Origin of the sequence: Sinomicrobium pectinilyticum (assembly GCF_003725735.1) — a bacterium.
In the GTDB taxonomy this organism is placed as follows: domain Bacteria; phylum Bacteroidota; class Bacteroidia; order Flavobacteriales; family Flavobacteriaceae; genus Sinomicrobium; species Sinomicrobium pectinilyticum.
Window position 1 is genome coordinate 1 of the sequence record NZ_RJTM01000071.1, and the last position, 57,671, is coordinate 57,671.

The 57,671-nt window shown below is 44.4% G+C and carries 50 protein-coding genes and 2 tRNA genes (1 of these 52 running past the window's edge); 17 read left to right on the plus strand and 35 right to left on the minus strand.

What is annotated here, in order from left to right; all coding sequences use genetic code 11:
* Positions 1-11: 11 nt before the first annotated feature.
* The 5 genes from ED312_RS09905 to ED312_RS09925 form a co-directional block, all read right to left on the minus strand.
* Positions 12-959 (minus strand): phosphatase PAP2 family protein, encoded by a 948-nt coding sequence (locus ED312_RS09905; protein WP_123215854.1) that lies wholly within the window; start codon positions 957-959, stop codon positions 12-14.
* Positions 960-1,090: 131 nt separating this feature from the next.
* The gene (locus tag ED312_RS09910; protein WP_123215855.1) at positions 1,091-1,912 is read right to left on the minus strand and encodes a DUF4249 domain-containing protein; all 822 of its coding nucleotides are present in this window, start codon (positions 1,910-1,912) and stop codon (positions 1,091-1,093) included.
* A 5-nt stretch (positions 1,913-1,917) separates the two neighbouring features.
* Positions 1,918-4,293 carry a TonB-dependent receptor gene (locus tag ED312_RS09915; protein ID WP_123215856.1) on the minus strand — a complete coding sequence of 792 codons (2,376 nt, stop codon included), beginning with the start codon at positions 4,291-4,293 and terminating at the stop codon, positions 1,918-1,920.
* A gap of 268 nt (positions 4,294-4,561) precedes the next feature.
* On the minus strand, positions 4,562-6,130 hold the full coding sequence (locus tag ED312_RS09920; protein ID WP_123215857.1) for an FMN-binding glutamate synthase family protein: 1,569 nt from the start codon (positions 6,128-6,130) through the stop codon (positions 4,562-4,564).
* A 54-nt stretch (positions 6,131-6,184) separates the two neighbouring features.
* Positions 6,185-7,453, minus strand: a complete 1,269-nt coding sequence (locus ED312_RS09925; RefSeq protein WP_123215858.1) for an amidohydrolase — start codon at positions 7,451-7,453, stop codon at positions 6,185-6,187.
* A 151-nt stretch (positions 7,454-7,604) separates the two neighbouring features.
* Between ED312_RS09925 and ED312_RS09930 the strand changes: the two genes are divergently transcribed.
* The 4 genes from ED312_RS09930 to ED312_RS09945 all read left to right on the plus strand — a co-directional run bounded on the left by ED312_RS09930 (position 7,605) and on the right by ED312_RS09945 (position 11,466).
* Positions 7,605-9,629 carry an HD family phosphohydrolase gene (locus ED312_RS09930; RefSeq protein ID WP_123215859.1) on the plus strand — a complete coding sequence of 675 codons (2,025 nt, stop codon included), beginning with the start codon at positions 7,605-7,607 and terminating at the stop codon, positions 9,627-9,629.
* A gap of 138 nt (positions 9,630-9,767) precedes the next feature.
* A tRNA-Ser gene (locus ED312_RS09935) sits at positions 9,768-9,851 on the plus strand.
* Between the two features lie 17 nt (positions 9,852-9,868).
* Positions 9,869-9,943 (plus strand) — tRNA-Pro (locus tag ED312_RS09940).
* A 248-nt stretch (positions 9,944-10,191) separates the two neighbouring features.
* On the plus strand, positions 10,192-11,466 hold the full coding sequence (locus ED312_RS09945) for a site-specific integrase (protein WP_123215860.1): 1,275 nt from the start codon (positions 10,192-10,194) through the stop codon (positions 11,464-11,466).
* A gap of 262 nt (positions 11,467-11,728) precedes the next feature.
* Here the strand turns inward: ED312_RS09945 and ED312_RS09950 are convergent, their stop codons facing one another.
* The 8 genes from ED312_RS09950 to ED312_RS09985 are packed head-to-tail and all read right to left on the minus strand — an operon-like array spanning position 11,729 to position 18,567.
* Complete coding sequence (locus ED312_RS09950) at positions 11,729-12,529, minus strand: DUF4138 domain-containing protein (RefSeq protein WP_123215861.1); 801 nt, start codon at positions 12,527-12,529, stop codon at positions 11,729-11,731.
* Entirely contained in the window at positions 12,526-13,464 is a 939-nt protein-coding gene (traM, locus tag ED312_RS09955; protein WP_123215862.1) for a conjugative transposon protein TraM, read from the minus strand. Before traM ends, ED312_RS09950 begins: the two co-directional genes overlap by 4 nt.
* 11 nt (positions 13,465-13,475) lie before the next feature.
* Positions 13,476-14,105: a conjugal transfer protein TraK gene (locus ED312_RS09960; RefSeq protein WP_123215902.1), complete on the minus strand. Its 630-nt coding sequence runs from the start codon at positions 14,103-14,105 to the stop codon at positions 13,476-13,478.
* 25 nt (positions 14,106-14,130) lie between these two features.
* A complete protein-coding gene (locus ED312_RS09965; protein ID WP_123215863.1) occupies positions 14,131-14,958 on the minus strand; it encodes a hypothetical protein in 828 nt (275 codons plus the stop codon).
* Entirely contained in the window at positions 14,958-15,563 is a 606-nt protein-coding gene (locus ED312_RS09970) for a conjugal transfer protein (protein WP_170164491.1), read from the minus strand. Before ED312_RS09970 ends, ED312_RS09965 begins: the two co-directional genes overlap by 1 nt.
* On the minus strand, positions 15,560-17,974 hold the full coding sequence (locus ED312_RS09975) for a TraG family conjugative transposon ATPase (RefSeq protein ID WP_123215864.1): 2,415 nt from the start codon (positions 17,972-17,974) through the stop codon (positions 15,560-15,562). Before ED312_RS09975 ends, ED312_RS09970 begins: the two co-directional genes overlap by 4 nt.
* 21 nt (positions 17,975-17,995) lie before the next feature.
* Positions 17,996-18,280: a hypothetical protein gene (locus tag ED312_RS09980; RefSeq protein WP_170164492.1), complete on the minus strand. Its 285-nt coding sequence runs from the start codon at positions 18,278-18,280 to the stop codon at positions 17,996-17,998.
* Positions 18,280-18,567, minus strand: a complete 288-nt coding sequence (locus ED312_RS09985; RefSeq protein WP_123215865.1) for a hypothetical protein — start codon at positions 18,565-18,567, stop codon at positions 18,280-18,282. Before ED312_RS09985 ends, ED312_RS09980 begins: the two co-directional genes overlap by 1 nt.
* A 193-nt stretch (positions 18,568-18,760) precedes the next feature.
* On the opposite strand from ED312_RS09985, the gene ED312_RS09990 reads away from it, so the two are divergent.
* A complete protein-coding gene (locus ED312_RS09990; RefSeq protein WP_123215866.1) occupies positions 18,761-19,408 on the plus strand; it encodes an N-acetylmuramoyl-L-alanine amidase family protein in 648 nt (215 codons plus the stop codon).
* 222 nt (positions 19,409-19,630) lie between these two features.
* The gene (locus ED312_RS09995) at positions 19,631-19,897 is read left to right on the plus strand and encodes a hypothetical protein (protein WP_123215867.1); all 267 of its coding nucleotides are present in this window, start codon (positions 19,631-19,633) and stop codon (positions 19,895-19,897) included.
* Between the two features lie 93 nt (positions 19,898-19,990).
* Here the strand turns inward: ED312_RS09995 and ED312_RS10000 are convergent, their stop codons facing one another.
* From ED312_RS10000 to ED312_RS10050, 11 genes are all read right to left on the minus strand, one after another.
* Positions 19,991-20,914 (minus strand): HipA domain-containing protein, encoded by a 924-nt coding sequence (locus tag ED312_RS10000; RefSeq protein WP_123215868.1) that lies wholly within the window; start codon positions 20,912-20,914, stop codon positions 19,991-19,993.
* The gene (locus ED312_RS10005) at positions 20,907-21,221 is read right to left on the minus strand and encodes a HipA N-terminal domain-containing protein (RefSeq protein WP_123215869.1); all 315 of its coding nucleotides are present in this window, start codon (positions 21,219-21,221) and stop codon (positions 20,907-20,909) included. The genes ED312_RS10000 and ED312_RS10005 overlap by 8 nt, the downstream gene beginning before the upstream one ends.
* A 1-nt stretch (position 21,222) precedes the next feature.
* On the minus strand, positions 21,223-21,432 hold the full coding sequence (locus ED312_RS10010; RefSeq protein ID WP_123215870.1) for a helix-turn-helix domain-containing protein: 210 nt from the start codon (positions 21,430-21,432) through the stop codon (positions 21,223-21,225).
* 232 nt (positions 21,433-21,664) lie between these two features.
* Positions 21,665-21,979: a hypothetical protein gene (locus tag ED312_RS10015; RefSeq protein WP_123215871.1), complete on the minus strand. Its 315-nt coding sequence runs from the start codon at positions 21,977-21,979 to the stop codon at positions 21,665-21,667.
* 2 nt (positions 21,980-21,981) lie between these two features.
* A complete protein-coding gene (locus tag ED312_RS10020) occupies positions 21,982-22,644 on the minus strand; it encodes an ATPase (protein WP_123215872.1) in 663 nt (220 codons plus the stop codon).
* On the minus strand, positions 22,641-23,180 hold the full coding sequence (locus tag ED312_RS10025) for a hypothetical protein (RefSeq protein WP_123215873.1): 540 nt from the start codon (positions 23,178-23,180) through the stop codon (positions 22,641-22,643). Before ED312_RS10025 ends, ED312_RS10020 begins: the two co-directional genes overlap by 4 nt.
* A complete protein-coding gene (locus ED312_RS10030) occupies positions 23,180-23,458 on the minus strand; it encodes a helix-turn-helix domain-containing protein (protein WP_123215874.1) in 279 nt (92 codons plus the stop codon). The genes ED312_RS10025 and ED312_RS10030 overlap by 1 nt, the downstream gene beginning before the upstream one ends.
* 282 nt (positions 23,459-23,740) lie before the next feature.
* Complete coding sequence (locus tag ED312_RS10035) at positions 23,741-24,586, minus strand: RteC domain-containing protein (RefSeq protein ID WP_123215875.1); 846 nt, start codon at positions 24,584-24,586, stop codon at positions 23,741-23,743.
* A 28-nt stretch (positions 24,587-24,614) separates the two neighbouring features.
* The gene (locus ED312_RS10040) at positions 24,615-25,451 is read right to left on the minus strand and encodes a helix-turn-helix domain-containing protein (protein ID WP_123215876.1); all 837 of its coding nucleotides are present in this window, start codon (positions 25,449-25,451) and stop codon (positions 24,615-24,617) included.
* A 44-nt stretch (positions 25,452-25,495) separates the two neighbouring features.
* A complete protein-coding gene (locus ED312_RS10045; RefSeq protein ID WP_123215877.1) occupies positions 25,496-25,765 on the minus strand; it encodes a hypothetical protein in 270 nt (89 codons plus the stop codon).
* The gene (locus ED312_RS10050; RefSeq protein ID WP_148044270.1) at positions 25,752-26,441 is read right to left on the minus strand and encodes a hypothetical protein; all 690 of its coding nucleotides are present in this window, start codon (positions 26,439-26,441) and stop codon (positions 25,752-25,754) included. Before ED312_RS10050 ends, ED312_RS10045 begins: the two co-directional genes overlap by 14 nt.
* A 342-nt stretch (positions 26,442-26,783) precedes the next feature.
* Between ED312_RS10050 and ED312_RS10055 the strand changes: the two genes are divergently transcribed.
* From ED312_RS10055 to ED312_RS10085, 7 genes are all read left to right on the plus strand, one after another.
* Positions 26,784-28,481, plus strand: a complete 1,698-nt coding sequence (locus ED312_RS10055) for a helix-turn-helix domain-containing protein (RefSeq protein ID WP_123215879.1) — start codon at positions 26,784-26,786, stop codon at positions 28,479-28,481.
* Between the two features lie 713 nt (positions 28,482-29,194).
* Positions 29,195-29,803 (plus strand): RNA polymerase sigma factor, encoded by a 609-nt coding sequence (locus tag ED312_RS10060; RefSeq protein WP_123215880.1) that lies wholly within the window; start codon positions 29,195-29,197, stop codon positions 29,801-29,803.
* Positions 29,804-29,995: 192 nt separating this feature from the next.
* Positions 29,996-31,204 (plus strand): FecR family protein, encoded by a 1,209-nt coding sequence (locus ED312_RS10065; protein ID WP_170164493.1) that lies wholly within the window; start codon positions 29,996-29,998, stop codon positions 31,202-31,204.
* Between the two features lie 150 nt (positions 31,205-31,354).
* Complete coding sequence (locus ED312_RS10070; RefSeq protein WP_123215882.1) at positions 31,355-31,834, plus strand: protein-disulfide reductase DsbD domain-containing protein; 480 nt, start codon at positions 31,355-31,357, stop codon at positions 31,832-31,834.
* Between the two features lie 169 nt (positions 31,835-32,003).
* Positions 32,004-35,357 (plus strand): TonB-dependent receptor, encoded by a 3,354-nt coding sequence (locus ED312_RS10075; protein WP_123215883.1) that lies wholly within the window; start codon positions 32,004-32,006, stop codon positions 35,355-35,357.
* A gap of 20 nt (positions 35,358-35,377) precedes the next feature.
* On the plus strand, positions 35,378-36,769 hold the full coding sequence (locus ED312_RS10080) for a RagB/SusD family nutrient uptake outer membrane protein (RefSeq protein ID WP_123215884.1): 1,392 nt from the start codon (positions 35,378-35,380) through the stop codon (positions 36,767-36,769).
* A 15-nt stretch (positions 36,770-36,784) separates the two neighbouring features.
* Entirely contained in the window at positions 36,785-38,134 is a 1,350-nt protein-coding gene (locus ED312_RS10085; protein WP_123215885.1) for a TlpA family protein disulfide reductase, read from the plus strand.
* An 87-nt stretch (positions 38,135-38,221) separates the two neighbouring features.
* Here the strand turns inward: ED312_RS10085 and ED312_RS10090 are convergent, their stop codons facing one another.
* The 3 genes from ED312_RS10090 to ED312_RS10100 all read right to left on the minus strand — a co-directional run bounded on the left by ED312_RS10090 (position 38,222) and on the right by ED312_RS10100 (position 40,415).
* Positions 38,222-38,527: a DUF6520 family protein gene (locus ED312_RS10090; RefSeq protein ID WP_123215886.1), complete on the minus strand. Its 306-nt coding sequence runs from the start codon at positions 38,525-38,527 to the stop codon at positions 38,222-38,224.
* A 66-nt stretch (positions 38,528-38,593) separates the two neighbouring features.
* Positions 38,594-39,466, minus strand: a complete 873-nt coding sequence (locus ED312_RS10095; protein WP_148044271.1) for a hypothetical protein — start codon at positions 39,464-39,466, stop codon at positions 38,594-38,596.
* Between the two features lie 451 nt (positions 39,467-39,917).
* Positions 39,918-40,415: a MauE/DoxX family redox-associated membrane protein gene (locus ED312_RS10100; protein WP_123215888.1), complete on the minus strand. Its 498-nt coding sequence runs from the start codon at positions 40,413-40,415 to the stop codon at positions 39,918-39,920.
* 601 nt (positions 40,416-41,016) lie between these two features.
* On the opposite strand from ED312_RS10100, the gene ED312_RS10105 reads away from it, so the two are divergent.
* The 3 genes from ED312_RS10105 (at position 41,017) to ED312_RS10115 (ending at position 43,070) form a co-directional block, all read left to right on the plus strand.
* A complete protein-coding gene (locus ED312_RS10105; RefSeq protein WP_123215889.1) occupies positions 41,017-41,493 on the plus strand; it encodes a MauE/DoxX family redox-associated membrane protein in 477 nt (158 codons plus the stop codon).
* Positions 41,494-41,523: 30 nt separating this feature from the next.
* Positions 41,524-42,642, plus strand: a complete 1,119-nt coding sequence (locus ED312_RS10110) for a hypothetical protein (RefSeq protein ID WP_123215890.1) — start codon at positions 41,524-41,526, stop codon at positions 42,640-42,642.
* A 95-nt stretch (positions 42,643-42,737) separates the two neighbouring features.
* Positions 42,738-43,070 (plus strand): DUF6520 family protein, encoded by a 333-nt coding sequence (locus tag ED312_RS10115; protein WP_123215891.1) that lies wholly within the window; start codon positions 42,738-42,740, stop codon positions 43,068-43,070.
* Positions 43,071-43,171: 101 nt separating this feature from the next.
* On the opposite strand, the gene ED312_RS10120 is transcribed toward ED312_RS10115, so the two are convergent.
* The 5 genes from ED312_RS10120 to ED312_RS10140 form a co-directional block, all read right to left on the minus strand.
* Positions 43,172-46,063 (minus strand): M16 family metallopeptidase, encoded by a 2,892-nt coding sequence (locus ED312_RS10120; RefSeq protein ID WP_123215892.1) that lies wholly within the window; start codon positions 46,061-46,063, stop codon positions 43,172-43,174.
* Positions 46,064-46,198: 135 nt separating this feature from the next.
* Entirely contained in the window at positions 46,199-47,623 is a 1,425-nt protein-coding gene (locus ED312_RS10125) for a RagB/SusD family nutrient uptake outer membrane protein (RefSeq protein ID WP_170164494.1), read from the minus strand.
* Positions 47,624-47,634: 11 nt separating this feature from the next.
* Entirely contained in the window at positions 47,635-51,006 is a 3,372-nt protein-coding gene (locus ED312_RS10130) for a SusC/RagA family TonB-linked outer membrane protein (RefSeq protein ID WP_123215894.1), read from the minus strand.
* A 97-nt stretch (positions 51,007-51,103) separates the two neighbouring features.
* The gene (locus tag ED312_RS10135) at positions 51,104-52,330 is read right to left on the minus strand and encodes a FecR family protein (protein WP_123215895.1); all 1,227 of its coding nucleotides are present in this window, start codon (positions 52,328-52,330) and stop codon (positions 51,104-51,106) included.
* Positions 52,331-52,540: 210 nt separating this feature from the next.
* Positions 52,541-53,167, minus strand: coding sequence for an RNA polymerase sigma factor (locus ED312_RS10140; RefSeq protein WP_170164496.1), 627 nt, complete (start codon positions 53,165-53,167; stop codon positions 52,541-52,543).
* 726 nt (positions 53,168-53,893) lie between these two features.
* On the opposite strand from ED312_RS10140, the gene ED312_RS10145 reads away from it, so the two are divergent.
* Positions 53,894-54,841, plus strand: a complete 948-nt coding sequence (locus tag ED312_RS10145; RefSeq protein WP_123215897.1) for a helix-turn-helix transcriptional regulator — start codon at positions 53,894-53,896, stop codon at positions 54,839-54,841.
* Between the two features lie 5 nt (positions 54,842-54,846).
* Here the strand turns inward: ED312_RS10145 and ED312_RS10150 are convergent, their stop codons facing one another.
* The 3 genes in view from ED312_RS10150 to ED312_RS10160 are tightly spaced (each overlapping or abutting the next) and all read right to left on the minus strand, a layout consistent with a single transcriptional unit that may run on beyond the window.
* A complete protein-coding gene (locus tag ED312_RS10150; RefSeq protein WP_123215898.1) occupies positions 54,847-56,286 on the minus strand; it encodes a type IV secretory system conjugative DNA transfer family protein in 1,440 nt (479 codons plus the stop codon).
* On the minus strand, positions 56,283-57,317 hold the full coding sequence (mobB, locus tag ED312_RS10155; protein ID WP_123215899.1) for a MobB family relaxase: 1,035 nt from the start codon (positions 57,315-57,317) through the stop codon (positions 56,283-56,285). Before mobB ends, ED312_RS10150 begins: the two co-directional genes overlap by 4 nt.
* Positions 57,286-57,671, minus strand: the 3' portion of a protein-coding gene (locus ED312_RS10160) for a BfmA/BtgA family mobilization protein (RefSeq protein WP_123215900.1). It continues 184 nt past the right edge of the window; only the last 386 of its 570 coding nucleotides appear in the window; its start codon lies beyond the right edge, outside the window; its stop codon occupies positions 57,286-57,288. Before ED312_RS10160 ends, mobB begins: the two co-directional genes overlap by 32 nt.

Genomic DNA, 57,671 nt, shown 5'->3' on the forward strand with positions numbered 1-57,671 from the left:
ATTTAAGGTCTTCAAAAGGTTACTACACAATGTAGCCCCACCATTCTGCCGGATATTTGCGGGATAAGCCGGAGCGTAGGTTTTTCCTGTAAAAATGCCTGTCCGGTTTCGGATTCCTTTTTCTGCTTCGCTTTTAATTTCCGCGAACTGTTTACTATGGCCTTTCCTATGAGTGTCCCTATAAGGCCCCCGGCTACCATATCGGCTACCCAGTGCCTGTGGCTTTTAATGTCGGCAAAAAATACGACGCTTACCAGGGTATACGGTATCCAGTAGTTGTTAAACTCCATGGCCAGAACCTTGGCCACGGCAAAATATGCGGTTGCATGGAGGGAAGGAAAAGCTGTCCCGTCCGCATCGGCATCAAAAGAAATCCCGTGGAAATTTCCGAAGTCCAGCGGATTGGAGGTAAACGGGCTCTCGGGAGGAACGCCATCGCTAAGGGACGGGTCCGGGCGCTGCCTTCCGAAAACAGTTTTCAACAGGAGATGAGAAATTACATAGGAGTATGCCAATGCCTTGAAAGAGTTTACCGCTGCGGTTTGCCCTTTTTCACTATTGGCAATTACAGAACCGCCATATATCCCGAGCAGAGAATAAGCAATATAAGGATCATTACCCCGGAATAAAGGAAAGTTGCTGTTCCTGGATGAGATACGTGGCAAAGAATAGTTGATATTGTCCTCGACATGGTCCTGGTAGAATTGTGTAGTGTATTTGTCTACCATGATTAAACCGGCTATACCACCGACATAAGTGGCTGTCTTTTTCCAGTTTTCCGAGGTAAGGTGCCCGATCTCCCTGAAATCACCGGGGATACTAAGGACACTGTTCTTAAGTACGTTCACCGATGTCTGGAAACGTCCTTCCTCTGTGCGGGCCGAATCTTTAACCTGTGAAAAAGCAGGTAATGATGCAACCAATAACAAGATCACGCAACAACTTTTGGGAGTTAACATAAGTAGTAGGTTTTGGGGTTGAGATTTAATTTTGTGAGATTTACATAAATTTATTAGTGATTATAATATGATTAAATAAATACCAATGTCCATACCTGTGAATAAAAATTACCTGCTTTGCCCGGCAATCTTTATTGTAATGTGTAAACTACTTCATGAACTTCTGACAAACGAAAATAACCGAAAGGAAAATTGTCTTTGTCCGTAAGGTTTACACAATTTCCCCGCACCGTTGCAGGCTGGGTCTGGAATGGGTTTCCCTGGCTGGAGCTTTGTTCGAGCAGGATGTTCATAAAATTGTAAAATCGTTCCGTAGTCCCGTATACTCTTATTGTAATTTCGTCTCCCTGTTTCAGGTCTTCATCCGTATAATATGCAAAGATCCGGTTTCCCTGGACAAACTCGTCTTCGTAAACCTGTAAGTTAGGAATGAGATTGATATTTGGCACAAATTCGAATAAGTAATAATTCTCTTCATCACCCGGGTCGGTAAAATAAGCCTTAACATCATAATCATCCCCGCTGAATCCTCCGCCTTTGGTTTGAACAATATCTTCAATTTCCACTACGGATTTCATAGTTTCTGTCGCCCTGTAATGCTCGTTGTTATAGATAATATCAAGAGTATAGGACTGGTCGGGTTCCGGTACGAGTTCTGCATTTTTATATATTCCGGAATCGCCGTCTTCGATAAATGTATATACGGTCCCTTCACTGTCTGTGATCTCTACGGATGCCCCCGTTGCTGCGGGTACTTCATTATTATAATAAGGGGCAGAAGTGGTAAGTATTATTTCCTGTCCTTCCGGCAGTCCTTCTTTGGGTAGATTTATAGAGGCTTCTACTACAAGGCGCGGAGTGGCCTCCGGGACATCTACATGAACCGTATCTTCACAACCTGTCAGCGCTACCGCCAGTGTAAAAAGTAGTGTTCGTTGTATGGCTGCTCTCATCTTGATTAAAATTTGAAGTTATAGGAAATAGAAGGAACAATACCGAAGATGGACAGCCTTACTGCTTCATTCCGGGCTGTTTCCCTGTCCTGTCTGAACGTAATGGAGGCCGCATTCCTTCGGTTATACAGGTTGTAAATACCAAAGACCCACTCGCTTTGCCAGCCTTTTTCTTTTTCCGGTTTAGGGGTATAGGTAAGGGACAGGTCCAGGCGGTGATATGACGGAAGGGTCTCGTCATTTCTTCCGCTGTAGCTGGGAAAATGCACTCCCTGGTATTCGTAATAGCCGTCGGGGTAGGTGACAGGCTGACCTGACTGTGCTATAAAATTAAGCCCCAGCGTAAGTTTGGGGTTGAAGGTGTAGGAACCGGTAAGCGATACATCGTGTGTTTTGTTGTAGGGGGTGTTATACCATTCTCCCCGGTTTATCCCGGTTTCCTGTGGTGTACGGGCAGGGGTCCTTTGTTCGGAACGGGAGAGGGTATAGGACAACCAGCCCTGTAGCCTTCCTTTCTTTTTCCTGAGCAGGAATTCCAGTCCGTATGCACGGGCTTCCCCGTTCAGGATAACCTGTTCTATAGCGTTGTTGGCAATAAGATCGGCCCCGTCGATATAATCGATGCGGTTTTGAATGGTCTTGTAGAAACCTTCTGTTTCCAGGGAGTAATTACCGTCTTTGAAATCGTGAAAATAGCCCAGTGCATACTGGTCCAGTAACTGGGGCTCTATGTACTTCCCGCTCGGGGCCCATACGTCCAGGGGAGTGGGGGAGCTGGTATTGGAAATAAGGTGCAGGTATTGGGCCATCCGGTTGTAACTGGCTTTCAGGGAGGTGTTGTTGTTTAGTTTATACGACAATGAAGCCCGGGGTTCGGGGTAGGTGAAAGTTTTTATGAGTTCCTTTCTCGATTTGGTTTCCGTGCCTATCGGTTTTGCCTTTTCATAAATTCCGTAGTTTTCGTTATAAATAACCGGATTACCATTCTCGTAGAGGTTCATATTGGTTTGTCCCAGCCGGTAAAAACTACTCAACCGGAGACCGTATTGGAGGTTGAACCTTTCTGAAACAGAATGTTCCACATCCAGGTATATTGCAGTTTCCAGTGCATACTTGTCATCCAGCTTCCTGTAATTGGCCCCGGAATTCTCGGCAGTGGGAGTGACTTCTCCGGGGTTAAACTTATAGTAGGCCCCGTTAACGCCGTAATAAAGTTTAAGGTCCTGATTAAGGTAGTGCTTAAAATCGTATTTAATATTGTAGTTCTGTATCCCCGAGTCCCAGTTAAACTGCACGAAATCCAGCCTGAGGCCATAGTAATAGTCACTGTAGATCAGGGAGAGGTTGGAGAATATTTTATCTGAAAAAATATGGTTCCACCGGAAATTAATGATGGAATTACCATAGGTGTTTTTAAAACTGTTTCGAATACTTATAACATCCCTTCCGAAATATCCGGAAATAAAAATACTGTTATTGTCGTTGAAACGATAGCTGATCTTGGTGTTCAGATCGTAAAAATATGCTGCATTATCATTGTCCGTAAACTTTAAGAAGAGATGGGCATATGAACTACGTCCGGCCACCAGAAAAGATCCCTTGTCCTTAACTATCGGGCCTTCGGCGAGTAACCTGCTGGAAAGCACCCCGATACCCCCGTTCATATGAAAACTCCTGCTGTTTCCGTCTTTCTGGAAAATATCCAGTACCGAAGAAACCCTTCCCCCGTAGCGGGAGGGAATACCACCCTTATACAATTTGATGTCTTTGATGGCGTCCGGATTAAATACGGAAAAAAAACCGTAAAGGTGAGAAGAATTAAAAATGGTCGCTTCATCGAGGAGAATAAGGTTCTGATCTGCTGCTCCTCCTCTTACATTAAAACCTGAAGCAGCTTCACCGGCATTGGTCACACCGGGAAGCAACAGGATGGATTTCAGAATGTCAGTCTCTCCGAGGACAACGGGCATTTTCTTAATGGTATTGATAGATAATTCATTTACGCTCATTTGCGGTGAACTGATGTTCTCCAGTCCGGAATTTTCGGTAACCACGACTTCGTCCAGTTGCTGAGAGCTTTCGCTTAACTGAAAATTGAGCCGTATATCCGAGTGCAGGTCTATTTCCCGGGAGATCGTGTAAAAACCGAGGTAGCTTATTTGTACGGTATGCTTCCCTTCGGGAAGGGTAAGGGAATAAAATCCGTATTCATTGGTAGACACTCCTATGCCGGATTGTGCTACAACAATATTCACGCCGATCAGACTTTCGTTGCTTCTTTTGTCGGTAACTGTACCACTGAGGGTATATTTTTGCTGGGCAAAGGAAATATAGCATAATAGGGATAAAGCAAAAAATATACTTTTCTTTATTAGCGTCATTGGGGGCTTTTTTGATAAATATAAAACTATCTTACCTTAAAAATATTGTATAAAAGAATTTTAACAAGTATAAAAAAACAGCATTGAAGGATTTTCAGTCTTATTTCATTTTTGTAATCATTTATTTACTATTAATACGGATATTTCTTTATTTTAAAAATAGTACAAATTGAAAGACTGGAGAAATCCGGTAAAAAAATATGGGTTGGAAATAAGATACGGGAGATTCCCCGGCCTTAAGGAAAAGCCGGGGTTTTATAGAAAGATATCAGGCATTGTCCCTGCTTTTACCCCCGAGATGGGGACATTCTTTTAGTTTTTCCATGCTTTCAAAAGGAACTTTAACTTTATTGTATTTATAAGTAGCGGCAAGGGTTTGGGTAAGATTGCGGTCTCCCACACTTATATCCACATCATACATGGTAAACTGACAGGGGTGCTCGTAACCACAGGCATGGGTTACCTCAAGGAATTCTTTGCGGAAGGTATTGAAATACTGTTGTAACCTGTCCGATTTGAGAGGGATATTTATACCACTTTGCAGCCACTTGTTCTGCGTGGCTATTCCACTGGGGCAACGGTTGGTATGACAGGCCTGGGACTGTATGCAGCCAATACTCATCATGGCTTCGCGGGCAACATTAATACAATCTGCTCCCATGGCAAATGCCATGGCGGCTTTGGCCGGGAATCCGAGTTTCCCGCTGGCTACAAAAACAAGGCGATCTGCAATATCCAGTTCCTTGAAGATACGATAAACATCGCTGAAACCGTAAACCCAGGGCAGGGAAACATGATCGGCAAAACTTGGCGGAGCTGCGCCTGTGCCTCCTTCGCCACCGTCTATGGTAATAAAATCCGGTCCTTTTCCGCTTTCTTTCATAAGCGAGGCGAGCTCATGCCATTGGTCGAGTTTACCTACGGCAGCTTTGATCCCTACGGGAAGTCCGGTTTCTTCCGCAATTTCCTCAACAAGGTCTATCAGTTCCTTTACAGAAGAAAAAGCGGTATGGTTTGCGGGGGAAAGCACGTCTTTCCCCATATCTACATGGCGTATACCGGCTATTTCACGGGTAATCTTTTTTGCCGGGAGTACTCCGCCCTTTCCGGGTTTGGCTCCCTGGGAGAGCTTAATTTCTATAGCACGGACGAACGGATTTTCCTCTACGAGTTTTTTCAGTTTCTTCATGGAAAAGTTCCCTTCCTTATCGCGGACGCCGAAATATCCCGTACCTACCTGGAACACTACATCGGCACCCATGGAATGATAGGGAGAAAGCCCGCCTTCACCGGTGTTGTGATAGGCCCCTGCCTTTTTTGCGCCAAGGTTCATTGATTCTACTGCCTTTGCAGACAATGAACCGAAACTCATGGCTGATATGTTGATAACGGAACCTGGGCGGAAAGGTCTTCTCCTCTTTCGGTAAGCCCCCATGACCTTGGCACAGGGAAGAAAATGCTTGTCCGTAGTGTTCGGATGCCCCTGCGGCAACTTGAAAGGGAGCATGGCATTGTTGATAAAAATATACTGATGCGAGTAAATGTCCTGGTCTGTTCCGAAACCTTCATAATTGTTCTCCTTTTTTGCCGAAGCGTATATCCAGCCCCTTTCCGTCCGGTTAAAAGGAAGTTCTTCACGGTTATTGGCTACGAGGTACTGGCGGAGTTCCGGTCCTATACTTTCCAGAAAGTAACGCAAATGACCTATAACAGGAAAGTTATGACTGATGGTATGCGATCTTTGAACAAAAATATCGCGTAAGGCTACCAGAGCCAGAAAAATGAGAGCCCATCCCCACCAGGGAATATTCCCGATAAACAGTAATAATGTGTACATAACAGAAAAGTTCAATGGCCGGTTTGTCTTATCAGGCAAACCGGACTATTATATTTATTGTCCTAAATAATCAAAAACAATTTGTGTAAAGGCCTTAACCCCCAGTATCATTCCGCTTTCATCTATATAAAAATCGGGGGTATGATGCTGTGTCGGGGCCTTGTCTTTGGGTTTTCCCCCGAGAAAGAAATAAAATCCCGGGATTTTTTCCTGGAAAAATGAAAAATCTTCCGCACCTGTTACGGCTTTGGTAAGTATAACATTTTCTTTACCTGCCGCTTTTTGAAGTGAAGGGAGGGTTTTTGCCGTAAGGTCCGGATCATTATAGGTAATGGGGAGCCCCTTGGCGATTTTGATCGTAGCTTCCGCTTTATATGCTTTGGCAATGGTAGTTACCATTTCTTCCATTCTGCGGTTCAGCAGTTTTTGCATATCGTAGTCCAGGGTACGGATCGTACCGAGCATTTCCGCCGTTTCGGGGATGATATTATGCCGCACGCCGCTCGTTATTTTTCCTACGGTGATTACGGCAGCTTCGTTAGTCAATTCCATTTCACGGCTTATAATGGACTGCAGTCCGTCTATAATCTTGGCGGACACGAATACCGGATCTACCCCTGTCCATGGCGCGGAGCCGTGGGATTGTTCCCCCTTTACATGGATTTCAAATTCCTGTGCGGCAGCCATAGTACCACCGGGTTTATATGTAATTTGCCCCACGTCGGTCATAGAGCTTATATGAAGACCGAAAATGGCTTCCACATCCGGGTTTTTCAGGACTCCTTCGCGTATCATAAGATCAGCACCTCCTTCTTCGCCCGGTGGCGGACCTTCTTCCGCAGGCTGAAAAATGAATTTTACGGTTCCTGCAAAATTATTATTCTTCGACAAGACTTCGGCAACACCCATCATTATGGCGATATGGGTATCGTGTCCGCAGGCATGCATTACGCCTGTTTCCTTGCCCAGATATTCAGTCTGTACGGTGGATTTAAAAGGGACATCCACCCGTTCGGTGACAGGCAGGGCGTCGATATCGGCACGCAAGGCGATGACCTTACCGGGTTTTTTCCCTTTGAGGATACCGACAACTCCGGTTTTGGCAATCCCGGTCTGTACTTCTATGCCTAGTCCTTTCAGGTGTTCCGCAATTTTTTCGGAGGTATTGAATTCCCTGTTGGAAAGTTCCGGATTTTGATGGAAATGCCTTCGCCATTCAATGACTTTCGGTTCCACACCGGCAATGTCCTTTTCCAGATCTTGCTGTGCAAAGCCTGTGAAGCAGCTACAGCACAACAATAGGGCGATGTAATTTTTTTTCATAATTATCAGAGTTAGTTGTATTGTATAAGAAGTTTAAAGATATGAATTTTACTATGAATAAAATACCTGTTCCCGGAGATTTGGGTGAAGCGGCCCTGTAAAATTTGCAGTGACACTTTTTTGTGTAAATTTGAAATAAATATCCCTGTTGATGAAAGATGCCCTTCATAATATATACCGCAACCAATCGCTGATTTACAAAACTTTTCTTTTTATCTGCGCTACGGCATTGGTTGTTTACCTGTTTCCCAAAGCCGGGAAGTTCAAATATGAATTTCAGAAGGGGAAACCGTGGCAATACGAAAACCTGTATGCCCCGTTTGATTTTCCGATATTGAAAACCGAAAAGGAAATCGAGGAGGAAAAAGCAGCGGTAAAGGCCGGTTTTGTTCCGTACTACTCGTATAATGCCAATATGATTTCGACGGTAATCAGCAATTATAAAACGGAATATCCAAAAGTTTTTCAGAACAAAAACCTCGAAAGGGCCGGACAGGAATTCCTGACCAGAATCTATACGGATGGTGTGATCGCAGATGACGAACCCCTGCCGGACAGCAGGTTTATAAACCTGGTAAAAGGGAACGAGGTAAGTACACTGGCCAAGGACAAACTCATCCGGATGAAAGACCTGGAAAAAGCACTCTTTCATTACCTGGAGCAGCGAAAACTTTCTGCATTTCAGAAAGACTTTTACCTTTTGTTCGAGAGTATTGTACAACCTAATGTAAGCCAGAACAAAGAACTGTCGGATAAGGCCCTGAAAGAAGAACTCGACAATATTTATACGACTAAGGGGACTGTGGAAAGGGGAAAGCGCATTATTCTTAACGGTGAAGTGGTAGAAGGTGAAAAGTATGAGATCCTGCATTCGCTGAAACGGGAATATGAGTCGCATTTATGGAAAGGGACCAATTATTACTGGATACTTTTCGGCTATATCATTCTGGTGACGCTAACCTTTATTATGCTGTTCCTTTTTTTGCGAAAGTACCGTCCCCAGATATTACAGGACAACACCAAAGTAACGTTTATTTTTGTCAACATCATTGTTATGGTGTTTGTCACCACAATTGCGGTTAAATATGACGGGGCTTATGTGTATATGGTACCGCTGTGTATCCTTCCCATTATACTGAAGGCCTTTTTTGATCCCAGGCTCGGGTTGTTCGTACACGTGCTTACGGTGTTACTTCTCGGTTTTATAGTACCCAATAGTTTCGAATATATATTTCTGCAAATCATTGCGGGGATGGTTACCATACTTACGGTTTCCGAGCTCTACAGGAGGGCGAACCTTTTCGTGTCCGTCGGGCAGATCACGCTGGTGTATATGATTACCTATTTTGCCTTTACGGTAATACACGAGGGAAACCTGGATAATATACTATGGCTTAATTTCGGACTTTTCGTACTGAACGGGCTTGCAACCCTGTTTGCACAACCTTTGATCTATATCTATGAAAAGCTATTCGGGCTGGTTTCTGATGTATCCCTTCTGGAGTTGTCGGACACGAATTCCAGGCTTCTGAAGGAACTGTCCGATAAAGCTCCGGGAACTTTTCATCATTCCCTTCAGGTTGCTAACCTGGCGGAAGCGGCGGCAAATGAAGTAGGGGCGAATGCCATGCTTGTAAGGGTAGGGGCCATGTACCATGATATCGGCAAAATGAACAACGCCATTTACTTTACCGAAAACCAGACCACGGGTGTTAACCCTCACGATGAGATCAGCCCGGAAGAGAGTGCAAGGATCATCATTAACCATGTACTGGATGGTATAGAAATAGCAAGGAAAAACAATCTGCCGGACCGGATCATCGATTTTATCCGTACCCATCACGGTACATCAACGGTATATTATTTCTATAAAAAGCAACTTGAAAATGATCCTGATGCCAATATAGAAGATTATCGCTATCCCGGACCTATTCCTTTTTCCAAAGAAACGGCCATAGTAATGATGTCGGATGCTGTAGAAGCTGCATCCAAAAGTCTTAAAAACCCGAATTACGGGGCCATTAATGACTTTGTGGAGAAAATTATCAGCAAACAGATAGAAGGAGGGCAGTTCCTCAATGCCAATATTACTTTTAAGGAGATAGAAAGTGTAAAAAAGGTGTTGAAGCAGAAATTGACCAATATTTATCATTTGAGAGTAGAATATCCGGAATAGTAGGGACTTGATTTTGAAACCGGTATCAAATTTTTGCAAAACTAAAATAAAAAAGTGCCAAAAATAGTTGCGTTCTATGAGGTGAACCACTACATTTGCATCCGCAATTTAAGAATTGCACGTTCTGATAAAGATAACGGAGAGGTGCCAGAGTGGTAATGGAGCAGATTGCTAATCTGTCGGCGGGAAACTGTCGCCAGGGTTCGAATCCCTGTCTCTCCGCTTCTTTTTTAGTGTTTCGGGGTGTAGCGTAGCCCGGTCATCGCGCCTGGTTTGGGACCAGGAGGTCGCAGGTTCGAATCCTGCCACCCCGACTTTTTAACATATCAGATGAATTCAAAACCCTGTTAATCGTATGATTTTCAGGGTTTTTCATTTTATTTGATTTTTTTTGAAATCAAATAAATCGGGAATTAGCGTCAACAATTCGGATAACAAAATAATTTTAACATTTGTGTTGACCGATTTGTTAAAATTATTTGGGCAGACGCGGTAAAGAACGTAACTTTAAAGGGATTTGACTTTCGTCCGGGAACTCATGTGTAACCTAAAGACGAAAGTAATGAAGACTTCTTCGACATTCAGTATCATGTTCTGGGCTAACATCCCCAGGGCAAAAGAAAACAAAGCGACTATTTATGTAAGGATCACCGTTAATGGCAAACGGGCCTCCATCAGCCTGAACCGCAAGGTCGATCTCGCCATTTGGGATCCCCATAAGAACCGGGCCCTTGGGAACAGCCAAAAGGCCAGGATGCTCAACAGCTATCTGGATGAGACATATAACTACATCTTCCAATGCTACCGAGACCTGAAAATGGATGGTAAACTCATCACCGCAAAGAGTGTCAAGGCAAGGTACCTGGGAGAGGATGAGAAGAGCCGTACCCTATCCGATATTGTCGCTTACCACGGTGAGGATATGGTTGACCAGTTGAAATGGGGTACCCAGAAGAATTATTTTACCACGCAAAAGTACCTTACCAAGTTTTTAAAGGCCCGGTACAAGACTACAGATATGTACCTCAAGGAACTGGACTATGACTTCATCATCAAGTTTGAAAGGTTCCTCCGGAACCATAAGCCGACGGACCACCAAAAGCCCATGGGGAACAATACGGTGATGAAGCACATCGAGCGCTTCAGGAAATTGATCGGGCTGGCCATCAAGCTGGGTTGGCTCGACCGGGATCCCTTTGCTTATTTTAAGCCCAAATTCATCAAAAAGGAAAGGGACTTTTTGAACAGGGAAGAGCTGGCCGAAATTGAGAAGAGGGAATTTGACATGCCGAGGCTACAGCAGGTAAAGGATTTGTTCGTGTTCAGTTGCTACACCAGTTTGAGTTATATCGACGTGATCAATCTGAGCAAGGGCAACATCCATTTGGGAATAGATGGGGAGCAATGGATCGTCTATCAGAGGGAAAAGACGGCCAAGCCCATCCGTATTCCCATTTTGCCCGTGGCCCTTGAGATCATTGAAAACTATAAGGACCACCCCAAGTCCAGGGCAAACGGAACACTGTTCCCTAAAATATCGAACCAAAAACTCAACTCCTATTTAAAGGAGATTGCGGACCTCTGCGGTATTACCAAGAAACTCACCTTCCATGTGGCCCGGCATACCTTTGCCACCACGGTGACCCTTTCCAACGGGGTTCCCATTGAAACGGTTTCCAAGCTTTTGGGGCACAGTAAGATTGCCACGACCCAAATTTATGCCCGGGTGATCGAGCGTAAGGTCAGTGAGGACATGGCAATACTGAGAGAAAAGCAGAAAAGGCATATTATCGAAATTATGAAGGCGGATGAAGAAAGTGGAACGTATGATTCATAATGCAAAATATACCTCGTTCCATGATATCGAAATGTTAGGCTAAAGCAAATTATTCATTTCACTTGGATGTAAAAGACAATAAACACAAAGAGTATCTAATAGTATCGGAGTGGTAATAAATTTCGAAAAATGTTCAAGAAAAATAAATAAAGATTAAAAGTTTGATTTTGTATGGGCAGGATCGGTTTAAATGGAGAAAAATTTAACCCTGACTTTGTTACAGGAATGAAGCAAAATAACCCTGACTTTGTTACTTGTTGAATTATTTTTTTGCTTTTAAAATTACTTTCCTGCTTCCCTTACGTTCCTGTAACTCTAATTGCAATTTTTCCTTATCCCCCAGCACAAATTTGGGCAGGACGTAAACAAACCGAAAGGTTTGGCTGTTGCGTATCCTGGATGGCATCTTATGGGTATTGATCGGCTCCATTTCCAATTGTTGAAATGAAGCCTTGCGCTTTTTGTTCCCACTGACCCTGTACACCTTTAAAAAATCGATATCAAACGAAATGCCGGATGTATTGGAAAGTTCCATGACCAGATAGGTTTCCGGTCCGTTGTAGACGAATCCTTGCAACTGGAGCTTGATACCCTTTTTATTCCTGGACTTGAGTCGTTTCGGTTTTGATTTCAAAAGATGTTCTGCAAACCGTTCAAAATATTCTATTCGTAGGGTAGTGCTATCCTTCACTTTTTTGGAAGGTCCGGGAGTGGCCTTGATTGGCATTTCAGTTCCGATGCGCTCTGATTTCGGAATGAAATAGTTCAGTTTGGACAGATTTTCTTCATATTTCAGGATATAGGAGAATACACTTCCATCATCCGTGACCACCAGGAGATTACTTTCCACTCCGGGCTGCGCCTGTAACAAACCAAAGTACTGTTCCTTTTCCCGGTTATAGGTAAATACAAAATGTATAGCCCCGGTAACGGCCTGACGGATGGCCCCGGGAAAGAACAGGGCCACGTTCTTTTTGTCATTGGCATATAGGGTGTCCAACTTTTGTTGGGCATATAGGGCCCTGCAAAACATCAGGGCCAATAGTAGAAGTACTGTTCTCATGGTTCTAGTTTTAATATTATTTGATAGTCGTCCAAAACGGTCACCTTGACCTGTCGGTTATTCCTTCTAAATAGTTGTTTGATACCACTGACCTGTGGGACACCGGGGACATTGACATCGTCCACTACATCGCCGACCACCTGTCTTTGGACTTCTTCACGGAAACTGTTTTCGATATAGATGCCTTCACTACCATCGGCCAGGTCATAGGCCCCAAAGGTGATAGGCCGGTTATCGATATGTTCAATGGTGATCAGGGTCCGGTTGGGCTTGAAGCTGACAAAACCATAAATGAGGGTGTTCCTTGGGACCATTTTTCCACCGATCTTTGCCGGGTGGTTTAACCGCATCCGGAGGCGATAATGTTGTTTGACCGTCTGGGTGCCATCCACCCGGACAGATAATTGGCTGTCCGTGTTTAAGCTGGTTGCCAATGGATTTTCCTTGGGATCGGAAGCAAAGAAGAGTTGGTGCTCCAGTCCGATTTCCTTGGCAGCAATCTCCCTCTGTTTATTCTTTACTATTTTTTGGACCGTGTCCTTTGGGATGGGTTTTGGTACTGTGCGGGATGTAGACGGAGCATGGCGATAGGTCTTTTCGGTGTAGTCGATCTTTCCCTGGGCATAAATGCTGTCAATGATCCGCATCTTTTCCTTGTCGGGAAGATCGGGGTCGTAGGTTCCAGTGGAGTCCAGCAAGCGTTCATCATAGACACTGGGGGCATTGACCTCCCGTTCCTCCTTCAGGGCATCCAAAGCCTCCAGTTTACTCTTATATTGCTTTTGGCCGTCCCCCAGTTTGGGAACAGGTACCTGGTTGTCCTTGACCTCTGGATCTTCTTTTTTTCTAAAGGTCAGTATGGAATATCCCACGATGAAGAGGACGACTCCAACTATGGTCAGTACTGCTATGAGCTTGTTTTTCTGTAGTTTCATCCTAATGTTGTTTATTTTCTTTTTTGGTTGTCATCGGTCTGTATCCTTCTTAAGGAGTTCTCAAAAAATTCGGTGATCAACAGCCCATGGGTGTTGTGGGGGAAATTCCGGTCCACGTGGACCAGCTTTCCGGTGGTGGTCAGTTCATAGGTATCTGTGACCGAACCACGGTTGATCTTGAAGAGGGTCACCGACCGGAACCGGTACGGTTCCCTTTGAAGTTCCAACTGGCTTTCCACCCGGACCACTTCCTGTACCAGGGAATATTGCAACAGGCGGTTAAAGACCCCTTCGGCCTGTTTCTGACGGTAGAGGTCTGTGACGGAAACATCCCCCAGCCAGAGGGCCTTTTCCAGGTTTCTTTCATAGTTACTGGCATCGATACCGTAGAAATAGCGGTGGAAGAGCTCCAGGTGGGCCTTGGCCTCCACGGCCAGGTTTTCCCGCTGGGAGACCAGTTGCAGGGGCACCACCGTACCGTCCTCATTCACGACAAAGGCACTGTTGGTACTCTCCCGGTGGAGTTGGATGACCAAGAGGACGGACACCACACAGGTCAGTGCCGAAGAGATGACCACGGAAAGGACGATAAAGCGGTTCGTCCTTAATACATCATAGATATTTTTATAGGGTATCTTCATTTTCATTCCAATTCTATATTAAGGCTTAGCCTCCCGTAAAAAGCCTGAGCACAAAGGTGCTGGCCTTACGGTAGAGTTTAAATTTCAACAACACAATAAATCCTATGGAGGTGCATTCGACGACCGGGGCGAAAAATTCACTGCCCCAATCCGTACCGAACAGGTCTTCATAGAAGTGGGTATTGATTTCGGTATAGAGGTTATTCACAAAGACATTGACCAGGAAAAATGCCGGGACCAACATATATACCCCGGCATAGAGCTTAAAAAAGGTATAAGCCAGGGTACGGAACTTTTCAAACACGGCAAGACTGATCACCAATGGAAAAAAGGCCTGCATGATACCAAGTAAAAAATACCGTTCCGCCAGGAAAAGGGGATAGATGTATAGATCCAGAAGCCAAAGGACAACCCCTGTTATAAAGGCCAGCATCTTCAACCCATAAAGGGGAGTGACCAAGGCCTCATAAAGGATGGCCATGGCCTTTTTGGCGGCCTCCAGGGCACCCACATCCTGTTCCAGGTCCACGTCCTGTAGCTGTAACGGGAGGAGTGCCGGGGCCGTGTCCCTGTACTGGGCCTCTATGGCTACTAGGATGGCATCAAAAACACCCAGCACCTGGGTGGAGAAGATCACCAAAAGGACGATGGCAAAGTTCTTGGCCAGTTCCGTAGGGGTCAGGCCCCAGGTATGTCCGTCGGTGGTGGCCACGCCCTCATTGTATTTTTTGAGGATGTTGATGAGGAAAAAGAGCACGGCCAGTGCCTTCATCCCCGTGATGGTGTATTGGGAGAAGTCACTGTTCTTGATGGTCTGGAAGACCGTGTCCACATATTCCAATCCTATGCTCATCAGAAGCCTGTTTCGCGGTTGTTGATCCTGTCCTGCATTTTCCGGAAGGAAATGATCTCTTTGTACCGCCGTGCCCTGTTGGACACCTCGGCGACCATTTCATCCGATCGCGCCTCGTGGTCCTTCAATACCGTGGCACGTTCCGCATCGGTCATTTTCAGGTAGTCGCTGGTCAATATCCTTTCGATGTAGTCCACACTTTCCATGGACCGTTCCAGGATCTCTTCAAAGGATGCCGTGACCCGGTCCACTTCGTCCGGTCTGATATAGGGGGAGTTAAGGATGTCCCTCAGGTCCCCCTGTACTATTTGGAACAGCTGCTGGTTGTTCCGGATCAGTTGGGCCACGGCATCCAGTTGTTGGATAACATTGCTTACTTGTTCGATTCGTTCCTTTTGCTGCTTCAGGAATTCCACCGTCTTCAACAGTTCGGAGGTCTGTTTGGCGGATTCGATGAGCTGTTTGGCCAGGCTGACAAAATTGGTATTGTCATATACTGGCATGCCTTGGGCCATAGCACGTCCGGGAAGGAAAAGAGCCAGGGTCAGGGACAATATCAGGGTTAGTGTATATTTACCCATGGTATATTTTTTGAATACTTTCATGTTGAAGTGTTTTTTTGATTTAAAAATTCTTGAATGGCCCGCTCCATATCTTGCGTCTCTTCATAGATCCGTAGGATGGCCTCGTTTTCAGCACCATCAGTGAGATAGGCAGTATAGACCTCCGGGGGCACTTCCAATCGGAAGATGTTGCTCTCCTTTCCGATCTTGATGAAGATTTCCGTGTATTTTCGGTCCCCGGTCAGGTTGTTGCGGATGGAACGCAGTTGGTTCAGGTCGTGATGGGAAAGGTGGAGCCTTTTTTGCAGTTCGTCATAGCCCTTTTCATTTCTAAGGCTATAGATGACCTGGGTGTTCTCCAGGATACTTGCGGAAGTACTGTTCTGGGGCAGCTGGTTGATGGACTGTAGGATGATGCCGATGGCCCCGTTCTGTTTCCGGATGGCCTGATAATAGAATTCCACGGATTCAAGCACATTTCCGAACTTCAATTGTTTGGCAAACTCGTCGAAGAGGATGATGCCCCGTTCGGAGCGGTTCCGCCATATGGTACGCTGGATGGCCGATTTGATCAATTTGAGCATGACGGAAAGGATTTCCTTGTTGTCCCTGACCTCGTCCAGTTCAAAGACGATAAGCCTTTTATCCTCTATCTTATAGGTCTGGTCCTCGCCCACATTGAAGAGGAAACTATATAGTCCGCCCTCCACATATTCCGATAGGATGTGCAGAAAGTCATAGATACTGAAATGAGCCTCCTGAATGCCCAGTTCCCGGACAAGGGTTTCCTTGTTGGCATCCACGAAGGCGTAGAGGGAAGCCAGGGAATGGGACTTTCTGACCTGTCGATAGTAGTGCAGCAGCACCTTTTTCATGGCCACTTCCTTGCCCTTGGACACCTGCTTGCCCTCGGCCAGGAGTTCCAACAGGAAAACGGCCAGATCTTCCAGACGTTCCGGGGTCAGGTCGGCTTCCCCTGAAATGTAAAAAGGGTTGATGCCCAGGTTCTTGCCCTGTTCGTAGCGGAGAATAGTGTGCTTTCCGGGGTATAGTTTGGCAAACTTGGCATAGGAGCCGCCCAGGTCGATAATGACCAAACGGACACCGGCCTCGAAATACTGGCGCAGGATGTTATTGGCCAAAAAGGACTTACCCTCCCCGGTCGGGGCAAAGATGGCAAAGTTACGGGCCTTGATACGCCTCTTTTTTTCGTCCCATACATCCTTGAGGACGGGGATGTTGTGCTGTCGGTCATTGAAGATGATGCCCGTGGCATCCGATCGGTAATTCGTGTTGTTGATGTATAGGCAGAGGGCGTGCTTCAGGTCGGTCACATACAGGTCCCCATCTGAAAAGTTGGAGGCAAAGCAGGGGTAGGAGTTCAGGAAATAATGCTTGCGTTCTTCTCCTCTGGGATAATAGGGCAACATATCCAGTTCCTTGAACTCTGTTTTGATCTTTGAAGCGATGCTGCCCAGTTGTGCGGAATCATCCGCCCAAAAGACCACGTTGAGATGGCCCCTTATGATACGGGAGCTGTCATCTTCGTTGATCCGGTCCACGATATGCCGGATTTTTTTCAGCACCACTTTGTTCTGTGTTCCGAAGTTGGAGCTCTTGCTGAGCTCTTCGATCTTCTTCTCCAACAATTTGCGCCATTTGTGTTTGTCATCCAGGTACAGGAAATGGTTGACAATATGGTCCTCGTTCAGGTCAAGTCCCAGCCCATCGATAAAACCTTGGTGGAAGGTAAAATCATCCGAGGTGAATTTTTCATTGACCTTGCTGCTTTGCAGGGATTCCCCAAAACAACGCTCGCTGTTGATGGCCAGGACATCAAAATGGTGATCGCCAATGGCCACACCTTTTTTGGACAGTTGGATGTCGGTATCAAAACCCTCGTTGAAGCCGTTGAAGTAGGCGTGGGTCACTCCCAGAATCGTTTCCTCACCAATGGGTTCGATGGACACTTTTCTGCTGTTGTTGATAAAGGAAACGGCATCGTTCACGGCCCCGACAAATTCGAGTACCCGATGGTCGAGTTTTCTATGGATACCGTTTTCGACCCTTCGGAACGGATTGACATACTTGGAGGCTTTCAGGTTTTTTTCCAAGGGCAGCACAAAGAACAGATAACTTTGGTGCTGCATGTACGGCCTCCCTTTAAAATGATCGTATGTGGCCTTTTGGAGGAAGCTTTGTTTGGGAAGTTTATCTGCCGCATAGTGGTCTTTTCTGTAGATATCCTGCTTATGGATCACCGTTCCGAAGGGAAGGGATTTGAAGGCCTGGAACCAGCTTGCGTGCAATTCGTCAAAGTCCGTTTCGGACTGGGAATAGATTTCGGGCAGGGAAATCCTATAGCATAGGAGGACATTGCCATTGGAGGCAAAAACGGTATGGCCCTGTATGTCCAGAATAGGGTGATGTGCGGAAAAATTGATTTTGTGCATGGCAATTTTTATTAATGCCCATTATGGGTCTTCATAGAACATATAGCTTGTTTTCTTGTTGCTGATGGTCTGCGGAAATACGTTTTGTCGATGGAACATTCCAGGGTCTTGGGCAAGCCTGGACAAAATGGCATATAACAACACGTTCCAGATCAATACGGTTGCAATGGCCCCAAGGCTAAAGGAAAAAATGATGACCAAGAGGGAGCCTATTACCGAGATCATCTGAAGGGCGAAATAGGGCAGGGGCAGTCCCAGTACCATGGCTTGTTTCCGTACGTTCTTATAGGGAGTAAACTTTTTCATCAGACCACAATACCCATGAGATAAGTGAAAATGCCCACTACGGCACCTGCTATCAGTACAAAGACCAAAACCCGGGTAATCCCTTTTTTTAGGTCGGCGTTCTCCCCGAAGAAATGCCCGGCATTGAACAGGAAGCCCACCAAAAAAATAACGGCCAGGATGATGGGGAAAATGGTCCGGATGGTGCTGGAAATATCATTGACCGAATCCTCGATGCCCCCGATCTGGGCCAAAACGGTTCCGGAAACAAAAAATGAGGTCAGGGAAAGAAACAGTGCTTTTTTCATATCAAAACAATTAAAGGTTCAACTGGTTTTTTGCTATGAAAAAAGTACTATATTAATCCTTGTAAATAACGGATAATCAGGTATTTGTGAATAAAATATTATTTGGAACGGATTGGTTTTTTTTGCTGCCGATTGGCATCAGATATAATGGAAATTCCGAAGGCACTTGTTGATAACCTAAAAATCGAAACGCATGAAAACTGCCAAAAACGTCATTTTCCTCCTTTTGGTCCTGCAATTCTGCTCCATTTTCGGTCAAAGTCTATCCGAAAGAACAATTGTGGTCATAGATCCCGGGCATGGCGGAATGGATTCCGGGGGCTTAGGTATAAATGGAATGATGGAAAAGGATATTGTACTGCAAGTGGCCTATGAGATGGTCAACCTGAACGAGGTATTTTTTAATGACAAGATGGATATCTATCTGACCCGGTACAGGGATACTTTGGTGTCCCTTTCGGACAGGGCCAAATTGGCCAAAGGGCTTAAAGCAGACCTGTTCATCTCCCTGCACTGCAACCGTTCCATTAATCCCAATGCCAGCGGGGTGGAAGTGTATGCTTATCAAGGAAAAAACCCTATCTCAAATACTTCGGTTTGGTTGGGCTATGGACTGCAAAAGGAACTGAACGGGAAATTGGGGTTTAAGAGCCGTGGGGTAAAGTTTGCCGATTTTCAGGTGCTGCGGGAAACTGCGAGGGTATGTCCGGCAGTGTTGGTGGAACTGGGGTTCTTGTCCCATGGGGATGAAGCCGAATATTTGTTGGAATGGAAGAGTACCAGGGCTTTGGCCTTGACGATTTTAATTGGGGTCGAGGATTATTGTGCAATATCAAACTAATATTCGGAAGTTATAACAGAACGTTGTTTAGCATATAAGGTATTGTTATGTTCCTTTTGATACCTATGATCTTATCTGGTCGAGAACAAGGCAATGGCAATCAGCTATTGCCAAAACCATAGGGTTTTCCTACCCATTGTCCAATAATATGACCCATGGTAGATTTTTCTACCCAAAAACATAAATAATTCATTATGTTGGTCTTGCAAATTTGAAAGCACCATGGCAACGGAAGAAAGCAGGTATGTATTCTGTGCGGGTGAAGAAGCCATCGGTCTCTTCCGGAGGTCAGTGGATTCTTTGACCGGATCGACATGTTCGGAATATATGGTATATGATCTCCGGTCCACCAATCAGGGCGATCGGGATGATATGCAACAGTGGGAAGTCAACTTGGAAATTGAGGAGGCCACCTATAGGACGCTCCATCTGGACCTTTGTAAAAAACACCGGACTGAAATTCGAAAAAGAAGAAGGATCGTATCGTAAAGGGGGGAGGACGATTCCCTGTAATGAATTTGTCCACGACGATTGTTCTGTTAGCTTAAAATGGCTGCTACCGATAACTACATTACAATTTAATCAAAACATTTTTAATCTGTTTTCCAGTAAGTTGAAATACTTCTCTTTCATTTCCTCTGAAAGGAAAGAAATATCTATCAACTCCTTCCATTTTGGTACTGCTCTTTGCATCTGCTCCAGAATCACTGCGATTGTTTTGTCGTTCAACTTCAATCGCTCTTTCGCATAGTAGTCTGTAAAGTCAGAAGCTTTCAGATTACTTTTCTTTCCTTTAAGTGTCAAAGCAATTTCCTCCTCGGGATTCTTTATGGCAATTGAAGAGTTCAATAGATCGTAGGTTGGAGTTAAAGTTATTTTACCGTTTTTGGTGATCAGGGAAAAGTTCTTTAAATGCATGTCCTCGTTGCCGGTCACATAACAGAAAATGACCCGTTTGAAAAAATCCGCCTTTTCAATAGCGGGAAATGAGCAATATTCTTCAATCACCGGAACCAGTTTTTCCATGGTAAACCGGTATTTTGTATCCCTTGTATTTCCGGTCAATTGCGCAAAATCTTCCGTGGCATATTTTTTACCCTTACCGTAGCGGTCAAAGCGCTTTACAAAATACGACAGACTCCCATCCTTGGCATATACCATCCCATGAAAGGGTACATCCAGGCCAAATACCTTGGCCATGCGCATGGTCAAATCTTCATTTTCCGGCAATTGTGGAAATAGATCGTTTTGAGGCTTTATGATATAGGTCCCAAATTGGTCCACAATTTTAAATTCCTGACCGACTACGGAAACCGCTGCACTCAATTTTGGTTGTACCCCTTGTATGGATAGCTTCTTTGCCCTGTTTACCGCTTCTTGTCTCAATTCAGCAGCGGTAAAGGGCAAGTCATTTAAATGGTCTAACCTTGGTGAGATCATTTTAAGTCCTCGCTCGCTATATTTAGCAGTACCGCATAATTCGTATGTGATGGGACATCTATTCATCTTCCGCAGGTTTAACCGTTACCGCACCTACCAGATCGGCTCCCGTTGCCACCAATTGGGAGAAATAATCCTTCTGGTCAATTTTGGCAATCCTAAGCAATCCCTCCAACATGATACCTTCAGGTAACACACCTTCAAAAAAGGGTGGGAATGATGTATATCTGTATTTTTTCTGACCAACGGGCATTGTCAATGAAATGGCTTCTCCCTCGTAGTGATCATCGTATTCAAAATGATATTCGGTAGGGGAAACCTCTGTCAGCACGCCTGCTCTTTTTCCGTGAACATATACAATCGCCTTTCTCATATTATTTGGTCAATGGACTTTTAAATTCCACTTTAATGTTCAAAACCCGGAGCACTGCTAGAAGATTGTTCCAACGAACGGTTTCCTTATTTTTTTCAATATCAAAAACGGTGGTTTTTCCAACTCCGGCCAGGTTGGCCAATTCAAGTTGTGTAAGCCCTGCTTTTTTTCGATGATCTTTTACCATAGGTCCTAATTCGAAATCATTCATAATTTACTGTTTAGGCAGTAAAAATACGTAATTTAATATTGAGAATGTATATAATTTGCAAAAACATTCTTTTTTTACTGTTATAGCGGTAAAATTAAAGGTCAGAGAGCAGAAGATTGAGGGATAGGCAATTTTAAACCTATAATTACCGGCATAGCGGGAAAAATAGCAAATTCAAAATAATAGTAATGATGATCTTTTACTATTGTGTATCTAATGCCATGAGATAGCGTTATCTTCTTGGAAGCATGGTAAAACTCCTATCCACGGGTTGGTACCGGTAAGTACCTCCGTCCATAATCCTGATGATCCTGTATCTGGTGGAGTCGTCAATTTCCCCGATGGAATTGGCATAGTAGAGTTTTACATAGACTTTGGGATTGTTGAAATAGGGCGGGTTTCCCCGAAGGCCATCGCCTTCCCGGATGCCTACGATAAAGAGTACCTGTCCGATGGATTGCCAGGTGCTTTCCCGCAGGTAAAAGCCATACTTTTTGCCGTTCCGATAATATTGTTCGTAGATGTTCAATAATCCATTTCTGTCCATGGTCATTTTCTTTTATCCTTGGTCTTTGCACTGAAGGCCACCAGGTTGAAGAGCTCCCGCATCCTGCTCCGTACCCGGTTGCCGTAACGCTCTTCCAGTTCCTCCGCATTGAGGTTGGAAGTGGCATGTGTCCTCACCTTGTGCTTTATAAAGAGTTCATATCGGGAGAGCAATATTTCACCGATGACATTGCAGTCCTTGCCGAAATGCCGTCCGGTGGGTTCCACTCCCAGGTCGTCCAGGCAATAGAACCTACGGTCGCCATAATGCTCGATGACGGTATATCCGATGTTGTTGAATCCAAACACGATGTTCCGTGTGGGGATGACCTCATAGGGCCGTTTGTGGGGCACCATGTGCCGGAGCAGGCGCATCAGTGAAGTTTTGCCGCAGCCCACCGGTCCCGTGAGCAGGAGCCCTTTGTTGGTGTCGATCCCGAATTTGTCACAGACACCCCTGTCCCCGATAAAGTAGGAGCATAGCTTAAATAGGATTTCCCGGTCTTCCTCGTGGATCTTGAAGTTCCTGCCGAACAGGAGTTTTCCCTTGGCATCCAGGTAAATGAGCATCTTGTCAAAGTCGTATTGGATACATTTCCCCTTAAGTGTTCCAAGGGGGTATTGTACAGCGCCTTCGATGATGATATGTGGGTTCTTGTTGCTCATAGGGGATCGTCGTAGGTTTTATCGGAATTGGTTCCCAGGTTGTCCGGATATGGGACACTTGACCCCGGTTTGCCATTTATTTTCGAGCCATTGAAGTGTCTTTTTTTAAAGAACGGCGGTTTGTTGTGGTTTGTTTTGTTTTCTATAGTTTGAATATGTTTTATTATAGGTACCACTGCTTGTCCATTGCTTGTCCCGATTTTGGTACGGCTTAGGTCCACTACTTGTCCAGTACTTGTCCCAAAATCGAACATCTTGATGCGACTCCCCTTGAAGGGATTATGTGAGGGCGTGTACAGAATATAGTCCCAATGGCTCAGTTCCTTGATGCAGCGGTGGTATGTGGACTTGGAACCGATCTTGGCAAGTTCCATCACTTCCTCCCTATTGATGTAAAACCCGTCCTTAAAGAAATTGATGTTCCACAATTGGAACAGGGCCACATAGAGACTGATATGGGTGGGGTTCAGCCGGCTGTCCCTGGCAAACTGTTCAAATACCCCGTTCAGATGTTTGATATAGTTGATGTCCTCCATCAAAACGTGTTGGCTACCTTGTTGTTTTCCATCAATTGTGCTATATCTTCATAATCGTAATAGAGCGTTCCCCCGACCTTGGTATAGGGAAGGGTACCGTTGATCCTCAAATTCTGGAGGGTTCCGGACGATATGCCCAACAGCTTCATGACTTCCGGTGATTTGAGCCATTTTTTGAGGGGATGGCCGTTGTGGTTTTGCAATAGTTGCTTGATGTCGTCCAGGAGTTCCAGTTTGAATTCCATCAGGTCTTCTGTAGTAACGATCGATGCTCCCATAATAAAACGGTTTTGTGATAAGGGACCACTGCTGTACTGTCACCTACTTTGGTGGCCCCTCAGCTGATTTGACTTTCGTTGTACAAACTTGATGGGATTTGTTGGATTTTTTTCCCAAGACGTACCCAAGTTGGGTGTTTTTTTTCGCCCATTTTATGGGTACCCTTTTTGATGTTTTTTGCCCAAAGGGATAGTCACGTACCGTCCCAAAACACATCAAAAAATATGGTACACGGCCTATTTGTAAAAAACACCCAAGATGTACCCAAGTTGGGTGTTTTTTTAGCCGTCCAGTTCCTGCATTTTTTGCAATAGGGAAGCCTTGAGAAGGTCCAGAAATTTGGTCGGATTGATCTTGCGGGAACGTATCTCCAGGAAGCTGTGGTAATAGTCCCCCAGGTCGATATTGAAGAGCTGTTCGAAGGCATAGGCCAGTTCCTTGATGTCCACCTTTCCGTGATTGACGACCGCGGAACTGTGCAGGGAGTAGATCATTTCGATTAGATCGACCTTGTTGCCCGTCCAAAAGAATTTGGTGGTCTTGTCAAAGGGATTGTGTTGTGGTTCCATGCCGTTATAGTTTTCCAGTTTGTCAATTTCTGATTTCAGGTGGACGATAAGCATATCGTAAGCCAGAATGGTGGCCACGGTATTGTCGTGGCTGGTAGAGAATTCTTCATCGGAGAAGCAAAAATGGGTATCCAGGCCAAGGCGGACATCCGTCTTACCACGGAGGAAGTACTGCTGGTCCAAATAGGTGCTGTTACGGCGATAATAGTGATAGAATTCCAGGTTGTCGTGAAAATAGTCCTGCAACTTTCGGATATGGTTATAGAAGTATTTGACCTGGGACTTGTTGCTTCCCCTGGGACGTTTGCTTACTATATTGAAGAGTTTGGCGTAATAGATCAATTTACTGCACAGCCGGGGTTTTATTTTTTTGAAAAAGGTAATTTCGTCCGAATTGGAAGCAAAAGGGTTTTCCAATACCTGTTTTCTCATGTTCCGCATGGCCAACCGGGAATACCGTATTCCTTTTTCGGCCTTTTCCAGCACATCTTCCGTTTCCTGTTCCAAAAGGTCCAGATCCTCATTGAGCTTTTGCAATATGTATTTATGGGCGTCCATTTTTCATTACGATTTAAAGGCCCCATAGCTATTTCTCCCGTAATGCCCATTGTTGGTAATCCGATGGCGTAAGGGAGGTATGCTTTTTGAAAAAAAAGCTGAAATGTGATGATGTCTTGAAACCCAATACATTCCAGATCCTGGTAATGGAGCTTTTTTTCCGTAGCATTTTCAGGGAGGCAACGACTAAACGTTCCTCAATACATTGTTTTGCCGTTTTACCCGTGATGTCCCGGACCACTTTGGTCAGGTAATCCGGGCTCACCGAAAGGGCGTCCGCATAGAAATGCACGGCATGGTACCTTCTGAAATGGGTTTCGAGCACCTGTAAGAACTTAAAGGCAAGGACTTGGGTATGTTGCCATTCATAAAGGGTTTCCGGGACATATTTCATATGGATTTCCCACAGTTCCTGCAAAAAGGACCGAATCTCCCGGTGCCATTGATTGCTATACCGTGAATTGTGATGCAAGGCCTCCAAAAACCTGAGCCGTTGAAGCAGCAGGGTGGCATCCATGGCGTTCAAGGAAATCTTCGAAAATCCCAGGTTTTCCAGAAAACAGAGCAAAGCCGGGGTGTTCCGGAACAATCCTTTTCCATAAACGTGGTCAGGGTTCAGGGACAATGCCCATAGGGCAGTCGTATGTTTACTGATTTGTACCTTTTTGGGCAGGATACCGGCCAACAGGCAAAGATCCCTGGAATTAAGGGTGACCCTGTCCCTATCGTTTTCGATGTCCAGGCAGCCATTGTCCACTAGTAAAAGGATAAAACGGTTTTCCTCCAGTATGCTTTTCAGCTTCCGGATGGGGTCCTTAAGGTCTATATGAACAACGGAATAGGGACGGGGTAGTGCCTTTTCCATAACGGTTGATGGGTCAGATTTGGGATGTTGGATTGTTGGTTTGGTTACCGTGAAAGCCGGGCCATCAGGCAGATGAACAGGAGCAGCATGTTAGCCAGGCTGTTCAAATACAATGGGATGGCAAGGTTCCTCGGGGATTGGCTTTTCATGGAATTATCGGGTAGGTACTTGATAATCTCATGATAACCATACAGGTCAAAGACAAAATAAAGGTTGACCAGGTTACAACAGATGACCGCTGCCAGGAGGATATTGAGCAGCCTGTTCCCCAATTTTACATAGGGTTCGGTGTAAAACCTGTCAAAAAGGCTCATAACGGGAGGTGTAATAGACAGCCAGGGTAACCACGGTCACCGTATTTTCCAAAGCGTTGGCGACCACGGGTGATTTGTTCCCGACCCCTATGTCCCAGTCCTCGTCCTCCCGGTCCCCATCTTCTGCATATAGCGTTAGGTCTGTCTGGCCAATGATTGAGATGGCAGACATGATGACCCTCCGGTCTTCCTCGGTCCAGGAAGTTTGTTGGGCCACTTCTGAACCATAGGAGAGAACCAGGTCCTCCCGACCGTTGGAGTTGTTGGGTGGATACGTTGCAAGGTTTTTCAGAAATGCCAAAAGGCTGGCCCGTGCAGGTTCCGAAAGGGTAAAACCTTCCAGAACGGTTTCAAAGCTTTCATCACTGGTGGGCCCGGTATCGTAGAGAGGTCTGTTCGCAGCGACGGATACCTCATGGCCGTGTTCACGGAACAGGGAACGTACTTCCCGGTCTATGTCGTCAAGGCTCCAATGGGAAATGTTTTTGGTCCCATGCTGTTCCATAAATTCGAGGTATAATTGTCCGGCCAGTCCGTTGTTGTCCGTTGTACTGGTCGAATCGGCAAGGGAATGTTCCATGCGCAGGGCAAGGGGTTCGGTGTTCAATTCATGGTCAGGGCTACAGGATACGGTAAGGCATACCATACCTATACAAAAGATTGCCAAAGTTTTCATGGTGTAATTGTGTTATGTCCGATTTTGGTTTCAATCGGTTCATTCCACCCGGGTAAGCAGAACCAGACTCTTGGAATCCTGGGACAAATCTATGTGCAGCCTATGGGCGCTGCAAGGCAGTGCTAGTGCATTTTCCGAAAATGATACCTACATTTTCCGAAAATAATAGTGTGGTTTTTTTATGTTAAAACAACACGTATTCTGGATTGATTTTGCTAAATTTGAGATTAGCCTAAAGATGGATGTATCTGGTTTTCAGATGCTATCGGTCAATGGATTAGTTTTCTGGCAATAAAAATTTCCCTCCTGGTATTGCCAGCAACCAACCTAACACCCCTAGCTATGTATGTACCAACCTATGTGGCCGTATGCGTTTTTTCCTTTTTTGCGGTATTGCCACAACAACGGACTAAAAAAGGATCCGATACCATAATGCACAAGAGCTATGACGTGCTGTTTGATACCATCAGGACTACCAAGGACCCTACCCGTGAACAACGCTATCTCAAAGCGTTTTTATTAAAGGCCCAACAGGAAAACAATGTTGAGGAGATTGTCAATGGGTACAAGAACTACCTGCACCATTCCGAAGAACGATTACGGCATACCTATGCGGACAGTATGATCCATGTGGCCCGTAAATCCGGGGATTCTGCATTGATCGGGTCCGCCTATCTCACGAAAGGTTTCGTCTATTACGGGGAAAAGGACCATACCAGTGCCCTGGACCATTATATCATGGCCTATGATTACCTGAAGCATACCGATGACGCCTACCAGAAACATAAGGTGCAGTACATGATAGGCCATATCAAGTATTATCTGGGCTATTATGAGGAAGCCATCCGGCTTTTCCAGGACTGCATTGCGTATTACCAGGATCACAATACCCGTCCCTACCTGAACAGCCTGCATTCCCTTGGACTGTGCTATAACCGGATGGGCAATTACGGGTTGTCCTCCGAGACCAATGCAAGGGGACTGGAAGAGGCCGACCGTTCGGGCAACCACAGCATGGATGTCTATTTCAGACATTCCGAAGGAGTCAACCATTATTTCAGGGAAAATTACAAACTGGCCATCGAGACCTTGGAAGAAGTGGTTCCCCAAATAGCGGACAAGGGCGACTTTGGCAACGAATCGGTCGGGTATTTCTATTTGGGCCGGAGTTATTGGGCCCTGAAACAACCGGACCGGGCCATACCGTATTTCAAAAAGGTGGACAAGATCTTTAATGAACGGGACTATTTGCGGCCGGACCTCCGGGAAGGTTATGAGCTGCTCATTGACCACTATGAGGAATTGGGCAATAACGAAACCCAATTGTACTATATCAAACAACTCCTAAAAGCCGACAAGTCCCTGGCCAAGACATACCGTTACCTTTCCGGGCAGATCCATCGGGAATATACCGAGCGGGAACTCCTGCAAAAGGAAAGCAAAATAGAGGAACTCCTGGCCGAAAACGAGGCCAGTGACCTGCGTTGGGGATTCGCCACGGGCTTGTTGGTCATTGCCGCCTTCGTTTTGGTCTATCGCCGGCGCATGGACAAACGGAAATTCAAAAAGTTAATGCAGGAGATCAAGGATGGAGTCCCAAGGGCAAAGGTAGAGGAGGCCAAGCCAGAAGCACTGGAAATCAATCCAGTGGTTGCTGAGGATCTCTTAAAACAGCTCCAGAAGTTTGAAGAGGGCAGGGGCTTTTTAAAGGAAGACCTGAACCTGGTCAAACTGGCTGCCTCCTTCAACGCCAACAATAAATACCTGTCCAAGATCATTACCCATTACAAGGGCAAGGGAATCGTGGAGTACATCAATGACCTGAAAATCGATTATATAATAGAACTGTTCACGCACCAGAGGATATACCGTAAGTATAATTACAATTCCCTGGCCAAAGAAGCGGGGTTCAGCAGTGTGCAGCGTTTTGTACGGGCCTTTAAACACCGCACCGGCAGTTCCCCGGCCAATTTTTGCAGGGTCCTGGATGAGCAGGAAGCATACCAGGAAGGGGGCAGTGAGGCCCTGAGCAATGCTTAATCGTGGTTTTGGTGGGTTCGGGGAACTATTAAGGAAGTCCACCCGTCAAAAGGTTGAAAATACCAATATCAGATTATGTATTCTCTTCCCCTGTTACGTAAGAAAAAACAAATTCTAAAGGCATTCCACAAAAGTGGTGAAACTGGCAATCAGGTCGCCAAAACATTCTTTTGTATTGTGGGAATGGGGTAACCATTTGTTTTACAGTGTACAAGGTTTTTGAATTTCACACTACTCCCTTGGATTTTGTCCTTATTGTCATATAATATGCCATTAAATTTGATTAATATTCATAACTTTGGACTATTCCATACCATATTAATGATTTTGGGCCCCAAGGGTTGAAATCCATCGGAGTCCATGACCAAAACGTTTTTCCGGTCCATCATTGGAACCGGGAAGAGGCCCTTCCCCAAAGGGAAATCCGCGAACAGTGGATACAGTCATGGTCCCATGTATCTATATAAAGACGCTTCTTGTTTTTGCATTGTGAGGAACCGGAGTATGTCCTATTGGTACCTACCCAAATCCTTTCCCTTTGCAAAAAATGTGAACCGGCAGCAGCACTGCCATGCCAAGATGTGCCAACATTGATCAACACCGTTTCGCTTCCATCTTATTCCACCTACCGCTCTGTACCACGGCACACCTGGTCATTCCTGCGTTGAAAAACGCAGGGAACAATACTTGTTTCACCCATTAATAGGATAGCCATGGAAGACATTGTATGGAACAACAATATGTCCTGTACCGGGAAACCCCGGGAGCACCACACGGACAGCGATGCAGAACTCTGGGTGGCATTCCTGTCCGGAAGTGCCATAGCCTTCGAGACCATTTATTCCCAAAACTTTGAGGCGTTGTATTACTATGGCCTGAAACTGGTGCCCGACGAGGCCCTTGTGGAAGATTGTATCCAGGAGCTTTTTATCCTGTTGTGGGCCAAAAGGGAGCGCTTGGGTAAGGCAAAGGTTATCAGGGCCTATCTCTACACCGTTTTGCGCCGGAACATCTTTGAGGAAGCCCGGAAGCGGGGTAAGTTGTTGACCCTGGTGGATGGCAGTGAGCGTCAAATCACAGGGGAAACCCCTCCAGAGGAACCGATGGGGCAGGAGGAAGGCGAGGAACTTTCGAAAGCCTTGGACATGGCCATGAAAACCCTGAGCCTAAAACAACGGGAACTTCTCCACCTTAAATACCACGGTCAGATGAACAATAGGGAAATCGCCCGTATCACCAAAATGCCGTACAGCCAGGTTTGCTACCATCTGAAAACCGCTATAGAGCAGCTTTATGGCAATTTAAAGCGGTTTCAGCCGTGATATCAAGCAGGGCAAAGCACCTCCTCATACTCCGATGGACTTTGGAAGAGACAAAATCAAGTTGTGTAAATCATTGATAAAAAGTGATTTAGGGATTTTTTCTAAAAATAATGACATTTTTTTTCTAAACATTTAACGATTTTCCCTCTATATAGTTAAAGAGGCGTTCTTTTTATCAGAAGTAATATGGTTATGGAATATCAGCATTATAACGAAGAGGATTTTATCCGGGACGACTACTTTTTACAATGGGTCCGGGAACCTGATGAGGACAGCAACTCATTTTGGAAAGAATTCCAGGAGAAATACCCGGAACAACGAGCGGTTATGGACAGGGCCAGGGAAATGGTCCTGTTGCTGACCATAAGGAAAAACGAGCCCAAGGTCCGAATGGCCAAGGGCAGGATATGGGACACCATACAGGAACAGACGGTGGGGACGGAAGTACAACACGGTGTTCGCAGACTAAAGAAAGATACAGGGTTCCTGCCCTTGTATATGGTATCAGGGTTAATAGTTGTAATGGGCCTTGCCATACTGGGGATGTACACTTTTGGGGTATTTACAGACCATAAGGTGGCGGGCCCTCCCCAAATCACCCTGCAATTGCAGGACGGTAGCCAACAAGTGATCGATGAAAGCGATACCCGGACCATCACCACCAAGGAAGGGCAGACACTGGGCAACCAGGATAAGCACATACTGAAATACAACAATACACAACAGGACGCAACAAATGAGCTGGCATATAATGAGCTTAAGGTGCCTTATGGGAAAAATTTTGAATTAGTGTTATCCGACAGTTCTCACATATATTTGAATGCCGGCTCTACGTTGCGTTTTCCAGTACAGTTCCTGGCCGACCAACCGAGGAACGTGTATCTGGACGGGGAAGCCTATTTTGTTGTGGCATCGGACAAGGAAAGACCCTTTACGGTGGTTACCGACAAGATGAACACCAGGGTGTACGGCACCCGGTTTAATGTCACCAGTTATAGGAACGAGGGGAACACCTATACCGTATTGGAAGAAGGGAGTGTGGGGGTGTACCCGCCCGAAGCGGATGAATCCGCACCTGTGAAAATAGTGCCCGGTCAAAGGGCCGTGATGGAAAACGGCAACATTGCCGTGGAAGAGGTACGAGTGGAAAAATATGTGGCGTGGACCCGGGGCGAGCTCTACTTTAAGAACGACCCTTTCCAACTCATCCTCAAAAAGCTGGAACGGCATTTTAATGTGGAAATCGAAAACCGATACCCCGAACTGGACCCCTTGGAATTTACCGCCACCTTTAAGGACAAGACCGTGAATGTAGGGGAAGTTCTGGACATTTATCGAAAACACACCCCATTCAACTATGTCAGGGAAGGCAACACCATAACCATTACCCCGCCGCATTAGACACCGAGCAAAAACTCACTGCCCCCATACCGGAATGCCCCAGTAACCCTACTCAAAGGTAGGGCAGGGCAAACCCACCCCAAAACGGACTTATCAACTACAAAAACCGCTATGGTACTGTAAACAAATTTTCAATAGTAATTCGATTGTATGAAAAATATCAAGTACATATTGTTCATGGTTCTGCTGTTATCGCTCCGTATGGGAGCGCAAAGTGGAGACCCTGTGAAATGGGAGTTTTCTACTAAGGCAGTAGACAAGGATACCTATGAGGTAATTATGACGGCCAATATGGAGCACCCGTGGCATATCTATTCCCAGTTTATGGAGGATGGAGGCCCTGTGCCCACGGAAATCACCTTTACCGGGACCCCTGCCATCCAATTGGTAGGGGAAGCCAAAGAAGATGGTATTCCCATAGAAAAGTACGAAGATGTCTTTATGATTGATACCCGCTACTTTGAGGGTGTGGTCCATTTTGTACAGACCGTAAAAGTAAATGCGAATACCAAAACTCCGGTAACCGTGGAAGGTACGGTCTTGTTTATGGCCTGTTCGGATGAGCAGTGCCTGACCCCGCAGGAAAGAGACTTTAAGGTTACCCTTGACCAAAACCACAAACAAGGGTGAATACGAATGGTTGGATTCCCAAATTCAACCACGGATACAAAGATAGATGAAAGATGGGTTGTGGGCCTGGCCTCAATTAGTATGTAACGAAAAGCACAACGGGAAGTGCGCTCACACTCCCCGAAGTTGTTGATTATGATTTTAGCGTTAACCAAAACCAAACAAATTTATGAAAATTTTTACCAAACTCTGGGACGGGCCTTTTCCTGTCCCCAAACCAGACTTGAAGATGAAACTCACAGTACTCCTTTTGGTCTTCACTTTGTTTCAGTTGCGTGCAGCCACAAGCTATGCCCAGAAAACAAAGATCACCCTCAACATGCAGGGGGTATCCGTTTTGGAGGTCATTGAAGAAATCGAAGCTATAACGGACTTTGGTTTCCTTTACCGCGAAAAGGATTTGGACCTGGAGCGGAAGGTCAGTGTCAAAGCAAGGAAAAAGGGAATTGAGGACATCCTTGAAACCTTATTTAAGGATGCCCCGGTAACCTATAGTATCAGTGACAAACTCATTATCCTGACCAAAAAGGGGAACACCACCAGTCCTAATAATACACCGACGTCCAAAGAAAAAACCGGGGAAAACCAACAGCAGTTTGAAGTGAGTGGTATTATCACCGACCCTGAAGGAAATCCACTGCCCGGCGTAAATATCATCATTAAAGGCACCAACCAGGGCACGATGTCTGACCCTGATGGGAAATTCACCATCCTTGCCCAGACCAAGGACATCCTTACTTTTTCCTATGTAGGATTTAAGAGAATTGAAATTCCTGTTAATGGTCCCGATCCCATAGACCTCCAAATGGAAGAGGATATCATGTCATTGGAAGGGGTGGAAGTAAATGCAGGCTACTGGAAAGTAAAGGACAGAGAACGTACCGGAAACATAAGTCGCCTTACTTCGGAAGAAATAGCAATACAACCTGTGGGCAATGTGATGGCCGCTGCTATCGGTAGGATGCCCGGGGTAAATATTCAACAAAACACAGGGTTGCCTGGAGGGAATTTTAGGATACGTATCCGTGGGCAAAACAGTTTAAGATCTGATGCCAATGAACCCTTATATATCATAGATGGCGTCCCTTTTAGCGCTACTTCTTTGGCTACGGATTTGGCCGGTGAAATATTTAGAACGGGTGCTGGTACAAGTCCTTTAAATACAATAAACCCAAGCGATATAGAAAGCATCGAAGTCTTAAAGGATGCCGATGCTACGGCCATCTATGGCTCCCGGGGGGCCAATGGAGTGGTATTGATTACCACCAAAAGAGGAAGTGTCGGCAAGACCCGAGTGGATGTAAATTTTCAGCATGGTCTTGGGAAAGTGCCCCATTTTATGGATTTGTTGAATATCAAACAATATTTGGAGATGAAACGGGAAGCTTTTGCCAATGATGATGCAGAGTTTAGAAGTTTTGATTATGACGTAAACGGTGCCTGGGATTTTAATAGGGATGTGGATTGGCAAAAACGATTGATAGGAGGCACATCTGAAACCACCAACGCCCAGCTTTCCATATCTGGTGGTGGACGAAATACCCAATATACATTTAATGGAGGATATTACAGGGAAACTACGGTATTACCAGGGAGTTTTGCGTACCAAAGAGGCTCAGGACAACTGAATGTAAACCATACTTCGAATAACCAGAATTTTAAAGCAAATTTCTTGGTTAATTTTTCAAAAGACAAAAATAATCTACCCAGAGTGGATTATACAAACCAAGCCTTAACGTTTGCCCCAAACGCCCCCGAACCATTTAATGGAGATGGGAGTATAAATTCTGCCAATGGAGCCTGGGGTATATTGGGTTCCCCTTTTGTAGATTTAAAGAATTCTTACAGTAATGGCACAGATAATTTGATTACCAATGGTGTATTTACCTATTCAATATTACCCGGGCTTGAACTTAAAACTAATCTTGGCTATACAACCACTAAGATGAATGAAAGGATCTTGTATCCTATAAGTGCTCAAGATCCAACGTCTATTTTTGCCACTGGTACTGGACAAGCACAATTTGTAGATAGCAGTATTCATACATGGATTGGTGAGCCCCAAATAGAATATGAATGGGCTATAGGTAAAGGCCACCTAAATATTCTGGTTGGAACTACTTTCCAAAAAGTAACAAGGGAATCTAAAACTATAAATGCAACGGGTATTGGAAGTGATGCCCTATTGGAAGATCTTAGTGTCGCATCAACAATCAGGGCTTCCAATAATTTTTTGGAATATCGCTATAATGCCATTTTTGGTCGTATCCATTATAATTGGAAAGAAAAGTATTTAATAAATCTTACTGGTCGTCGAGATGGTTCATCCCGTTTTGGTACTGGAAACCAATTTGGGAACTTTGGGGCTATTGGAATGGCTTGGATATTTTCGAATGAAAACTTTATTAAAAACAATTTGCCGTTCCTTAGTTTTGGTAAACTACGTTCTAGTTATGGTACAACAGGAAATGACCAAATACCTGACTATGGATACTTGGAGACGTATAGTTCACCCGGATCTTATCTTGGAGGGACAACGTTGATTCCTGCCCGTATAGCAAACCAGAATTTTAGTTGGGAAGTCAATAAGAAGTTTGAAGTTGGCTTGGAGTTGGGAATGTTTAAGGATAGAATATCCTTATCCACTAGTTATTATCGGAACCGTTCTTCCAATCAATTGGTAGGCTTTTCCCTACCTGGAATAACAGGATTCACAATAGTGCAGGCCAATCTGCCAGCAATGGTGCAAAATATGGGTTGGGAGCTTGAATTGACCACCAGAAATATACAAACTAAGGACTTTAGCTGGGGAACTTTTGCAAACTTGACCATACCCCGAAATAAATTGGTTGATTATCCCAATTTGGAAGGTTCTCCCTATGGAAACAGGTATGTCATAGGTGAACCTTTAAATATTGCAAAAGTATATCAATATCTTGGTGCTAACCAAGAAACTGGGGAATATCAATTCCAGGATGTGGATGAAGACGAAAATGTATCATCTCCCAATGATACACAATTCGTTAAAGAGATAGGGCAACAATATTACGGAGGAATCAATAATTCGTTAACCTATAAAGGTCTGCAATTGGATTTCTTTTTCCAGTTTGTAAAACAAGTAACCCAATCATACAGAAATGCTTTTACAGCTCCTGGATTTAGTGCAATAGGAGGAAATCAACCAATAGAAGTATTGGGTCGTTGGCAACAACCGGGAGATATTACGGACATTCCAAGATTTTCGGCAACCAACTCTTTATTTTCCACGTCATTTGGTTCAAGGTGGAAGTCCAGTGACCATGCTTATGAGGATACCTCCTTTATCCGGTTAAAAAATGTATCCTTGTCCTGGAACCTTCCGATGGAGGTAGCCCATAAATTAAAATTACAACAGGCCCGGATTTATATACAAGGCCAAAATCTGTTGACGATAACCAATTATCGAGGCTTGGATCCTGAGGTAAGCCCTACAAGTTTACCTCCTTTGCGGGTGTTTACTACGGGTATTCAACTCACTTTCTGATTAATTTAACTAAAAGAATCATGAAAAAAATAAACAGCTATTATGTAAATAGGATTTATGGAGCCATCATATTTTTAGTACTCTGTATATTCCTTTCCTGTGAAGATTTTGTCGAAATCAATCCACCCAGTGATGAATTGATTAGTGAAACAGTATTTGTGAATGATGAAAATGCGATAGCAGCTATTAGAGGTACTTATTATGAATTAAAAAATGGTTTTGGCAGGGGTAATTCAACAAGCCTTACCGTTTTAGGAGCCATTAATGCTGACGATTTGGATTACCTTTCGACCAATGTGGATTTTTTAGGGTTTTATGATGCCCTGTTAATACCAGAAAATTCTTGGATTGATAATAATTGGAAAAGCTTGTACCAGGTTATTTATCAAACAAATTCCATATTAGAAGGGCTGCAGGGCTCAACAGGAATAACCCCGGATGTAAAAGAATTATTAGAGGGAGAAGCAAAATGTATAAGGGCCTTTTGTTATTTCTACCTTGTAAATTTATGGGGTGAGGTGCCATTAATCATTAGTACGGATTATGAGAAAAACCGCCTGGCTTCACGAGCCACAATTTCACAAATTTATGAATTGATTCTTAGTGATCTTAAAGAGGCTCAGGAGCTACTCCCTGAAGATTATGCCCATGCAGAAGAGGAAAGGGTAAGGGTTACTAAAAGTGCTGCAACAGCCTTATTGGCAAGGACATATTTATATCTTGAGGATTGGGCCCAAGCTGAAGAACAGGCGTCGAAAGTAATCGAAAACTCCAATTATATGTTAATGGAGGATTTAAATGGTGTATTCCTGAAAAATAGTATGGAGGCCATATGGCAAATCAAGCCGATAAATGTAGGACATACTGATGAAGGAAATCTATTTATCCTTACATCTACTCCTAGTATGGCTGTATCACATTATTTAATAAACACCTTTGAGTCGGGAGATAAAAGGAAATCAAGTTGGATAGGAAGTTTCTCGAATGAGATAGGTGCTTGGAATTATCCATTTAAGTATAAGGTAAAACAGGAATCAGATCCAGATAACGCAACCGAATATTCCATGGTATTCCGATTGGCAGAACAATATCTGATCCGTGCGGAAGCACGGGTGCAACAAGGAAATACTACCGGGGCACAAAAAGATATCAATATTATTCGTAACCGTTCGGGATTGAAAAATACCACGGCTATTACACAGGAGGAACTATTGGATGCTATTATACATGAAAGGCAAGTAGAACTCTTTACGGAATGGGGGCATCGCTGGTTGGATTTAAAAAGGACCAATCGTTCAGGAGAAGTATTTGGTCCTATAAAATCTGGCTGGGAGGTTACCGATGTATTATGGCCTATACCCCAACCTGAAATAGATAATAATCCCAATCTCATTCAAAATACGGGATACTGATAATAAAAATACGTTATGAAAAAACAATTGAGTTTAAAAATAATTTTCATTATGTGCATGGTCAATTTTTCTTTTGCACAATTAGTGGACAATGGATATGAACCTTTGAAAGTAGGGGATACAGTTCCGGATATTACCTTGACTAACTTAATCCACTACCCCAAAAAAAACGTAAAACTATCCGATTTCAAGGGGAAACCGGTTATCCTGGATTTTTGGACGAGTGGATGTGCATCTTGTATCGAATCCTGGCCTAAAATGGTATCCCTGCAGGAAAAATTTAAAGAAAAGGCCCAAATTATATTGATAAACAACTACTGGGATAAATCAAAAGTTAAACCATTTATAGAAAAAAGGATGAAATTATTAGAGCTTAATATGTCTATTCTTCCTGTTGTTTGTGGTGATACTATCCTTAAAAAAATATTTCCACATCAAACTGTACCACATATTATATGGATTTCATCAGAGGGAGTAGTTCGTGCTGTCACAACAAGTATAGATGAGGAAAACTTAAAGGCTTTGGTTAATGGAAGAAACATTACCATACCTCAAAAGAAAGATAGTGCAAAAATAAGGGATTTTAACCGATTTAATGAACAAAAACCTTTGTTTATCCAGGGAAATGGAGAGGAGCAATTGGCAGATAGACTAATTGCACAATCTGTACTTACTAAAGCAGTTCCTGGCACTATTGACGGTTATAGTGTTTACCCTTTCCGTGCTAGAAGATTAAAAAAAGGAGAAATTATTACAGTAATCAATGCTCCATTAGAGGGATTATACTTATTTGCCAATAAAAATAATGCAAGCACTTATTGCATTAATAGAACATTGATTAGACCAGGAAGAGTAGTATTGGAAATAAATGATTCTATCAAACCTGAACCAGGTTATAATTATCAATTAACAGTGGATAAGCTAACCCCGATAAAAGAATTACAAGAAAAGATGAGGCTGGATCTTAAGAAGTATTTTGGGTTTCAAGCGCAATGGCAAAAACGTTACAAAAAGTGTCTGGTATTTTCCATAGCGGATACTTTACGGATTAGCTATAATGGATCCAAAAAAGCAATGTTTATTATGGATGATGTCAACTTTAAAGTTAGTGGTACTCAATCCTTATTTCCTGGTCACACATTTACAATGCCTGACATTATTGATTGGATGGAGACGATGATACCATATTATGCTGATTTAGGCTATCCAATTTTGGATGAAACGGGTTTAAAAGGTCCGGTTTCTTTGGAAGTGGAAACGAATGTGTCAAATTATAAGGCGTTGGATAAAGCACTGAAAAAAAAATATGGTATGCGTTTAACCCTAGAAGAAAGAGAAGTAGAAGTTTTGGTAATAGGAGATTAGAAATCAATGGCCGAAAATGGTTTTACTAAATAAGTTTATAGGAGTAAAAAGAGGCTGGTCATTACAGCCTCTTTTTGGTAAATAAGATTAAGATGATGGCCTTCTTAATATAGTACAACCCTCTTCTGGGGAAGAAAGAGCTTGAACGGAATTACCATTTACCTTACAATGACAAATGTCCCCTTGCTGAATAGCACAGCCGTCTTCTTCTGTTAACCCATTATTGTCTATACAGGGTTCACATGGACCTCCTGGTACGCCAAACCATGCAGGAACTGGAGCAAGTTCCGAAGTCTCAACTTTATAAGTCTCAACTTCTTCGGGTATGGCAAAAGCAGCCGTAAGGGCCAAAACAAATGCCAAAACAGGCAAAATAAACTTAAACTTTTTCATAATATGAGAATTAATAGATTAGGTGCCTACGCTTACACATATTTTCAACAAAGAGGCGGTAGGTCGTTAACCTCCATGCGAAACATCCGGATATTTTTGAGTTTTACTACTGTTGTTAGTTATTGTTTTATAGAAGAATTTATTATTATGTTCAGGCATATATGTCAAACGTTCAGCTATCTGATCATCTATTTTTTTTGTACTAGGTTTATCCAAGGAAGGGTGTAGGTGGTAACGTACCAAGTCGTGGTCGTATAAGGCCAATAATATATGGTCTTCCACAACCTTAAAGGCTTTTATCTTTTTTTCTTCATGAAGGGGTATATAGAAGCTGTAACGATAGTCGCCCTCTGACAAATCATAAGCATCTATTACAGAAGCTTTTTCAAAACGGTCTGAATCTTCATTTGCTGCCAGAAGGTTGGAGTTATTAAATAGAAGGTTATTGTAAATGCTAGCCCTGTTGTTAACTTTTAATGCAGGAGCGGACATGGTTAAACTGTTTTCCGAACTTATCTTGTCTACCTTTATTTTGGCCCGGCTAATTGTGTCTATGGTGGTGCCCCTGTACTTTAATTGGAGATTGGTATCCGTACAAATAAATTGGTTCCGGTAATAATATAAAAACACCAATTGCTGTGTTTTTTGGTCGTAATATAATGTGCCATCGGTGCTGAAAATACCATCCCCTCCTTGCGCTTCTAACAGTTCTGGAAATTTTTCTATTTGATTTTGCCCATGAGTTAGTTTATATATATCGCTTTTAAGACTATTTATTCCTATAAGGGCAAAAGAGCTATCAGATAAGGGGAGGGCACTATTGAAATAAACATTATTGATATAAAATTTAGCCTCCCAATCCGTTGTATTACCACGATAAATAAAGGGCATAATACCATCCATTAAGAAAAAGTATGGTGGGTTTACTTTTATGTCCAAGGCTTTATATTTTAAGCTGTTAGCTTGTATGATATGGTAGGTGGTATCTTGCAGGTTTTCGGTGTTTATTTCCAAAATATACCCTACGGCTGAACGGTTTGCCAGGAATACCCTAGTGGAATCGACCCCCGCAAAATAGTAGCCGTGACGGCCCAGGTCCAGGGTGTCTATAGCCTGTATAAAACCTTCCGGTGCAAACTCCCTTTCAAATCCGGCATGCTTATGGTTTTCCTTTTTCGGTGCGGCGATATGGAGGGCCAGGACAATAAAAATCCCAAAGAGGAAGGTAATCAGCAATAATATGGATGGGCGTTTCATGGGGCAAAGGTTTCAGGTTACGGGTTTCTCCGTGTCATTAAGTTTTCCACAAGGGTAATACGTACTATTTCTGTTCATTTTGCAATTAAAAAAGTAATTGCTAATCTTCTCCCATACGAAAAGGGGAGTGGGCTCAATGTGTAAATCCCTGTTCCCCGAGGGGTGTCAGGTCTTCCCGTTGGTACCGGGGAGGGGTCAGTAAGAGTATGCCTATGGCCGCAAGGGCTATAAATACGATGTTGAATACCAGATGTTCTGTCCAGCCCAGCTTTTCCAGTACCCCGCCGCAAGAGCAGGGGATATGCTCACTAAAACTGAGTATGGCTATGATGTAAGCAGTGAACATCACCATAAGAGCAAAGGCCCCGTACAACCCATAGAGTCGGGACCTTGGCCATGCCAACAAAAGCGCAATCAAGATTTCCATGATAGGAATAAACCACGCAGTGAAGCCTGCTATGTTGGTCAGTAATGGAGATTGTCCTATTTGCACTGTGAATTTCTGCACGTCGGTGAGCTTGCTCACGGCGGCATACACAAATAATAGGATAAAAAGAAAGCAGATGACCTCAATAACGATACCCTTGTGTCGTCTAAAGAAGTTGGGCAATGCTGTTAAGATCGGTTTCATCTGTTTTCTGTTTTTGGTCTTTATGACCTCAAGTTGTCATCCAGTGTAACGGGGTTTTCTATTCGTATGGAAGTAAAATTCTGTAATTCAGTTGGAAGAATGTGTAGCCTATAGAGAGTATTTTGTACGCAAAAACGGATGTTTTTCATGAAATTTGGCCCATTTTGCCCTAAAATCAAGCCATTTCTGTCCTCATTACTGGAAAAATGTGACCTAAAATCTCTTTGGGTTGTGTACGATGCCTCCCAAAAACAGGTAAAATCAGCTGTTTTATATCCAAAATCCGATTAAATTAAACCTTTTGTACACTAGGCTGTTTTTGGTTGAAAAATAATTTGAAGGAAAATGAGGTAATCTGCCAAAAATGGTTTCAAAAACCAACATCCTGTGACATTCCAAACCAAAAAAAAGCATTTGGAACAATAAAAAATGGGTAGTTCGGATTTAGGACGTAGTTTGTACGGATTTAGGTAACAATCAGTCCATTACAATCTTATAATTTAGCTCTTGTAGTTACAAACAACCGACCCTCTTCAAGGAACCCCCGGTTCCCGATGCCCAGTTTTACCCGATTTGTTTCATATAAAAAGCTACCCTAAAGATGAAACCAATTGCTTTGGCCATACCCCGCATTATACTCAGGAACAGAAACCTGATCCTGGAGATTATTTGTTATCTCTTTATATTTCTGTTTCTCTATGCTGCATTTAGCAAAATCATGGATGTTCAGAAGTTCGAAGTACAGATGAGCAAAAGCCCATTGATTTCCGGGTTTGCTCCCCTGATGGCTTGGGGCGTGCCCATTCTGGAGATTATTGTATCACTGCTGTTGTTCATCCCACGGCTTCGGATTGTCGGATTTTACGCCGCTTTTTCCCTGATGTTCGCCTTTACCGGCTACATTTTTATCATTTTGAATTTCAGTCCTTATGTGCCGTGTTCATGCGGGGGCATATTGAGTACGATGGGATGGGAAGAACATCTGGTATTCAACATCGGGTTTACGCTATTGGCCGTATTTGGCATATTGCTCAACAACCGTCGGCAGGAGGGTGCACATTCCTATAGCATGGCATAAAAACACAAATAAAACCATAACCCCAATACCATGAAAAAAGCTGACAAAATATCATTGTTCCTTTTAGGACTTTGTACCATAGGAATTTTAAGCCTATTGGCCGGTTTATATGCCCATTCTCCACTGGCCAACCAAAAAATCTATCGTGGCAGTTTTGAAAGGAAGTTTGTTCCTGACAATACGGTGTCCCTGAATAGGGTACTCAATCTCGGGGTCAATTCCTATTATATCTCAGGATTGTCAAATGACACTATTTACCTTAGCAATTATACGGTCCCACAGCACCTGTTACGGGTAGATAAGGCACTGAAGGATACTCAACATATCCGTATAAAAATAACTGGACTTGATAGTGTGGTACGCCCCCGGCAGTTCCGGACCCAAGTGGAACCGCCCTACTTTTATATGATGCATGGCATTGCCCCGGCCATCTTGAGGGGAAAGGTAAATCATTGGGAAGCCCGTCGTTTTATGGCGGACAGTGCGTATTATACGGATGCAGTGCCCATAGACACCACTTCTTTTGCACTAAGGTATTATAGTAAAAGCCAGGACTCCTACGAACTTGCCCTTGAAACAGGTGAAGCCCCCTACTTTCAACCCAATTATGGCATACTGGAAAAACAAGGAGAAGGTTATTTTTCCGTGGATGGTATGTTGCATTTCAATAAGGCATTGCAACAGGTGGTGTATCTCTATCGCTATCGAAATGAATTTATGGTGATGGACAAAAGACTGAATCTGCTCCATCGGTACCATACCCTGGATACCATAAGTAGAGCCCGTATAGCATCTAAAGAAATCAAATCGGAAAACTCCTTTACACTGACCTCCCCACCAGCGGCGACACAACGGTTCAGTACCGTTTCTGGAAATTACCTCTATATCAATTCAGGGTTATTGGCCCGAAATGAGGAAGAAGAACAATTTAAAAAGAACGTGGTTATCGATGTTTACGAACTGTCCAATGGCGAATATAAATACAGTTTTTATCTACCCCGCTATAAAGGCGAGGGAATCTCAGGGTTCAAGGTTTTTGGCAACAGGCTTTTTGCCATTCATGACCAGCATCTTGTAGCCTATACCATAGAATCCCATGACCCGATAGCATTTTATAGAATTTCAATTCCATGCCATAGGACACTGTAATGACACCAAAGAATTTTACCGGTAGAAGACCAGGAAATTTGCCGAACACCTGGCTAAAAAAGTTAGGCGAAGTATAACCTTAAAACAGTAATATCATGAAAACAAAACAATTGATTTTAGGAAGCCTGGTATTTGTATTTGCAGTCGGTACTGCATTCGCTTCCTTATTGGCACCTCAAAAAGTGTATGTTGAGGCATTGGTGGATAGGCCTAGCGGCCCCAATCAAGAATGTGTTCCACTTCAAGCACAATGTGAAGATTCTGGTTTCGAAGCATGTGCTGTAGAACTCATTAATCAGCCAGGAGCTCCACAGACCTCGAACACCTATTCGGATTCCAATTGTACAATGCCATTACAAAATATTACGGGTGGCATTATACAAACAATACCTGATGAAGCAGATATTGAGATCATTGCCTTATTTTAGTCTGAACCTTTTTAAAGTTTTATTCAATTTAGGAATTTGAGCAAAGGGTGTCACTCGTCTAGACACCCTTTGTCTTTAATATACTAAATTTCCCCTGTTTGCTATTGAATTTTTTCACTTTCCGGCAGTAATTCAATTATGCTCAGGTTATCTCTGGTAAAACATTTCCTTGCGATATCCCGGATTTCCTCCGGAGTTAAACTTTTAAGAATAGATAATTCTCTTTCATTAGCCTTAAGGTCCCAACCATTCATATTTTGCTCCATTATATAATCGCACCACCAACTGGGATTACTATTTCTAAAAAGATTTTCCCGTTTTGATTTTAACTTACTTATCACGTTACGAAATACGGTTATATCAGGACCTTTTTCCTTTAATTCATATAATTCATTTGCGACTATCGATTTTGTCTTTTCAATTACTACGTGTTCTTTTGATTCCTCTATAACCGAAAAATGGAAAAAGTTATTATTGAACCTGGCCGCTACATCTAGTGGCCAATATAATCCTTCCATCTTTCCTCTAGCCGAAATATTAGCACTCAAGATCTCCCTTAAGATCTCTAGTTTGAAAATGGCTTCTTCTGTAGGGGGATATGTGCCCATATAATTTATACTTACCGCATAGTTATTCTTATATTCATCACTATAGAAGGTTTTATTAACACCCCTAACAGGTTGCTCAATATTTATATCCTTTTCAATATTCTTTAAGGAAATATTATTGCTTTTAGTGGGGAAATGCCCCAAATAGCGAAGTAAATATGGTTTTATGGCTTCCACTTCAAAATCGCCAGCAATCACATACGTAAAATTACTTGCATCGGAAAATAGTTTGCGGTATAGTTCCAATGACCTATCCAACTGGATGTCGGCCAAGTTAACTTGAGACTTCGGTTCATCTAACTTTATTCCATAGATTTCCGATTTCACTAAATCATAAAACGAGTTGCCAAAGTTTTTTCGTTGCCGTAAAGTCTCTTGTTCTTTTTGAAACCAGTCCTTAAAAGCCAATTCATTTTTATTGGGTTCCGTAACATACAAATAGATTTGTTGTAATATACCTTCAATATCACCAGAAGCCACGGAACCTCTTATACTAGTGGTATTCTCATTGACCTTAATTTTTAATTCAATCTTTTTTTCCCTATTTAAACGTGCCAATTCAAATTTATTCCAGCTTCCTGCCCCACTATTCATGACAATATCAGCAGCTTTATTTGCTACTAAGCTGTCTCGTCCGTCAAATACAGAGGCACCCTGTTGACTGAGGCCAGTTATTTGTATTTCTTTGTTTTTCTTTGACGAAAGTGGTTTGAGGAAAATCTGTAAACCATTATCCAAAAGCAATTGGGTTACACCGAGTTCCTTGATTTCTTTTTGTGTATAATTAATATCCTCAGAAAGTTTACTTAATTCCGCATCACTAATCAATTGTTTAGGTCCTTCAATATCCCGATCTTGGAAAGGAGCTATATCAGTCTTTTTTATTTCTCTAATCCAGCCAGAGATAGTCTCATCATCAGGGAGGCTGTCATGCGGTATGTCCTCGGGGACTGTAAAGACCACATCACGATCTGGTGAGTCCAGCAATTTATGAGCAAAATGATGGACTTCTTCCAATGTGATTTCCTCTATCATGCGAGTAGCCATTTCTCTTTCATATTCAGGCCCTGGAGCCAAAGCATCAAATAGGTAATGACTCTGATATTGATAGACCAATGGTAGAGGCCCCATGTTCTTATTGATTTCTTCAAGAATACTATCTTTTGCCCGCTGCAATTCAACTCTTGTAAATCCGTATCTACGTATCTGTTCCAAGCTTTTCATCACCAATCCAAAAGCTTCAGGGATCGAAGCTACACTGCTAACATTGAATCGTGTCAGGGCTGATTCTACCTGGTATGCACCGGGGAAAGCATGAATGTAATGCAACAAAGGACTCTGGATAGTAACGTTATATTGCTGGGTAACGGAGTTCATTCGTTGACTCATCATATCATTATAGAGCCGCTCAATAAGTTTTGCTCGATACTCTTCCTTAGTCGTAGGGGTACCATTAATTTTATCTGTTGAATGATGATAGTATATTTCTATTTGCGTTTTATTGCTTGTCGAATCGGTTAGCGTCACAACCTTACCTTTACCAGGCAGTGCAATACGCATCTTTTGTTGGAATTCTTGCAAGGATTTGTCACGGGGAGCGTCTGGCATTTTAAGGTCCGAGAATAATCCTTTGATTTGCTTTTCCACTTCGTCAACATCCACATTACCTACAATGATAAGTGCCTGTTTGTCCGGGCGGTACCAATCCTTGTAAAATCGAACCAAGGATTCCAACTCAAATGTTTTGATGTTTTGATTGTGCCTATCTACGTAAATATTGGGGTCCGCTTTACTATGTCCTTTAGGTTCGTTCAATAGTTTATATCGTTTTTCCGAGCGCTTTCTATCGTGATTATTAAATTCTTGTAATACTGTCCCCCGTCCATGTTTATCTACCAATTCATCATTTTGTAGATTTTTTAGTATCTGCTTATCCTGAGCAAAATCCCGGAGTCTTTGTAGGCTTTGGGAAAATAATTCGGGATCAGTATCGGGTATGGCCCATTGGTAATATACTTTATAGGGACCTGTTTGCATAAGCCAGTGTCCACGATCAGATAAATTTTTAATATAATAGTCATAGAATATGTCATCAAAATGAGAACTTTTTGTTTCGATGACCATATGCTCGATCAAATGGGCCAGACCTTGTTGGTCATCATCTTCAAATCTACCCCCGGGACCAATCAATTGGAAAAAAATTCTTTGGTCTTTATCGGAGACCGAATCCTGATAATTTCGGATATAATAGGTGAACCCGTTTTCCAATCGTCCATGTCGGACTTTAGGGTCCAGAGGTATCGATGTAGATATATCTTGACTTTTACCGGGAGTACAGGCCAATATAGATAAATAAAGTAATCCAAAAAACAGTTGCTTTTTCATTATGCTTCTCCTTATTTTATGGGGTTAGGATATAATTAAATGCCCGACCAAAGCCTCCCATGTGAAAAGTGTAACTTTGGTAGGGATTTATGATATTGATGTGTGGGTTCTACGATATTCAAGTCATTTCAGGCATCAATAGCCCGGGTTTTGATCATTTAGATTGGGACTGTTATTCAGTTCCTCCTGTGGAATTGGATATAGTTCATCCTCCTTGGTAAAACCAGATTTTAGTACACTTAGAACTGTAGTTGCCCGGCCTGTACGTTTAAGGTCCAGCCAACGATGTCCCCACTCGGTGAACAATTCCAACCTTCGCTCCTGCAAAATGACATCCAGGAGGTCTTGTTGGCCGATACCAGGGTTGGAATCCGCTATCAACGCCAGCCCCGCCCGTTGTCGGATGACATCCACATCGGCAATGGCATCTCCAAGTTTATTTTGGTGTGCCCGGGCTTCGGCCCGTATCAGGTATTGTTCTGCCAGACGGAATACTGTGGAATACTCACTTCGATTTGCTCCGGGGGCACTTACCTTATATTTATATGGGGCCAAAAAAGATGAAACATCCAGCCGAATCCATTCGTCTTTGCGAATGTCATTGGGTTCAAACTCATTCAAGAATTCTTCCCGTAGCGCATTATAACCAGAAGGTAAATTAAAATAATACCCTTCATTGGTTGCGCTATTGGCTACAAGACTTGAAGAGTGCAATTGCCATATCGCCTCTTTGTTATTGGACAATGTAATGCTATTGAAATCCACCAAACCATAATTGGTATCGTCGATTACGATAGAAGCCTGATTTTCCGCTTTTTCCCATTCTTCCATATACAAATAGACCCGGGCCAGTAATGCCGTAGCAGTGGCTTTATTGGGGCGTACGCGATCGCCATGGGGGTAAGTGTTGTCTAAAAGATCCTGAGCTTCCAACAAATCTTCTTCTATTTGGAAATATACTACACTGATTTCCGTTCTGGATGCTGTGCTATTTTCCCGATAATCCGGAGTGGTAAATACAGGGATGTCTCCAAATAGGTTCACCAGATAGAAATGGCTAAATGCCCGGATGAACAGGGCTTCACCCCTTAACTGTTTTTTGGTTTCCGAAGTAACCTGTGAAGCTGTTTGGAGTCTTTCTATGAGCAAATTGGCTGAATAAATTGATTGATACATACTGCTCCAGAGGTTTAAAACCAATGGATTATCAGCCATTAGCGTATTCTCTTCAAATTGCATCATTGTTGGTTCATCTCCTGGAGCATAAAACAATTCATCCGAGGACAACCCGGTCAAAGCCAACAAAGACACATGAGTGCCTCCAAAGGCTGCCTGTGATAACATGTCAGCATACAAGCCTTTGGCAGTGGCTTCAGCAGTTTCATCACTAGCAAATACTTTCTCACTCACAACTTGATTTCTTGGTGGTTCCACATCCAGTAATTCTTCACAGGAAAATAATAGCAATGCGCAGCTTAATCCAATGAGAATTTGTGATATGTACTTCAAAAAGAAGATTCTCCAATCGGAAGGGATGGTATATATAGATTTTGTTTTCATATTCATTACTTTTAAAATTGTAACTGGATTCCTGTAGTTATCATACGCAATGGTGGGAGAGCATAACCCGTTTCAGGGTCCAAACCACTATACCCGGATATGGTGAACAGGTTTTGTCCCTGGACAAATACTTTTAACTGTTTCAATCCCATGTGTTCGATCACATTTTCAGGAAAAAAATAGGATAGGGAAAGTGTTTTTAGACGAAGAAAAGATGCATCCTCAATATTGGCGTCACTCTGACGGAGCTGGCTATACAACAAAGTCATGGTGGATGTCTGGGAAAATCGCTGTACATCAGTTAAATCGCCTTCTGATTGCCAACGACGAAGTACATATGAAGGTTGATTGACTGAATATCCTGGTGTGCCACTTGGCATATAATTTGCATTTTGTTTTGAGAATTGAAACAGAAAGGAAAGTTCCAGTCCTTTATATCGAAGGGAATTATTCAGCCCTCCATAAAAATCCCTGTCCAGAGCATTGCTGAACTGTTTGTCCTCATCATTGATGACCCCATCATCATTGACATCCAAAAACTGATGGGTTCCTGTTTCCGGGTCAACCCCCAACCAAGTATAAAGTCTCTGGATGGATAAAGGTTCTCCCACTTTAAATACCGTGGCATAGGGAGAATCCTCAATACCCGGAAATTCCAATAGCTTGTTCCTGGAAACTGTCATATTTGCAGAGGTAGTCCATTGAAATGCACCGGTTCGAGCAATATCTCCCCGTAATAGAAATTCCCATCCGGAATTTTCAACGGTGGCTTCCGAAAAATTATCATTCACGGAAGAAAAACCTGTCATGGCTGGCAATGTTCGTTGTATTAATTGATTGGAGGACCGGTTTCGGTACCAGCTTACTTCCATGGACAACCGGTTTTCGGCAAAACCCATAGCAAGGGAAGTTTCCAGTTTTTTGGTCTTTTCCCATTGAAAATCTGGGTTGAACAGGGCATTGGGTGATAGACTGGTCTGATTTTGATAGTTTATTCCACTAAAACGGTACAAGTCCAAGAATTGATAATTCCCAATCTGGTCATTTCCTGTGATCCCATAACTACCTCTTAATTTCCCCGAGCTCAGGAATGGAAAAAGCCTCTTGATCCAGGGTTCATCCGAAAATATCCAGGCAGCACCCACGGCACCAAAATTACCAAAGCGTTTGCCTGGTCCAAACCTGGAGGATCCATCCCTTCGGCCAGTTAAATTCAATAGGTATCTATCCTTAAAGGAATAACCTAGACGACTAAACACAGCATTGTATTTATATTCCTCGGATATATCTCTCAAAATCTGGATATTTCCGGCTCCTTCAAGAGATTCTAAAAAAAGATCAGAAGTGTATTCTCTTCCCTGGATTTGTAATAGTTCATCAGTATTCTCCTGATAGGTCGCCCCTATAATCACATCTAATCGATGATCTTTAATTTTTTTTTGATACCTAAGTTGTGGTTCTATCAGGACAGAATTTCTATGAGAGCTGTTAAACATGGCACTAGGTGTATAATAAGGGCGAAGAAAAGGACCGAAAGAGGTCAGGGGTGTTTGCATTTTTTCAGCAAAATTCAGTTCCGTATAGCCGAAATTTGTTTTTAAGGTCAAGCCAGTTAATAGTAAATATTCCAAATTTCCATTGGCTACCAAATTTCTGTTATCAGAGTTTGTCGTCCTTTCAAGGCCAGCAAGGGGGTTGGTCCATGTTTCTCTTCCAAAGTCATTCAACTCCCAGTTCAATTCGCCATTTTCGTCATATAATTTGGGTGCATTTGGAGCCAAGGTCAATGCCGCATTCACTAGATTTTCTTGCGTTACATTGTGTTTCCCCACACTATAGTTAATGGACACAGAAGCCCTGAACCTTTGGTTGTCTGAGGTATGGTTGACGTGCAAATGTCCCGAGACCCGGTTGTACCCAAAGTCCCCGGGCAGTAATAAAGTTTCCTTATGTAAACTACCTCCGAGACGGTAAAACGTGTTGGTATTTCCTCCCGAAACATTCCCTTGAATATCCGTAATATCAGAGGTTCCTCCCAGTAACACCTTTTGCCAATCCGTATAACGATTCTGATCCCATGAACCGTTTATATCGGAATGTGCCGTATTATTAGGATTGGGTTCAACGCCATCGTTTGCAAAAGCTTCTTTTCGCATTTCCAAGTATTGTTGGGTATTCAGAAGGTCTATCCGGTTAGCAACACTCCCTATTCCCCTGTACATACTGAAGTCCAAATTGCTTTTTTCTTTAGAAATACCTTTTCCCTGCTTTGTAGTGATAAGAATTATACCATTTGCCCCCCTTGATCCATATATAGCGGTGGCATCGGCGTCTTTCAAAACTTCTATACTTTCAATATTCTCGGGATTAATTGCACTTAAAGGGTCGTATCCACCTTGGGTAATCGATCCGCCACGTGAGATTACTGGACTGGAATTTATTGGAATTCCATCTATTATATATAATGGATAATTACCTTCTGTCAGTACTCCCGGTACTGTTTTTCCTGATTCAAGGATCCTCAAACTGTTTTGACCTCTTATCCGAATCTTGGGTGCTATCCCAGGGGCCCCACTAGTAGGAGTGATTTCCAAACCTGCCACTCTACCTTGTAAAGCCATCAAGGGGCTGATCACCGGTTGGTGCTCGATTTCTTCGGCTGTCACTTTGGCAATACTCCCCGTTCTAGTTTTCTCTGTAGTCTTATAATACCCCGCATTGAGCACAACTTCGTTCAATTCCGTAACATCTTCCTGTAATTCTATATTTAGAATTGTTTGGCTTCCCACGGTACGCTCTACGGTCCTGTACCCGATATAACTGAACACCAATATATCGGTAGGGGCAGCCATAATTTGGTACGTTCCATCAGCACCTGAAAAAGTTCCCCTATCACTGTCCTTGATATAAATGCTTACCCCTGGCATAGGGCCTTGCACATCTGAAACCGTACCGTTGATAATATGCTGTTCTTGTTCCATACCAGTTTTTGGTATGTCCTTTTCCACAGGAATATCATCCTTTGGGGTCAACACAATCTGCTTTTGCTCTACCCTATAGGCCATACCGCTATTGCCAAATACCTTTTGCAGTACCCGTTCCAATTTCTCATTTTTCGCCCGGATATTCATCTTACGGGAGGTATCAAGCTGGTCCTTGCGGTAAAGGAACCTGTATTCTGTGGTTGTTTCAATTTCACGGATGACATCCAGGACCGTGGCCGATTTCAGGTCCAGGGTTATTTTTTGACTGCGGGTCCCCTCCAGACCTGCATTGATCTGTAACAAGGTGGCAAAGAAGAGTGAGAGCAGCAGTTTCATCCGTAGGGTGATTTTAAGGCGGGAGTTCTCCCGGTGCCTTACGGCATTCCTGATAATTTTCATACTTTTGAGTTGATTATTAGTTATTATGTTTGGCTTGTAATCAATAGTATCGGAGGGTGTTGCGAGCACCCTTCGATTTTTTGATCTTATCTGAGTTTCATTTTGTCATAGGTTGTGGCTTTTGGATGGTTATGGTTTTCTTTTTCATGTCGTAATCAAAAGGAGTCTGATACTGGAACAACTTTAATATCTGGTCCAGCGGTTCCCGGGTAAAAGATCCTGTGAACTTCACGTCGTTCAGTTTCTCATATCGGTTATCGATCTTTACATCAAAACGCCGCTCCAGTTCTTTCAGGATGAGTTCAAAACGGTCATCCAGAAAATAGAGCTCGCCGTCTATCCATGAGGTGTACTTGCGAATGTCCACGGTTTCCACCTGTATACTGCCGTCCTCAAAGACCGCACGTTGTCCGGGTACAATCTTTACAGGGTCTTCTTTTTTGGGACTGTTGGGCTGGTAAACCCCCACGCTCCCTTCTTCCAGTACGGTAAAGGTGTTGTTCTCGTCCTTGTAACTCGAAACATTGAACCTTGTACCGTACACCTGGGTATTTAGCATGTCAGTCACTACAGTAAATTGGGAGCGTGTCGAGTCCCGTGCCACGTCAAAGAACGCTTCGCCATCCAGGAAAACGTTCCGGGGTTTACCTTGGGGGAACTGTACGGGATAACGCAACTTGGAGCCGGCATTGAGATAAATATGAGAACCATCGGATAAGACTAATTCAAAATTTTTACCATAGGGTACTGTCAGCTCATTGTACACCAGCTCCTCCGTTACGTCGTCCTTTGATCTTTGGTAGGTCAATATGTTTTTGTCCTGTTTCCCCAATGCCTTTCCATCCCCGGTAGTGATCAGTCCGGAGGCCTCTTCGTCCATCACCTTGATGGTACCGTCCTGTAGTTCCAGGGTAATCCGGTTCGGATCAAGGGTCATTGACCCTTTGCTTCCCAAAAAGTCCAATTGGTAGGCGCCATAGGCCAATGCCACAAGGGGAATAATTACAGCGGCCACTTTCAAATATCTTTTTCCTGTCTTACCGAAGATGGATTTTGGGCTGTTCATCCTGCTTTTTTCCCGGATGTTGCGCTTTTCGATGATCTCCATCCATATGCGATCCTTTTCATACGGAGTCGGGTCGTCCTCATCACGGGCAAGCAGGCGGACCATATCCCTGGCTGTTTCCACCACTTCCTTTTTCTCCGGGTGTTGGGCGAGCCAGTTATCCCAGAAATTGGCGGTAATGGTGTCCTTTTCCAATACCCATTTCTGGAAATAATGGTCCTTTGCGAAATCTTCCGAACTGTAATCCTTGTAGGTCACTGTTGTTTGTTTTGAGGGGAAGGAAACAACCCCCTTTATAGAGTGGAGTGGATTTTTTTCCGGATCACTTCAAAAAAATGGAAAAAAATGAAAAAAAATTATGTCAAGCATATGTCAAAGGCTGTCAAAGGGCAGGGGGAACCCGCTTCCGTAAAGGTTTTTAAGCACTTTAGTGTAGGATAGGAGTCTAAGCGAAAAAGAGGGAGGGGGCTAAAACCCAAAATGGTCCCGTAAACGTTTCATGGTCCTTGCCATGAGGTTATACACGGATTTCGTATCGGTATCCATGATCTCGGCTATTTCGGGGTAATCGATCCGGCAGTGGAATTTCAGGAAGATGATTTCCTGCTGGTTGGTATTGAGTTGGGATACCGCATGCCTGACTTCCTTGCGGCGCTGGTCAAAGGCCTGTCGCTCCACCAAAAGGTGCTCCAGGGAAGGAACAGGTTCTCCCTCCAGCAATTCATCCACCGGGACCAGGCTTCTTTTTCCGGCCTTTATGGCACGGGCCACCACTTTTCTACTGATACAGGTCAACAGGTAATGGGTGATGATACGTACATCCCCAAGCCTTTCCCTGGTCTCCCAAAGTTCCACAAAGAGATCCTGGATGGCATCGCCCACCAGCTCCCGGTCCCTGACCTGTTTGAGGCCAAACCGGAACAGGATATTGAAATTACGATCGTATATGGAGGCAAATGCGGATTCACTGCCTTCCCGGAACGCCCGCCAAAGTTCGGTGTCGGTTTGATTTTGGACCACGGATTCCCCGTTCCCGGGAATTTCATGGGGCTCCCTATCTGGTGTGGATGGTTTTCGATTAAAGGATAGTGCCAAAATCGAGGTTTAATAAATGATTGTTAATCAACGGTTAACAGGGGGTTAAATTAGAAATTAAATTTTAACCTGTACACAAAATGATCGTTAATTACACAATTCATGTATTTTTAAAAACCAAGTCCTGCATACTTTCGGAAGTGCGAAAAGTGCCGTCAACACTGGATAATCCAGGGCAGTAAAAGGAGTTTCAAAGGCCATTTATGATAACCAATATGAGCGGTGTTCCTGGCCATCCCAGTTTGCTAAAAATTGGATACAGACTTTTACTAGTAAAGAATATTCTTTTATATACGTACTATTCATAAGTGTTAAAATACAGAATAAACCTACTAATTGTCAGGAGGAAAAGTGCAGATTTTCGATTATTTGATCTATTTTTAGCGGGTAGGACCTGCCCGGAACAGGGAAGGGGACTATAGTTATTCATCGTGCGTCTCCCCCAGACCGGGGTCTCCCAATTCCCCAGGCCCGGTCGAGCACTTGGAATAGCCCTGGGACATGGCCATGGGACGCCGTCCTTGAACAGGGAAGCGAGCCCAATCAAAACTACGGTTACGAGCTAATGGCAGGATTGATGTAGCAATAGGGGATTCCAAATCGGTTCCCCAACTGACGCCCTCGGGAATGGATTCCGTCCTTCGTCTGGTACATCCCTACATGTTGTGAAATCGATATGGTACATTGTTTTGTTTAGAAAGGGGCTTTACTTATTTGTTGTTTCCAATGCTCATATTCAAAGAGGAACATATAGAGAACATTTGCCATGTGCTCCACGCGAGGGCCGAGGGTACCATGGGCTACCGCTTGCGGCTTTCCAAGCGGCATGAACACTACAATCTGGTGGCCAGGTATATGAACCTGGTGGGGGAGGTACATCAGGCCAAAATTATCAAGCAAAAGCCAAGGGATGTCGATCCGTCCTTGCCGCCCCTTTTGGATATCCAACTGTCCAAGTCCCTTTTGATCAAAACCGTGGGCGTAAAGGTACCCGGACTGTTACACAAGGACCCGGGCACTTTCAAAGGGCTTACCCTGGTGGAGTTGTTGACCAAAAGATCCGTGGAGACCTGGGAAGAACTGCGCAGGAATTTTTTGCGGCGTGCCCCGTTCGAACTGGGTACGGCTTTGGAGTACAAAGTCAACCGGTGGTTGTATTACAGCTGTTTTTGTTACGTGACCCAGATGGCGGATGGGACCATACGGATCACCAGCTTTGAAAAGGACCGCTCCTATGAGGCCCGTGAGCTGATGCGGGAAATGGGGATTTCCCCGCAGCCTGAGGTTCTCCGGTCCCTGTTTCCGGTCCCTGGGGAATTGGGACAAAAGGAGTACCAGGAAAAGATACGGATGGATAAGATCGTCCGGTTTATCGAGGACCATGTCTCCCAACCCTTGCCCGGGATCAAGGAGCTGGCGCACCGGTTCAACATCAATGAAAAAAAGCTGAACAAGAGGTTCAAGAGCATCGTGGGACAGACCCCTTATGCTTTCTATATGGATTGCAAGCTGGACCGGGCCATGAACCTGTTGCGCACGACCGCCCTGGATATTGATGGGGTCTGTGAATCCGTCGGCTACCATAGCCGCTCCGGGTTTTACAGGGCCTTTAAGCGCAAGTTTGGCATGAACCCCGGGGAAGTCAAGCGGGAGGTCGGGCCCGACACGGCATGAACCATTCATCCGAGCAGCGTTTTTGCTTCCCGGTGGATGCGCTCAAAGTTCACTTGCAGGTCGGCGGTCGTTACGGGAGCCTTGGGTTGTGGCCGTTCCTTTTTCATGTCCTGGAGGGTGAACCGAACCTTTTTGTCCCTGCCGTCCGCAAAGGCGATGAATTCTCCGGTCCTCAGCCGGAAGAACTGGTCCGCCCTTCGTTTGGCCACTTCTTTCTCCCCCTTGGTGACGCGGCTCTCAAAACTCATCCCGCTGCTCTTGCTGATGCTCCGGGTAGGTTTGGTGATGATCTCGAAAAAGCGTTCGTAGTACTTGGCCGTGTCCGGATCGTTGGCCTTTCCGAAGAACTGGTAGGAGAGATTGCTGAGGATGGCCTTGCTCGCCCTGTCGCCATAGAGCAGGTCGTTCTGTACCTTGTCCTGCATCACATAGACCGTACTGATGTCATAGCTTCTCAGGGTGGCCGGGATCCTGTGCATGTTGGGCAGTTTCAGGGTAGGGGCCTCCTCCATGAGGAGAAAGGAGGAATCCCGTCCCCGCACGCTCATCTGTTTGATCAGGGTGTGCATGACCATGGCAATGACAGGGGAGTAGGACGTATCGTATTTGGGGTTGTTGACCAGCGAGACCACGGCCCGGTGCTTCGGGTGGTTGATGTCCAGGGGCACTTCATCCTTGGAGAGGACATAGTACAGTTTGCGGGACCCGATCTTCTTGAAGGCATTGGCCAAGGTACTTTTGATGCCCGCGGTCTGCTTTTCCGATTCGATCCCGTTGATAAAGGCGCTGGCCAGCCCCAGGGCGGTCAGGTCGGATTTGAGGAAGGCCACCAGCCTCTTGGTGCTCATGGCCTGGAACAGGGCCATGATATGGGGGAGGGTACAATATTCCGGCCGGGCGGTCCTCATTTTCCAGATCAGCCCGCTCAGCAGGCCTTCCACGGCATCGGAGAAGAACCTGTTGCTCCCACTGTGCTCGGAAAAGTTCTGTTCCAGCAGGTTTTCCATGAGGACCCGGGATAGGGCATTGACGCTTTCCTCGTTGGGCAGGTATTTGGGGGCAATGGGATTTACCCGGTAATGGATCTCATCAAAGGCAATGGTGTAGAATTTGGTGTGCTGTTCCCTGAAGAGGGGAGCGGCGATCTCGGTGAGCTCAAAATCCTTGTAGTCGTGGATGACCCCACAAAACCCGTATTGGCCAAAGTGGTGCAAATAGTTGTAGATGACGCTCTCCGTTTTTCCACTGCCGGCCGAACCGATCACGGAGGTTCCCCTGCGGATGTTCTCCGCCCGGAAGCTGCCGTTGTCCAGGGAAAAGCGCAGTCTGTATTTTTTATCGATGCGACCCTTTTTGTCCCCGCCCAGCAACCCATAGAGCAGGGTGCCCACAACGAGCAGGGGCAATATCCCGTAGAGGATGATATGTTCGACGGGCCAGTTCATATGCCGATGGATCCGGATTCGATGGCCCTGCCGATGCCCCTTTTCAGGGCATTGATGGCCTTGAGGGTGAGCTGGACCTTGTTGGTCGGGATGCGGAGCAGGGAGGTGTCCGCCCCGGACTGTTGCAGTAATTTAAAGGCCAGTGCCTTTTCATTGGTCGGGAGTTGGGTAATGGTGGCAAAGTACAGTCTGGGGTCCTTCAAAAAGGTCTTTCTGGCGGTATAGGTCTCCACGTAATTGCGCCTGTAGTGGAACAGGGCATCGAAGGTCTTTTCCGAGTTCTTGACAAAGGCATCCCGGTCGAAGCCCCGCTTGACGGTCTTGCCCTGCATTTCCACGGTGGAGGCCTTGTATTTGCTCCCCGGGGACAGGCTGTAGCGATTGGAGGCATCCTTGCGGCTGACGATGATATGGATATGGCTCTGCGGTCCCGGCTTGGCCATGCCCCGGACGATCCGCTGCCCGTCCAGCTGATGGGGGGCTTCCCGTTCCAGCCGCCGGATCTCCTGTTGCAGTTTTTTGAGGTCCCCGGACCGTTCCCCGGTTTCGATGCCCCGGACCTGCTGCCGGAGTTCCAGGATCTCGGTGGCATAGGGCTGGTTCTCCCGGATCTGCCGGTCCGTGCCCTTGAAGGTGCGCTGGCGTTCCACCTTGGCGTAATATTTAATATCGTCCACGGTCACGGGACATCCGTCGATCTCCCGGTGGAAGGCCCTGGCATATTCCTTCATGGCCTCCCGGGTGTAGCGTTTGAGGGCTTCCGGCGAATCCCCTATGGCCCTGAGTTCCCTTTGGCTCGGGTTCAGGGTAATGGAGTAGAACTTGGGCTCCTTCTTTTTGAGTTTGGCCGTGTTCCCGTCGATTTGGGTAATGACTTCCTTGGCGGAGATCTCGTCCCCGTACTGGTCAAAGAAATGTTCCAGTTCCGGAAGGGGCTTGCCCTCGTTCTCTTTTTCCAGGTAATCCACAAAATCGGCGGCGCTCTGGGCGTAATTGCCCTCAACCTTCTGGGCGGTGATCGTGATGTACATCGTGTAATTGTTTTTTGAATTGTTCCAGTTCGTTTTTGTCCATGTCCAATCTGTAGTGCCCCTTGCCGAATGTGCCCTTTACATAGACCAGTTGGGCCAGGAGTTGCCGGACCTGATTGTTCTGATGGCCCAGTTGTTGTTGCATTGCCTCGTAGCGTTCCCGGTACTGTTCCAGTTCCCGGTCCCGGGTAAAAGTATCGGGCGGCCCGAAGTCCACGGCTTCTTCCGCCTCCTTTTCCTCTACCTGTGACATTTCGTGAAAGAGGGTATCGAGCATGGCCTTGGTGGGCAGGGTCTGGTATTTTTCGATATTCTTCAGGATGGCGATCACGGCATTGATGCGTTTGTTGGTGC

Bases quoted from the DNA above. Each gene is read 5' to 3' on its own strand.
- ED312_RS10130 (WP_123215894.1), bottom strand. From the start codon at position 51,006: ATGAAAATTATCAGGAATGCCGTAAGGCACCGGGAGAACTCCCGCCTT.
- ED312_RS09920 (WP_123215857.1), bottom strand. From the start codon at position 6,130: ATGTACACATTATTACTGTTTATCGGGAATATTCCCTGGTGGGGATGG.
- ED312_RS10120 (WP_123215892.1), bottom strand. From the start codon at position 46,063: ATGAAAAAGCAACTGTTTTTTGGATTACTTTATTTATCTATATTGGCC.
- ED312_RS10145 (WP_123215897.1), top strand. From the start codon at position 53,894: ATGCTCATATTCAAAGAGGAACATATAGAGAACATTTGCCATGTGCTC.
- ED312_RS09925 (WP_123215858.1), bottom strand. From the start codon at position 7,453: ATGAAAAAAAATTACATCGCCCTATTGTTGTGCTGTAGCTGCTTCACA.
- ED312_RS10030 (WP_123215874.1), bottom strand. From the start codon at position 23,458: ATGGGAGCATCGATCGTTACTACAGAAGACCTGATGGAATTCAAACTG.
- ED312_RS10085 (WP_123215885.1), top strand. From the start codon at position 36,785: ATGAAAAAACAATTGAGTTTAAAAATAATTTTCATTATGTGCATGGTC.
- ED312_RS10070 (WP_123215882.1), top strand. From the start codon at position 31,355: ATGAAAAATATCAAGTACATATTGTTCATGGTTCTGCTGTTATCGCTC.
- ED312_RS09950 (WP_123215861.1), bottom strand. From the start codon at position 12,529: ATGAGAACAGTACTTCTACTATTGGCCCTGATGTTTTGCAGGGCCCTA.
- ED312_RS09970 (WP_170164491.1), bottom strand. From the start codon at position 15,563: ATGAAAGTATTCAAAAAATATACCATGGGTAAATATACACTAACCCTG.
- ED312_RS10025 (WP_123215873.1), bottom strand. From the start codon at position 23,180: ATGGAGGACATCAACTATATCAAACATCTGAACGGGGTATTTGAACAG.
- ED312_RS10150 (WP_123215898.1), bottom strand. From the start codon at position 56,286: ATGAACTGGCCCGTCGAACATATCATCCTCTACGGGATATTGCCCCTG.
- ED312_RS09905 (WP_123215854.1), bottom strand. From the start codon at position 959: ATGTTAACTCCCAAAAGTTGTTGCGTGATCTTGTTATTGGTTGCATCA.
- ED312_RS09910 (WP_123215855.1), bottom strand. From the start codon at position 1,912: ATGAGAGCAGCCATACAACGAACACTACTTTTTACACTGGCGGTAGCG.
- ED312_RS10065 (WP_170164493.1), top strand. From the start codon at position 29,996: ATGGAATATCAGCATTATAACGAAGAGGATTTTATCCGGGACGACTAC.
- ED312_RS10090 (WP_123215886.1), bottom strand. From the start codon at position 38,527: ATGAAAAAGTTTAAGTTTATTTTGCCTGTTTTGGCATTTGTTTTGGCC.
- ED312_RS10010 (WP_123215870.1), bottom strand. From the start codon at position 21,432: ATGAATGATTTCGAATTAGGACCTATGGTAAAAGATCATCGAAAAAAA.
- ED312_RS09945 (WP_123215860.1), top strand. From the start codon at position 10,192: ATGAAGACTTCTTCGACATTCAGTATCATGTTCTGGGCTAACATCCCC.
- ED312_RS09980 (WP_170164492.1), bottom strand. From the start codon at position 18,280: ATGAAAAAGTTTACTCCCTATAAGAACGTACGGAAACAAGCCATGGTA.
- ED312_RS10125 (WP_170164494.1), bottom strand. From the start codon at position 47,623: ATGAAAACAAAATCTATATATACCATCCCTTCCGATTGGAGAATCTTC.
- ED312_RS09990 (WP_123215866.1), top strand. From the start codon at position 18,761: ATGAAAACTGCCAAAAACGTCATTTTCCTCCTTTTGGTCCTGCAATTC.
- ED312_RS09995 (WP_123215867.1), top strand. From the start codon at position 19,631: ATGGCAACGGAAGAAAGCAGGTATGTATTCTGTGCGGGTGAAGAAGCC.
- ED312_RS10045 (WP_123215877.1), bottom strand. From the start codon at position 25,765: ATGAGCCTTTTTGACAGGTTTTACACCGAACCCTATGTAAAATTGGGG.
- ED312_RS10035 (WP_123215875.1), bottom strand. From the start codon at position 24,586: ATGGACGCCCATAAATACATATTGCAAAAGCTCAATGAGGATCTGGAC.
- traM (WP_123215862.1), bottom strand. From the start codon at position 13,464: ATGAAACTACAGAAAAACAAGCTCATAGCAGTACTGACCATAGTTGGA.
- ED312_RS10080 (WP_123215884.1), top strand. From the start codon at position 35,378: ATGAAAAAAATAAACAGCTATTATGTAAATAGGATTTATGGAGCCATC.
- ED312_RS10055 (WP_123215879.1), top strand. From the start codon at position 26,784: ATGTATGTACCAACCTATGTGGCCGTATGCGTTTTTTCCTTTTTTGCG.
- ED312_RS10040 (WP_123215876.1), bottom strand. From the start codon at position 25,451: ATGGAAAAGGCACTACCCCGTCCCTATTCCGTTGTTCATATAGACCTT.
- ED312_RS10020 (WP_123215872.1), bottom strand. From the start codon at position 22,644: ATGAGCAACAAGAACCCACATATCATCATCGAAGGCGCTGTACAATAC.
- ED312_RS10005 (WP_123215869.1), bottom strand. From the start codon at position 21,221: ATGAGAAAGGCGATTGTATATGTTCACGGAAAAAGAGCAGGCGTGCTG.
- ED312_RS09915 (WP_123215856.1), bottom strand. From the start codon at position 4,293: ATGACGCTAATAAAGAAAAGTATATTTTTTGCTTTATCCCTATTATGC.
- ED312_RS09960 (WP_123215902.1), bottom strand. From the start codon at position 14,105: ATGAAGATACCCTATAAAAATATCTATGATGTATTAAGGACGAACCGC.
- ED312_RS09975 (WP_123215864.1), bottom strand. From the start codon at position 17,974: ATGCACAAAATCAATTTTTCCGCACATCACCCTATTCTGGACATACAG.
- ED312_RS10115 (WP_123215891.1), top strand. From the start codon at position 42,738: ATGAAAACAAAACAATTGATTTTAGGAAGCCTGGTATTTGTATTTGCA.
- ED312_RS10075 (WP_123215883.1), top strand. From the start codon at position 32,004: ATGAAAATTTTTACCAAACTCTGGGACGGGCCTTTTCCTGTCCCCAAA.
- ED312_RS10105 (WP_123215889.1), top strand. From the start codon at position 41,017: ATGAAACCAATTGCTTTGGCCATACCCCGCATTATACTCAGGAACAGA.
- ED312_RS10110 (WP_123215890.1), top strand. From the start codon at position 41,524: ATGAAAAAAGCTGACAAAATATCATTGTTCCTTTTAGGACTTTGTACC.
- ED312_RS10050 (WP_148044270.1), bottom strand. From the start codon at position 26,441: ATGAAAACTTTGGCAATCTTTTGTATAGGTATGGTATGCCTTACCGTA.
- ED312_RS09965 (WP_123215863.1), bottom strand. From the start codon at position 14,958: ATGAGCATAGGATTGGAATATGTGGACACGGTCTTCCAGACCATCAAG.
- ED312_RS10015 (WP_123215871.1), bottom strand. From the start codon at position 21,979: ATGGACAGAAATGGATTATTGAACATCTACGAACAATATTATCGGAAC.
- mobB (WP_123215899.1), bottom strand. From the start codon at position 57,317: ATGTACATCACGATCACCGCCCAGAAGGTTGAGGGCAATTACGCCCAG.
- ED312_RS10060 (WP_123215880.1), top strand. From the start codon at position 29,195: ATGGAAGACATTGTATGGAACAACAATATGTCCTGTACCGGGAAACCC.
- ED312_RS10000 (WP_123215868.1), bottom strand. From the start codon at position 20,914: ATGAATAGATGTCCCATCACATACGAATTATGCGGTACTGCTAAATAT.
- ED312_RS09985 (WP_123215865.1), bottom strand. From the start codon at position 18,567: ATGAAAAAAGCACTGTTTCTTTCCCTGACCTCATTTTTTGTTTCCGGA.
- ED312_RS10100 (WP_123215888.1), bottom strand. From the start codon at position 40,415: ATGAAACCGATCTTAACAGCATTGCCCAACTTCTTTAGACGACACAAG.
- ED312_RS09930 (WP_123215859.1), top strand. From the start codon at position 7,605: ATGAAAGATGCCCTTCATAATATATACCGCAACCAATCGCTGATTTAC.